Genomic DNA, 56,335 nt, shown 5'->3' with positions numbered 1-56,335 from the left:
CCTGGTGGTGTCGCTGATTCTTGCGCTGTTTACCATCGTGTTCGGTGCCCGCAACCTCGACGTCACCGAGCACCATCGGGGTATGGTGCTGGCGATAGCCTTTGAAGCGCTGGTCAAGTTGCTGGCGTTCATGGCGGTCGGGGTGTTCGTCACGTTCGGACTGTTCAATGGCTTCGACGACCTGTTCAATCAGGCCAGACTCGCACCGCGCCTTGAAGAATACTGGCAGGAAACGATCAACTGGCCGGCGATGATTGTGCAGACCGGTGTGGCGATGATGGCGATCGTCTGCCTGCCCAGGCAGTTCCACGTCACAGTGGTGGAGAACATCGAGCCCCAGGACCTGCATCTGGCCAAATGGGTTTTCCCCGCCTATCTGGTCCTGGCCGGGCTGTTCGTCGTGCCCATCGCCCTGGCCGGACAGATGCTGCTGCCGAACTCCATGCTCCCCGACTCGTTCGTCATCAGCCTGCCGCTGGCCCATGCGCATCCATCACTGGCGCTGCTGGCATTTATCGGTGGTGCCTCGGCTGCCACCGGCATGGTGATCGTCGCCAGTGTCGCGCTGTCGACCATGATTTCCAACGACATGCTGCTGCCCTGGCTGTTGCGGCGCAAGAATACCGAGCGGCCGTTCGAGGCGTTTCGTTACTGGATGCTTTCGGTACGTCGCATCAGCATCGTGATGATCCTGTTGCTGGCCTATGTGAGCTATCGCATGCTCGGCTCCACGGCGAGCCTGGCCACCATCGGTCAGATTGCCTTCGCCGCCATCACCCAACTGGCCCCTGCCATGTTTGGCGCGCTGTACTGGAAACAGGCCAACCGCCGTGGCGTATTCGCCGGGCTGGCAGCGGGGATCTTCATCTGGTTCTACACCCTGGTGTTGCCGGTGGTGGCCCATGGCATGGACTGGTCGCTGGATAACTTCCCTCTGCTGAGCTGGCTGCACAGCAACCCTCTGGACTTGCCGATCACGCCAATGACCCAGAGCGTCGTGCTGTCGATGGTGGGTAACTGCACGCTGTTCGTCTGGGTATCGATGCTGTCCCGCACCCGGGTTTCGGAACACTGGCAGGCTGGCCGCTTCATCGGTCAGGAAACCCATGTTCGCCCTGGCAGTCGTCCGTTACTGGCCGTGCAGGTCGAGGATCTGCTGAGCCTGTCATCGCGGTTCGTGGGCGAAGAACGCGCCAGGCAGAGCTTCATCAGCTTCTCCTATCGCCAGGGCCAGGGTTTCAACCCGAACCAGAACGCCAACGGCGACTGGATCGCTCATACCGAAAGGCTGCTGGCCGGGGTATTGGGCACCTCATCGGCCAGGGCCGTGGTCAAGGCGGCCATCGAAGGCCGGGACATGCAGCTCGAAGACGTGGTACGCATCGCCGACGAAGCCTCGGAAGTGCTGCAGTTCAACCGCGCCCTGCTGCAAGGGGCCATCGAGAACATCACCCAGGGCATCAGTGTCGTCGATCAGTCCCTGAGGCTGGTGGCCTGGAATCATCGCTATCTGGAACTGTTCAATTACCCGGACGGCCTGATCAGCGTCGGACGACCGATTGCCGACATCATTCGCTATAACGCCGAACGCGGCCTGTGCGGGCCGGGCGAAGCCGAAGTCCACGTTGCGCGGCGTCTGCACTGGATGCGTCAGGGCCGCGCGCACACCTCCGAACGCATGTTCCCCAATGGTCGGGTCATCGAACTGATCGGCAATCCGATGCCCGGCGGCGGTTTCGTGATGAGTTTCACCGACATCTCGGCGTTCCGCGATGCCGAACATGCGCTCAAAGGCGCCAATGAAAGCCTGGAGCAGCGAGTCGCCGAACGGACTCATGAACTGTCGCAACTCAACATTGCCCTGACCGAAGCCAAGGGCAATGCCGAGGCAGCCAACGAATCCAAGACTCGCTTTCTGGCCGCCGTCAGCCACGACCTGATGCAGCCGCTGAACGCCGCCCGGCTGTTTTCCGCAGCGCTGTCCCATCAGGAAGAAGGCATTTCCAGCGAAGCCCAGCGCTTGATCCAGCATCTGGACAGTTCGCTGCGTTCTGCCGAAGACCTGATCAGCGACCTGCTGGATATCTCGCGTCTGGAAAACGGTAAGGTCACTCCGGATCTCCAGCCCTTCGCACTCAACACCCTGTTCGACACTCTGGGCGTGGAATTCAAGGCGCTGGCTCAGGAGCAGGGCCTGAAGTTCAGGGTCAGGGGCAGCGAGCTGCGGGTCGACAGTGACATCAAACTGTTGCGCCGCATCCTGCAGAACTTCCTGACCAATGCCTTCCGCTATGCCAAGGGTCCTATCCTGCTGGGCGTGAGGCGTCGTGGCAGCAACCTGAGCCTGGAAGTCTGGGACCGCGGACCGGGTATTCCCGAAGACAAGCAGAAAGTGATTTTCGAGGAATTCAAACGCCTGGACAGCCATCAGACTCATGCCGCCAAAGGCCTGGGGCTTGGCCTGGCGATTGCCGACGGCCTGTGCCGGGTGCTCGATCATCCGTTGCAGGTCAAGTCATGGCCGGGTAAGGGCAGCATGTTCAGCGTCACCGTGGCGCTGGCTCAACCACTGACGCTGGCCCCCAACGCCCCGACCGAACCCAGCCGCGTGGTGCTCAACGGCATTCAAGTGCTGTGCGTGGACAATGAAGACAGCATCCTGATCGGCATGAACAGCCTGCTGTCACGCTGGGGCTGCCAGGTATGGACCGCACGCAACCGGCAGGAATGCGAAACCTTGCTCAACAACGGCATTCGCCCGCAAGTGGCACTGGTGGACTATCACCTGGACGAAGGTGAAACCGGTACCGAATTGATGGCCTGGCTGCGAACCCGACTGGGGCAACCGGTGCCCGGCGTTCTGATCAGCGCCGACGGCCGCCCGGAACTGATAGCCCAGGTGCATGCGGCAGGTCTGGATTACCTGCCCAAACCGGTCAAGCCTGCAGCGTTGCGCGCGTTGTTGAGTCGGCATGTGCAACTGAGTTGATGAGTCACACCTCGTAGGAGAAGCCTTGGCCGCAACAGCTTGTTCAGGCGCTGAAAATGCGTTGTCTGTAAGCTGATCGTCGCGGCCAAGGCCTCTCCTGGAAGTCACAGATATGCCTCGATTGATGGGCATTAATCCTGAATGACGTCTTGTTTATTCGCTCCGCCGATACGGAAACACATCGATCACCTTGCCGGCCCGAATCTGCTCCTGCAGTCCTTTCCAGTATCCGGCGTCGTACAGTTCGCCATGCAGGCTGTCGAACAGGCGGCGCTGTTGCAGGTCGGCAAACAGAAAGGGTGGAAACTCTTCGGGAAAGACATCCATAGGGCCGATGGAATACCAGGGTTCGGATGCCATTTCATCTTCAGGCGTACGCGGAGCCGGAATGCGCCGAAAGTTGGCTTCGGTCAGCAAGCAGATTTCGTCGTAATCATAGAAGACCACGCGGCCATGGCGGGTGACGCCAAAGTTCTTGAGCAACATATCGCCCGGAAAAATATTGGCAGCCGCCAGTTGCTTGATGGCCAGTCCGTAATCATCCAGCACCTCACGCATCTGCTCGGGGCCGGCCTGCTCAAGATAGAGGTTCAACGGCGTCATGCGCCGCTCGGTCCAGCAGTGGCGGATCAATACCTTGCCACCCGCCTCCACTTCAACGGTGGAAGGCGCGACCTGTAACAGTTCGGCCAGACATTCGGGCTCGAACTTGCTCACGGGAAAGCGAAAATCGGCAAACTCCTGAGTATCGGCCATGCGCCCTACCCGATCGACGCGCTTCACCAGCCGGTACTTGTCGATCACGGTCATGCGGTCGACGTTCTTGGAAGGCGAAAAGCGGTCCTTGATGACCTTGAACACGGTATTGAAACCCGGCAGCGTGAATACGCTCATGACCATGCCGCGTACGCCGGGAGCCATGATGAAGCGATCATCGGTACTGGCCAGATGATGAATCAGGGCACGGTAGAACTCGGACTTGCCCTGCTTGTAAAAACCGATGGAGGTGTACAGCTCGGCGATGTGCTTGCCGGGCAGGATGCTCTTGAGAAAACCCACAAACGCGGCCGGCACAGGCACATCGACCATGAAATACGAACGGGTGAAGGAAAAGATGATGGACACTTCGGCTTCATCGGTGATCAGCGTATCGATCAGAATCCCGGCGCCTTCACGGTGCAGCAAGGCGATGACCAGCGGCCATTGCTCCTCGCGGGTGTAGACACGGCCCACCAGATAGGCCCCCTTATTGCGATAGAAGACCGACGAAAACAGCTCGACGCACAATGTCGGATCCTTGCACACCCAGTCAGGCAGATTGCTCTGCAATTGCATCTGAACCCGGGCTATATCTGCGGCCAGGTCCGCATAAGGCACCTTGAAACGGTAATCGGCGAAGACACGCCTGAACAGGGCCACCATATCGCCCGACGGCCAGTAGCTGCGAGTCTGCGCCACACACTCTTGAGCCTGCACTGCTGGCCGCGTGCTGTGGATGAACATGCGCTCGTCGCTGATCAGGTCATGGCTGAACAGACCGAAGAAGATCGAATTGAACCAGGTTTCGGACAGTTCATCGTCCAGTCGCGGGTCGATCAGCTCGATATAGGCGCTCTTGACGCCAGGCCAGTCACGGGCTTCCAGAGCCCGCACGCCAGCTCGCTGCAGGCGCTCGGTCACTTTGCTGACTTTCTGCTCATAGAGATTGATCCGGTCTGCCGAAGCACGCTGGATCAATTGCCATTGCGCCCCCTCGAAACGCTCCCGGGCACCGGCGGTTATCTGCCGGAAGTGTTCACGGTAATCATCGAAACCGTCGAGGATCAGACGGGCGATAGCGTTGGCGGACATGGCACAGACTCGAGTCGAGACACCCAAAGCCTAGTTCAGGAATGCCAGGTATCGGGAACCACTTAACCGGGACAGGCCACTGAATGCACCCTTCATTTATGACCTGTTACAGGCACATGTCGATAACATGATGGCTTGAAGATATTACCCATACCTTCTCCCACTCAAGAAAAACAACCAGGGAGCTTTTCAGATACAAGGAGCAGTCAATGTTTATCAGGAATATGCGTATCGGGCCAAGGGCTAGCCTGGGCTTTGGATTAGTGGCGACCTTATTGGCGCTGGTAGGAATTTTCTGTCTGGGAAAAATGGCCGAGCTGCGTTCAAGCGCGGAAATCATCGAGCAGTCCTGGATGCCGGATATCGAGAACATGCACGATGCCGGAGCGGCGGTTGCGTCCATTCGCATGGAAGCACTTCGACTGATTGCCATGCCGGAACCTGCCAGCCAGTTGCGCAGCAAGAAAGTCATCAACGAGGCCAGAAGCGAACTGTTCGATCGCCTGAAAAATCAGAAAGACAAAACCACCGACAGCCAGGAAACCAGACTGCTGGGCGACCTTGAAAGCAGTGCGGCCCGCTACCTGACACTGGTAGACAACATCATCGCGCAGATAGACAGCCAGCACTTCGATGACGCCAAGGCAATCCTCAGCGACGAACTCACGCCTCAGGGCCGCATCCTCGATGCCAATCTGGATGCCATGATCACGTTCAGCCAGAAAGGTGCCGACAATGCCGCCAACGAGGCCGCCGAACTGTACGACAGCACGAAAACCATCGTGACCCTGATCATTTTCGCTGCCTTGCTCGGTACGGTGTTGCTGGCATGGCTGCTGACCCGCAGCATCGTCAAACCGATCAGTGAAGCATTGGCGGTCGCGCAGACCATCGCTCAAGGCAATCTGCGCGCCACCATCAGCAGTGAAGGCAAGGATGAGCCGGCACAACTGCTCAACGCATTGGCGATCATGCAGGACAACCTGCGTTCGACCATCCAGAGCATCAGCGAATCCTCATCGCAACTGGCCTCGGCCGCCGAAGAGATGAGCTCGGTCATGGAACAGAGTACTCGTGGCCTGCAGGCCCAGAATGACGAAATCGAACTGGCGGCCACGGCGGTCAACCAGATGAGTGCTGCTGTGGATGAAGTCGCCAGCAACGCCGTATCGACCTCCCAGGCATCCAAGGCCTCGGATGCCGACAGTCAGCATGGCCATCGTCAGGTGGCCGAGACCATCGAGTCCATCGAAGGGCTGGTCAGCGAAGTGCTGGGCGCGTCGGAGCAGGCACAGGAACTGGCGACCCAGGCCCAGGACATCACCAAGGTTCTGGAGGTCATCAGGGGCATCGCCGACCAGACCAACCTGCTGGCGCTCAATGCCGCCATCGAAGCTGCACGTGCCGGTGAAGCGGGTCGCGGCTTTGCGGTCGTGGCCGATGAAGTGCGCTCTCTGGCCAAACGCACCCAGGATTCGACTCAGGAAATCGAGCTGATGATCAACAGCATCCAGACCGGCACTCATCAGACCGTCGGAGCCATGCAGAACAGCGCGCAACAGGCAGGCCAGACCCTTGAACGCGCCAGCAGCGCGGGTCAGGCACTTGAGAAAATCACGGCCGCCATTTCCGAAATCAACCAGCGCAACCTGGTCATCGCCAGCGCCGCCGAACAGCAATCGCTGGTGGCCCGGGAAGTGGACCGCAGTCTGGTGAGCATTCGCGACCTGTCCACCCAGACCGCCGCAGGAGCCACCCAGACCTCGGCCGCCAGCCATGAGCTGTCACGCCTGGCCATTGGCCTGAATGGATTGGTGGCGCGTTTCGCGTTGTGAGTGCAGGTGGCGAATTAATACCGATCAGTTAAAGGCGCAACACAACTTGTGGGAGGCAGCTTGCTGGCGACTTCAGCCTCCCACAAATGATTTTCCATTCGGCTTATCCGAACAACCACTTCCACAGCAAGACCGCGACGATCACCGCCAGCACCGGGCGCATGACGCGGTAGGCCTTGGGGTTCTGGCGCTTGAACTGCTTGACCTTGCCGCTGAAGCTGTCGCTGAAACGCTTGCTGAAGGCATAGGCACGGTTGATACCGCCCACACGCTCGTCATCCAGGTTCTGTGGCGCAGTGGCGCGGCCCAGAAAGGCGCTGACGCTGCGATTGATGCGGGTCATGAAGCCATTGTTCAGCGGTCGCTCCACGTCGCAGAACAGGATCACGCGCGTGGTCTGTGTTTCGTTCTTGACCCAGTGCACATAGGTTTCATCGAACATCACATCCTGGCCATCACGCCAGGAATACTCTTCGCCGTCGACGAAAATCCGGCAGGCGTCGGAGTTGGGCGTAGACAGCCCCAGGTGATAGCGCAACGAACCGGCAAACGGGTCACGATGCGGATTGAGATGGCTGTCTCCCGGCAGCAAAGCAAACATTGCACCTTTGACATTGGGAATGCTGTTGACCAGAGCCACGGTTTTCGGACAGAGGGTTTCGGCAGAAGGCAGCGCCTTGTCGTACCACTTCAGGTAGAAACGCTTCCAGCCCTTCTTGAAGAACGAACCGAAACCGGCATCGTTGTTCTTCTCGGCCGCACGGATATAGCCCTCATCGAACAGATGCATGGCTTCATCGCGAATGGTTTCCCAGTTGTCCTTGAGCACATCGAGCTCGGGAAACTTGCTGCGATCCAGATACGGCTTGGACGGCACCTTGGAAAACAGGTACATCAAGGCGTTATAAGGAGCAAAAAGCGCCGAATGATTCACGAACTGACGCAACAGGGGCAGACGCGCCTTGCCCCGCAGATGCACATACAGCGTGCTGCACAGAAACAGCATCAGGATCGATGCCTTGGCAGCAAATGAAAGGGTCATGAAACTCTCCTTGCAACGGACAGATAGCTGAACTGCCGTCATGTCAGGGGGTATATCAGCAGCCGGCCATCATAAACACTTGTCGACTCCGTACAAAGCCGACAAGTCAAAGATACGCTTACTGTTGCAATTCCTGTTCGGTAAACAGATCGCTGAACAACATGCTCGACAGGTAGCGCTCGCCCGAGTCCGGCAGAATCACGACGATGGTCTTGCCCTGCATCTCTGGTTTTTCCGACAGACGCACAGCCGCCGCCATGGCCGCACCACAGGAAATGCCGCACAGGATGCCCTCTTCCTGCATCAGGCGGCGTGCCATGGCCTTGGCTTCGTCATCGCTGACCCGCTCGACCCGGTCAATCAGCGACAGGTCCAGGTTGCCTGGAATGAAACCGGCGCCAATGCCCTGGATCTTGTGCGGGCTGGGTTTGATCTCTTCGCCAGCCAGTGCCTGGGTGATGATCGGTGACACATCCGGCTCCACCGCCACGGACTGGATAGGCTTGCCCTGAGTGTTCTTGATATAGCGGGAAATGCCGGTGATCGTACCACCCGTTCCTACGCCAGCCACCAATACATCGATTGCACCCTCGGTGTCTTCCCAGATTTCAGGGCCGGTGGTCTTTTCATGGATGGCCGGGTTGGCAGGGTTATCGAACTGCGCCGGCATGAAGTATTTCCCGGGATCGCTGGCCAGGAGCTCTTCGGCCTTGGCAATAGCGCCTTTCATGCCCTTGGCCGGCTCGGTCAGCACCAGTTCGGCACCCAGAGCCTTGAGCACCTTGCGTCGCTCGATACTCATGGATGCGGGCATGGTCAGCGTCAGTTTGTAACCACGGGCAGCCGCCACAAAGGCCAGGCCGATCCCGGTATTGCCCGATGTCGGCTCGATGATGGTCATGCCGGGCTTGAGTCTGCCGCTGCTTTCGGCGTCCCAGATCATGTTGGCGCCAATCCGGCACTTCACCGAATAGCCTGGATTGCGCCCTTCGATCTTGGCCAGGATCGTCACGCCACGAGGTGCGATGCGGTTGATCTGCACCAGGGGCGTATTGCCAATTGAATGGGCGTTATCAGCATAAATACGGCTCATGATCGTGTCCTTGTACGCATGCGTTAAAACTCAAAGCCTATGCTTACCGCCAGTGCGCGTCCAGTTGCACCGAACGGATGCGAGCCTTGGGAGTCAACCATTCAACAAATCCAGAGGCTCAGGTCATGAAACCTCGTTACCGCTGGCCGCTATGGATACTGGCCACCCTTGTCATATTGCTGATCGCCATCAATGCCGCACTGCCTTATCTGGTGCGCAATTACCTCAATGACAAACTCGCGGACATGGGCGATTACCGCGGCCAGATAACCGATGTGGATATCGCTCTGTGGCGAGGAGCCTACCGGATCAACGGGCTGAATATCGTCAAGGTGGATGGCAAGGTCCCGGTTCCCTTCGTCAAGGTGCCGGTCATCGACCTGGCTGTGAGCTGGCATGCCCTCTGGTATAACCATGCGGTAGTGGCCCGGGTGGTGTTCATCGAGCCGGAGCTGAACTTTGTCGATGGCGGCAATGACAAGCAGGCCTCGCAGACGGGCCAGGGGACGGACTGGCGCACCCAGTTGAACAAACTGTTGCCCATCACCCTGGATGAAGCACGCATCGAGAATGCCCGTGTCACCTTCAACAACTTCACGTCAACTCCCAAGGTCAGGATCGAGGCCGACCGGATCAATGCCAGCTTCTACAACCTGACCAACGTGGTGGATGTAGAAGGCAAGCGCGACGCCCGTTTCGAAGGCATGGGCCGACTGCTGGGCGGTGCCGCCGTGGAAGCCAATGCGACCTTCGACCCGCTCAGCGACTTTCAGGATTTCGACTTTCGCCTGCGCGCCACGGGCATCCATCTGCGACGGCTCAATGACTTTGCCTCGGCCTATGGCAAGTTCGACTTCAATGCCGGCAATGGCGATCTGGTCATCGAAGCCCAGGCCAACAACGGCCAGCTAAGCGGCTATATCAAACCGCTGCTGCGCAATGTCGATGTGTTCAACTGGAAACAGGATGTGGAAAACCGGAACAAGGGCTTCTTCCGCTCGATCTGGGAAGCGCTGGTGGGCGGCAGTGAGACCGTTCTGAAAAACCAGCGCCAGAATCAGTTCGCCACCCGTGTCGATCTCAGCGGCAGCGTACGCCAGCAGGACATCAGCGGCTTCCAGGCTTTCCTTCAGGTCCTGCGCAATGCCTTCATCCAGGCGTTCAACACCCGCTACGAGAGCAATGAAAACTCCTGAGCCCGGTACGACCCTGTGAGCGCAATCCTTCATTCAATGACTGAATGAGGCATCTGCGTTCACAGTCGACAACCCTGCGCGCTATAGTCGTCACATTCTTTGCCCCCATTGAGCCGCGCCAGCACAGACTGCGCGTCACGTTAGAGGATTCACCGATGAAGTTCGAAGGCACCCACGCATACGTCGCCACCGACGACCTCAAGCTTGCGGTCAACGCCGCCATCACCCTGGAACGACCGTTGCTGGTCAAGGGTGAACCCGGCACCGGCAAGACCATGCTGGCCGAACAACTGGCCGAATCCTTCGGTGCCCGGCTGATTACTTGGCACATCAAATCCACCACCAAGGCTCATCAGGGCCTGTACGAATACGATGCGGTCAGCCGTCTGCGCGACTCACAACTGGGTGTCGATAAAGTCCACGACGTGCGCAACTACCTGAAGAAAGGCAAGCTCTGGGAAGCCTTCGAGTCCGAAGAGCGCGTGATCCTGCTGATCGACGAAATCGACAAGGCCGATATCGAATTCCCCAACGACCTGCTGCAAGAACTCGACAAGATGGAGTTCTACGTTTACGAGATCGACGAAACCATCAAGGCGAAGCAGCGCCCGATCATCATCATTACTTCCAACAACGAGAAAGAGCTGCCGGATGCCTTCCTGCGTCGCTGCTTCTTCCACTACATCGCCTTTCCGGACCGCGCCACCCTGCAGAAAATCGTCGACGTCCATTACCCCGACATCAAGAAGGATCTGGTCAGCGAGGCACTGGATGTATTTTTCGACGTGCGCAAGGTGCCGGGCCTGAAGAAAAAGCCGTCGACCTCGGAGCTGGTGGACTGGCTGAAGCTGCTGATGGCCGACAATATCGGCGAAGCGGTACTGCGCGAGCGCGACCCGACCAAGGCGATTCCGCCGCTGGCCGGTGCCCTGGTCAAGAACGAGCAGGACGTGCAACTGCTTGAGCGCCTGGCGTTCATGAGCCGCCGCGGCAATCGCTGAGCGTCTTTATCCACTCTGTCACGAAAAAGGGCGACAGCCATGCTGCTCAACCTGTTCAACGAAATGCGTGCGGCGAAAGTGCCGGTGTCATTGCGTGAATTGCTGGACTTGATCAACGCGCTGAAACAGCGGGTCATCTTCGCCGATATCGATGAGTTCTACTTTCTGGCGCGCACCATTCTGGTCAAGGACGAACGCCACTTCGACAAGTTCGACCGGGCTTTCGGGGCCTACTTCAACGGCCTGGAAAAGCTCGACGATCACTTGCAGGCACTGATCCCGGAAGACTGGCTGCGCAAGGAGTTCGAGCGCTCGCTGAGCGAGGAAGAACGCGCCCAGATCCAGTCCCTGGGCGGTCTGGACAAGCTGATCGAAGAGTTCAAGAAACGCCTGGAAGAACAGAAAGAGCGCCATGCCGGAGGCAACAAATGGATCGGCACCGGCGGCACCAGCCCTTTCGGCTCGGGTGGCTACAACCCCGAAGGCATCCGCGTCGGCGAAGCCGGTGAACGCAAGGGCAAGGCGGTCAAGGTCTGGGATCAGCGCGAGTACAAGAACCTGGACGACCAGGTGGAACTGGGCACCCGCAATATCAAGGTCGCCCTGCGCCGCCTGCGCAAGTTCGCCCGCCAGGGCGCTGCCGATGAGCTGGATATCGACGGCACCATCGACCACACCGCCCGCGATGCAGGCCTGCTGAATATCCAGATGCGCCCCGAACGGCGCAACACCATCAAGCTGCTGCTGTTATTCGATATCGGCGGCTCGATGGATGCCCATGTGAAAGTCTGCGAAGAACTGTTTTCGGCCTGCAAGACCGAGTTCAAGCACATGGAGTATTTCTACTTTCATAACTTCATTTATGAATCGGTCTGGAAGAACAACCTGCGCCGGGGCTCGGAACGCACTTCTACCCAGGACCTGCTGCACAAGTACGGTGCCGACTACAAAGTGATATTCATCGGTGATGCCGCCATGGCGCCTTATGAAATCACCCAGCCGGGAGGCAGCGTCGAACACTGGAACGAGGAAGCGGGCTATGTGTGGATGCAGCGCTTCATGGCCAAGTTCAAGAAGATCGTCTGGATCAACCCTTATCCCAGAAATGCCTGGGACTACACCTCCTCCACCCACATCATCCGCGATCTGATCGAGGACCAGATGTACCCCCTGACCTTGCGCGGCCTGGAAGAAAGCATGCGCTATCTGGCCAAATGAGCCTTCTCCACCTTTCGTCAAAGCCGGTCATCGACCGGCTTGTCGAAAGCGACCAGTAACAGCTCCCTTTCAGCCCGCCAGACTAGGCTTCCCAGTGCGACACCCACAGCAGTAATCACAACCCATCAGTTGTATTCCTGACTACTCCGCCGGCTAACCGCCGTCGTCGAGACCTCGTGGGGTTCCATGATCAAAACCCTGGGCATCATGCAGCCCTATTTCTTTCCCTACCTCGGTTACTTCCAGCTTATCGCCTCGGTGGAGCGGGGAATTCTCTTCGATATCGTCAAGTACAAGCGCAAAAGCTGGATGAACCGCAATCGAATGCTCGATGACAAAGGTGGCTGGCAATATATAACCATCCCGGTGAAAAGCAGGGACGGCATGCTGATCAAGGACACGATGGTCATCGATCACGCTGGCTCATTGAGACATATCCGAGGCCAGCTTGAACACTACCGCAGCAAGGCCCCCTTCTTTAAACAGACCCTGCAACTGATCGACCAGACGTTCAACTCGACCCGCTCGGCCAGCATTGGCGACTTGAATGCCAGTTCCCTGAAAGTTGTCTGCGACTATCTCGGCATGGAGTTCAACTGGACATCCTGCTCCGACATGCAACTGGAACTGCCTCCCATTGAACACGCCGGTCAGTGGGCGCTGGAAATCAGCAGCGTGATGGGTGCCCGCCGCTACATCAACGCCCCCGGCGGTCGGGAAATACTCATTCCCAGCGAATGGCACGACCGGCAAATAGAACTGCGATTCCTCAAACCCTCGCCATTGATCTACCCGACCGCTCACTACACCTTCGTGGAAAACCTCTCCATTCTGGATTTGCTGATGTGGAATGAGCCGGGGGCTATTACGGAGTACATACGGTGCAATACGGAGTGTGAGGTTTGAGTAAGCCCCCGCAGGAGCGCTCAGCGCCAGTCCCGGTTCAACGCTGGCTTGCGCCGCCCGCCCGTCACCACCCAGCCCAGCAGCAGGAAGAAGCTTTCGATCAGCAGTGCCAGCAACAATGCCGAGATAATGCCCCAGGCAATGACTTCAGGTGCCAGCAGCACTTGCCAGGTGTAGCCATTGAAGGTTTCGCGGCGGATATCGGCATCGGCTGAAGTTGCGACATACCAGGCTCTGGAATACCACGCGCCCTGCAGGCCGAGCCATTGGCGTTCAAGCACGTGAGTGCGGGTCAGCAATGTGCTGATGTTGTCGGCATCGCTGCGAAACACCGGGTCTTCGCTGTTGCGATAGTGTTGGATCAACGCCTGGATATCGCCCTTGAAGAATTGCTGCGCAGTTGCGTTGTAACCCTTGATGGCCTGTTGCGCCTCGATCAGATGCGCTTCGACTCGCTTGCTGTAGTCGCTGATGAAACCCGGAACCTGAACCCCTAACAGCAGGCCAGTCGTGAACAAGACCAGGCGCAGATAACTTCGCAGCATTTAGATCCCTCTTGTCGGTTAGGCGAACTTACATCGGAGTATCGGTTGATCCTTGGGTCACGCATTCGCCCTTGCGCCACAGGCTCCACTGGCCCGGCTCGTAACGATTCCAGGTCTCGTTCTCGGTCAGCGGTTCGGTAGCAATGACCGTGACCACGTCATGGGGCGTGGTTTCTGCCTGAAAGTCGACGATCATGTCGACATCCTTCAAGCGTGCCGGGCCAAAGGGCGCACGGCGGGTGATCTGTACCAGTTTGGTACTGCAGAAGCAGAACAGCCAGTCGCCGTCACTGAGCAGGCAATTGAACACGCCTTTACCCCGGTACTCGGAGCATGCCTGAATCAGATAAGGCAGCAGTTGCTCGACTTCCACCGGCTCGGGAAAGGCTTCGCGGACCCGATTGAGCAAGTCGCAGAATGCCGCTTCACTGTCGGTATCGCCCACAGGACGATAAAAGGTAGCACGGGGACTGAAATCGGCCAGTTGACCGTTATGGGCAAAACACCAGTTGCGTCCCCAGAGCTCGCGCACGAAAGGATGGGTGTTGGACAGGCAGACCTTGCCGACATTGGCCTGACGGATATGCCCTATGACCACTTCACTCTTGATGGGATAGCGCTGTACCAGTTGCGCAACTTCCGATTCGCTGCTGGCCGCCGGGTCCTGAAACAGACGCAAGCCACGCCCTTCATAGAAGGCGATCCCCCAGCCATCGCGATGCGGGCCGGTGCGCCCGCCCCGCTGCATCAGCCCGGTAAAGCTGAAAACGATATCGGTCGGGACATTGGCGCTCATGCCCAGTAGTTCACACATGCTCAGGTTCTCGCTTCAATACGTGCTGCACGCTTGCCAACGAAGCGGGTTCTTACAAACGTGGCTCGACTCGCCCACGACTCGCACTGGCGACCGGTGCAGCCGGGCTGCGACCGTAGCGGTCTTCTCTGGCAAAAGGTTCGTCGTCGGTGTCGTCAGGCTCAGCGACCGGCTGTGGCTGACGAGCCTTGCGGTTTTTCTCGATGGGCCAGCGCACCAGCACGAACACCAGATAGGCAACGAAGGCAAACATGCCATAGGTGGCCAGATCGATGATCGCGGTCCAGACATTGCTGCCCACCTTGAACAGCAGATCAAGAGCCGTGACAGCCACGGCAGGCGCCAATAATTCCTTGGCAGGATCGACGATGGTCGGCGTGAACAGCAACACCGCGCCAATCACCCGAAGTGGCTCTTTGAGGTAGCGCCACATCCAGCGGGTCATCAAAAACCACACCAGCAGGCAGCCCAATGCTGCAAATGCATAGAGGCCCCAGGCGATCAGATAGTCGTTCTCGGTCATGACGTCCGTGGTAAGGCAGGTAAATAGGCGCTTATGATAACGACTTTTCACTGGCCCGGCTCGCCCGGCTTCAGTAATAGGTGCGCCATACTTGCAGCCACCGATATTTCAATGACCCGATGCCCTTAAAGAGAGCCCCGCATGTCCTTCTCGAATGCCACCTCCAGCGCCCCGATCGCTCGCAAGGCCGACGGCGGCGATCCCTATGCATGGTTGCAGAATCGCGACAGCGATGAAGTGCTCGACTACCTCAAGGCTGAAAACAGCTATCAGGAACAGCAACTGGCCGATCAGGCACAGTTGCGTGAAACCCTGTTCCAGGAAATAAAAGGCCGCATCCTGGAAACCGACCTGTCGCTGCCCTCCCCCTGGGGCCCTTATCTGTATTACACCCGCACCACCGAGGGCGACGAATACGCCCGACACTATCGCTGCCCGCGCCCGGCAGACGACTCGAACACCGTGGATGAAAGCCGCGAAGAACTGCTGCTGGACCCCAACGTACTGGCCAATGGCGGGTTCTTCTCTCTGGGCGCTTTCAGTATCAGCCCTGACCATCGGCGCCTGGCCTACAGCCTGGATACCACCGGTGAAGAGGTCTATGAGCTTTACGTCAAGGAACTGGCCACAGGCCAGGTAAGCAGCCTGCCGTTCGAGGATTGCGACGGCAGCATGACCTGGGCCAATGACAGTCAGACGCTGTTTTTCGGCGAACTGGACGATACCCATCGCCCGCACAAGCTTTATCGCCATCGTCTGGGCAGCGACTCGGCCGACCTGGTATTCAACGAGCCGGACGGTCGCTTCTTCCTGCACTGCTTCCGTAGCAGTTCCGAGCGCCAACTGATTCTGCTGCTCAACAGCAAGACCACCAGCGAAGCCTGGCTGCTGGATGCCGAGCATCCCGAGCAAGCCTTTGTGTGCATGGCCGAGCGGGTCGAGGGCCATGAATACTTTCCCGATCACGGCCAGCTCGACGGTGTCTGGAGCTGGTTTATCCGCAGCAATCAGAGCGGTATCAACTTCGCGCTGTATCAGGCCCCGGAACAGAATGCGGGCCGCGACGGCTGGCAAGTGCTGGTTCCGCACAGCGATACGGTGATGCTGGAAGATGTGAGCCTCAATGCCAGAAGCCTGACCCTGAGCCTGCGCGAAGGCGGTTTGCCGATCATCGAGGTTCGCCCACAGGATCTGCCGGCCTATCGCGTGCAATTGCCCGACGCGGCCTACAGCCTGTATGTGCAGGATTCGCTGGAATTCGACAGCAACAGCATCCGCCTGCGCTACCAGTCCCTCAATCGCCCGGCACAGGTCCGTCAATTGAATCTGGCCACCGGCGAGCAACTGGTGCTCAAGGAAACCCCGGTGCTCGGTGAGTTCGATGCCGATGCCTATGTCAGCCAGCGTCTGTGGGCGACCGCCGGCGATGGCACACAAGTGCCCATCAGTCTGGTGGTCAAACGCGAGTTGCTGGGCCAGGCGACGCCACTTTATCTCTATGGTTACGGTGCCTATGGCGAAAGCCTGGACCCATGGTTCTCCCACGCTCGCCTGAGCCTGCTGGATCGTGGCGTGGCCTTTGCCATCGCCCATGTACGTGGCGGCGGAGAGCTGGGCGAAGCCTGGTATCGCAATGGCAAACAGGAACACAAGCAGAACACCTTCGGCGACTTCATAGCCTGTGCCGAACACCTGATCGATCAGGGCCTGACTCGCGCCGATCAACTGGTCATCAGTGGCGGCAGTGCCGGTGGCCTGTTGATCGGTGCCGTACTCAACCAGCGCCCGGAGCTGTTCAAGGCAGCGATTGCCGAAGTGCCGTTCGTGGATGTGCTCAACACCATGCTCGACCCTGAACTGCCGCTGACCGTCACCGAGTACGACGAATGGGGCAATCCGCAGGACCCGGAAGTTCATGCCCGTATCAAGGCCTATGCGCCTTACGAGAATGTCAGTGCCCAGGCCTACCCCGCCACGCTGGTCATTGCCGGTTACAACGACAGTCGCGTGCAGTATTGGGAAGCTGCCAAATGGGTCGCGAAACTGCGCGCCACCAGGACTGACGACAACCTTCTGCTGCTCAAGACCGAACTGGGGGCTGGCCATGGCGGCATGAGCGGTCGCTATCAGGGGCTGCGCGATGTCGCCCTGGAGTACGGTTTTATCTTCAAGGTTTTGCAACTGGACTGAACTTGGCGCCAATAGTCTGTCTTAGTAGCATCGGGGAGCACGGACCTGCTCCCCTCTTACCTGCACATACCTGCACAAGACCGAACCATGTCAGAACAACCGTCACACCTGAACAATGCCATACGCGACATGCTGCTGGACTGCGGCCTGTTCGACACCCTGCTGCCCGCCGACTACCTGACCGTCGCGGGCTACTTCAGCATCAGCGATATCCAGGAAGGCCAGAGTATTTTCAACGAGGGCGATGCCGGCACTTTCATGTGCATCATCGACCGCGGCACGGTTTCGGTACAGAAACTCAACCCCGAAGGCCAGCAGGTGGAAATCGCCACGCTGCGTCGAGGCCGGGCATTCGGTGAAATGGCGGTACTGGACGGCGAACGGCGTTCGGCCAGTTGCATTGCCGCATCGGATTGCCAGTTGCTGAACCTGGGCAAGGACTCGCTGGACAAGATGCTCGAAGAAGCGCCGAAAATCGCCGCCAAGATCATTCGCGCCCTGGCCATTTCGCTGTCCAGGCGTCTGCGCATGGTCGATGGCCAACTGCTGTCCCAACAGGTGTGAGTTTCGTCATCTGAGGCTAAACTTGTGCGCATTCCCGCTATCAATGCGCACACGACACAGGTGACACCATGAGCACGGCCAACCCTCCTTCCAACACGTCCAAGCTGGACCGTATCCTGGCCGACGCCCAGCGTGACCGCGAAATGGGTTATCGCGACAAGGCGTTGCGCATGTACCCCCACGTCTGCGGACGTTGCGCACGGGAGTTCTCGGGCAAGCGCCTGAGCGAGCTGACCGTCCACCACCGCGACCACAACCATGACAACAATCCTCAGGACGGCTCCAACTGGGAACTGCTGTGCCTGTATTGCCATGACAACGAGCACTCGCGCTACACCGACCAGCAATATTTCTCCGACAGTTCCCTCAGCACCCCCAAAGCCGCCAAGGCCACCCACAACCCGTTCGCTGCGCTGGCGGGGTTGATGAAAAAGGAATAACACCTCGTCAATCTCTGGGCGGCGTGATCTGTAACCTTACAGAAATGTAATCACCCGCCCGGCCTCGTTGTGGCATCTTCCCTCCAGACAAGCACGCAACTGACTGGATACAACCTGGGCATGCACTCCAAGACCTCAAGACGAACCTTTGTGAAAGGGCTGACAGCCGGCAGCCTGCTGGGCGGTATCGGGCTTTGGCAAAGTCCTGTGTGGGCCATCGGCGGCGCGGATCAACCCGGGGTGCTGGCGGGTACCGAGTTCGATCTTTTCATCGGCGAAACCCCGGTCAATATCACCGGCACGCAAAAAACGGCCATGACCATCAACGGTGGAATCCCCGGCCCTCTGCTGCGCTGGCGCGAAGGCGATACCGTCACCTTACGGGTGAAAAACCGTCTCAAGGAAAACACCTCCATTCACTGGCACGGCATTCTGCTGCCCGCCAACATGGACGGCGTTCCGGGTCTGAGTTTTCAAGGTATCGAACCGGACGGCATGTATGTCTACCGTTTCAAGGTCCGACAGAACGGCACTTACTGGTATCACAGCCATTCCGGTTTTCAGGAGCAGTCGGGGGTGTATGGCCCGCTGGTGATCGATGCCAGGGAGCCTGAACCCTTCCAGTACGAGCGCGACTACGTGGTGATGCTCACGGACTGGACGGATGAAGATCCGCTCAGGCTGATGAAGAACCTCAAGAAACAATCGGACTACTACAACTACAACAAGCGCACCGTGGGTGACTTCATTCACGATGTCGGCGAGAAAGGCTGGGGCACGGCCGTTGCCGATCGCACCATGTGGGCCGGGATGAAGATGAACCCGACCGATCTGGCCGATGTGAGCGCAGCGACCTACACCTACCTCATGAACGGCAAGGCCCCCGACATGAACTGGACCGGGGTATTTCGAGCGGGAGAACGGATCAGGCTGCGCTTTATCAACGGTTCGTCCATGACCTACTTCGACGTGCGGATTCCCGGCCTGAAAATGACCGTGGTCGCTGCCGATGGCTTGCACGTCAAACCCGTCAGCGTGGATGAGTTGCGCATAGCCGTTGCCGAAACCTTCGATGTCATCGTCGAACCCACCGAAGAGGCCTACACCCTGTTCGCCCAGTCCATGGACCGCACGGGGTTTGCCCGTGGCACGCTCACCCGCAAGGCCGGTGCAACGGCACCGGTTCCAGCTCTCGACCCACGCCCGTTGCTGAGCATGGACGACATGGGAATGGATCACGGCAACATGGCGGGCATGAGTCACCATGACATGTCAGGCATGGACAAGCCGCAGTCGCACCCGGATACCGAGAAGAACAACCCGCTGGTGGACATGCAGGCCATGAAAACCACTCCAAGGCTGGACGACCCGGGCATCGGCCTGAGAAACAACGGTCGTCGGGTCCTGACCTACGCGGATCTGCGCAGCACATTCGAGGACCCGGACGGACGCGAGCCCGGACGTACCATCGAACTGCACCTCACCGGCCACATGGAGAAGTTCGCCTGGTCCTTCAACGGCGTGAAGTTTTCGGACGCCGAACCGCTGAAGCTCAAGTATGGCGAGCGCATCAGAATCGTACTGGTCAACGACACCATGATGACCCACCCCATTCACCTGCATGGCATGTGGAGCGACCTCGAAGACGAGAACGGGCAATTCATGGTCCGCAAGCACACCATCGACATGCCACCGGGCTCGAGGCGCAGCTATCGCGTCACCGCCGATGCCCTCGGGCGCTGGGCCTACCACTGCCATCTGCTCTACCACATGGAAATGGGCATGTTCCGCGAAGTGCGCGTGGAAGAATGAGAACCTCAGCATGAACAGAACCTTTCATCTTTCCCGTCTGTCCGGCCTGCTTGTTGCACTGGGCCCCTTGGTGCCGATGCCAGCCCTGGCCGACGACATGAGCGGCATGGATCACGGCAGCCATTCCATGCATCACGACCATGCGCAGCCCGTACCATCCAGCGCTGGCCAGAGCCGTACGCCCATTCCCGAACTGACGGATGAAGACAGGGCTGCCGTCTATACCAGCCATACAGGCCATACGGTACATGACAGCGCCATCAATACTTTCTTCATGGCCGACAAGCTGGAATGGCAGGATGCCGACCAGGGCGGCACTCTGGCGTGGGATGTCAAAGGCTGGGTCGGAGGAGATATCGATCGCCTGTGGATACGCTCCGAAGGCGAACGCACCCATGGCAAGACCGCAGACGCCGAGATCCAGGCACTGTGGGGACACGCGATCAGTCCATGGTGGGATGTAGTCGCAGGCGCACGGCAGGATTTCAAGCCGGGCGATCCGCAGACCTGGGCCGCTTTTGGCATTCAGGGCATGGCCCTGTCCAACTTCGAGGCCCAGGCCACAGCCTTTATCGGTGAAGCAGGCCAGAGCGCCGCACGCCTTGAGGGCGATTACGACCTGCTGCTGACCAACCGGCTGATCCTGCAGCCCACGGCCGAGCTCAACGTCTACGGCAAGGACGATGCGCAGCGAGGTATTGGCTCCGGCCTGTCCAACACCGAAGTCGGCCTGCGGCTTCGCTATGAAATCCGCCGGGAGTTCGCGCCTTATATTGGCGTGAGCTGGAACCGGACTTACGGCAAGACCGCCGATTATGCTCGTGAAGAAGGCGAAGATCGCAGCGAAGCAAGGTGGGTGCTGGGTATCAGGATGTGGTTCTAGGCTTTGCGTTCTCCCGTATACTTCCGCGTTTTACCCAGAGCATCTTTCAAGTGGCAAACAAACGGTACGCCTGCATCGGCCTTTACAACCCCAAATCCCCGGAAAACGTCGGCTCGGTGATGCGGGCAGCGGGCTGTTATGGCGTGGCTTCGGTCTTCTACACCGGCAAACGCTACGAGCGCGCCCGGGACTTCATCACCGACACCAAGAAGATCCATCAGGATATCCCGCTGATCGGCATCGAAGACCTCAAGAGCATTCTGCCGCTGGGCTGCATTCCGGTTGCGGTGGAACTGGTGGACGGTGCTCGCGCCCTGCCCGAATACACTCACCCGGATCGCGCCCTGTATATCTTCGGCCCGGAAGACGGCTCGCTGGATCAGGAAATCCGCGACTGGTGCGAAGACGTGGTCTACATCCCCACTCAGGGCTGCATGAACCTGGCTGCGACCGTCAATGTCGTGCTCTATGACCGCATGGCCAAGGGCGTGAACACCCGCTCGGGTCCACAGTTTGGCCGGGAAAAGCCCGACCATTGATGAAAATGCAGTGAACAGTTTCACGGATGGGCAGTCAGTTTCGTTGAAGCCGACTTATCACGTCATGGAGAACCATCATGAGCGACACCCCGATCATCGATAGAATCGACACCCCGCGACTGCACAACTACCCGCAGCAGAACGTTCAGGGCTGGGAGCGCATTGGCTCTCTGGCAGGTGGCGTGACACTGATGGGCAAAGGGCTGCGCCGTGGCGGCCTGCTGGGCCTGGTACAACTGGCCATCGGCGGTGCCGTACTGGCTCGCGGTATCACCGGACACTGCTCGGCCAAAAGCCTGATCGAGAAAAGCCGCAGCAGCCTGCACAGTGCGCGCTCGGATATCGAACGCGCTGGTGCCGAGTTGAAACAGCTCAAGGATAATGCCGAACTGGCCGCCAGAACTTCGGTCATCAACGGCATCGATGCCTTGAAGGATCCGAAAGGCGACGTCTGACCCCTAGCCGGCGCGGAAAATCAGATAGTCCTCCCAGTCGTCCTCGGGCACGCTGTTCTCGCTGAGCATGCGCCCCGACTGGGAGATGCGCTCGTGATGCACCGCCTCGCGATCCCCGCACACCAGATGGTGCCAGAGCGGTAGATCCTTCCCTTCGCTGACCAGACGATAACCACAGGTGGGCGGCAGCCATTTGAACTCGTCGGCCTGCCCGGCCGTAAGCTGAATGCAGTCAGGTACAGAAGCTCGACGATTGCTGTAATCGGAGCACTGACAGGTTTTCAGGTCCAGCAACTTGCAGGCGATGCGCGTGTAGTAAACGCTGTTGTCGTCCTCATCTTCCAGCTTCTGCAGACAGCACAGACCGCAGCCATCGCACAGCGATTCCCACTCGTCCCTGTCCAGTTGTTCGAGTGTCTTGCGTATCCAGAAGGGTTCAACTTTAGCGGCCATGGTTCGGACAACGGTATCGAGAATGAAAAGGCCGCCAGTCTAGTGGCACATCGGGTGCGGGCCAAGCATTTGCGACTGCCGGTCTTCGACACTTCACTTGTCACAGGCGTGGCAAAACAGTAGCGTTAGAAGGCTTTTGAGGGCACAGACAATGCCTGCCGACCACGGCCCATCATGTCATGCTCACTTCTAACCTTCGCCACGACAGGATTCGCATGAGCACTAATCCCCGTATCGCCGACTACACCATCGACCCGCAATTCACCAATCGCTGGTCACCTCGCGCTTTCACAGGTGAAAGCATTCCACAGGAAACCCTGCTGAGTTTCTTCGAGGCCGCACGCTGGGCACCCTCGGCCTACAACTCGCAGCCATGGCGCTTCCTCTATGCTCGTCGCGACACACCGAACTGGGAGCGTTACCTGAGCCTGCTCGTTGAGTTCAACCGCAATTGGGCACAGAGCGCTTCGGCACTGGTGATCGTCATCTCCAAGACCACTTTCGCAGCTCCTGGCGCAACCGAAGAAAGTCCGGCAACCACACACGAATTCGATGCCGGTTCGGCGTGGGGATACCTGGCCCTGCAGGCCAGCCTGAGCGGCTGGTACACCCATGGCATGTCAGGCTTCGACAAGGAACTGGCCCGCAAGGAGCTGAACATTCCCGAAGGTTATGCCGTGCATGCAGTCGTGGCCATCGGCAAACTGGGTGACAAGGCGATCCTGCCCGAATACCTGCAAGGCCGCGAAGTCCCAAGCCCACGCAAGCCGGTGACAGAACTGGCGGCCGAGGGTGATTTTTCGTTGTAGTTTTTTAGAGCTGCAAGCTGCAAGCTGCAAGCTGCAAGAGACAAGCTTCAAGCTTGCCGCTTGCAGCTTTAAACTTGCAGCTCCCCTCCCCTCAATACCCCCGCGAAAAATCCACTTCCCCGCGCAGCGGCTCACCCGCCTGATAAGCCTTGAGGTTATCGACGAACAATTCGGTCATGGCCAGAGGCGATGTCGGTGCAGAACTGTGCCCGGTCAGCAGCAGGCCATAGGCGGTCCAGAACGGATGACGCTGCGGCAACGGCTCCTGACGGCACACGTCGATCACGGCCCCGGCCAGATGTCCTTCCTTCAAGGCTTCCACCAGATCCGCATCAACCACCGCCACACCACGTCCGACGTTGATGAACAGCGCCGAGGGCTTGAATGCGGCAAACAGTTTCGCGTCGTACAAATCGTGGGTTGCCGGGGTATTGGGCAGCAGGTTGATGACGTAATCCATATCGCCCACCATCTGTTCCAGATCCGCCAGAGCACCGACTTCGACGAATGGCTCCTGGGTACGCGCCTGAGACGCGACACCATAGACCTGCACGCCAAAAGGTACGAGGAACTGCGCGACACGCTGGCCGATATCCCCCGCACCCACGATCAGTGCCTTGCGACCGTACAGGCTCTGGCCGGGACGATTGTCCCATTTGCGTTCGACCTGACTCATCAGGCGCGCCAGCACTTCACGTTCGTGGCCGAGCATGTAGGTCAACAGGTACTCGGCCATGACCTGACCGAAGATACCGACCGCCCGCGTCAGTCGATAATCCCTGGATACGCCCTCGGCCAGCAACGGGGTAATCCCCGCCCAGGTCGATTGCAACCACTGCGGCTTGTGCCCCTGACGCAACAGATTGGCCAGCAGGTCAGGCTGTCCCAGCCAGACCTTGCATTCACCGGCCATACGAGACAGCTCGGCAGAATCGCCGCTGCTCATGATTTCAACTTCGGGCGCTACCTTGCGCAACAGTTGGGTGTAGATGAGGTAATCGTGTTCGGCAATCAGAACGCGCATGTTTCAAAAACCTTAAAAACGGGACAAACAGCTGCAACAGCCATGGGCCGGTCAGCCCGAGAACACTGTGAAACAGGCGGCCAGACCGGCACTACCTTGCGCTACAACGGATCAGACAGGATCGTTGCGACGCAACAATTCTTCGGGCAAGTGCTGGATGTATTCCTCTTCGGCAGGTGGCATCTGCAAGTGATAACCCTGGGTGTCGAGGTTTTCCAGCACCTTGTTGATATCTTCACGAGCCAGCGCGCGCTCAGGGCTGAGCACCAGATCGAAAGCATGCTGAGGCGTGCCGAACGCAGCCAGCAACTCTACCGGCACACGCTTGAGCACATCGCTCTTGAGCACATACAGGTACATCTCGTTCTTTTTCGGGCTGCGATAAATGGAGCAAATACGTTTCAAGGCTGTTCTCCTGCATTGGTCAGGCTGTCGAGCAGCGCCTGACCCATTAATTCGCGGCGCCAGCCACGCAGCGAATCGGGCAATGTATAGGGGCCATCGGGATAGCCGCTCTTGAGCAAGGCTTCGAGGGTCTTCTTGCGCAGCACGACCTCGGGAGCAATATCCAGTTGTTCGGCGTATTGCTGACCAATGGCGCGCAAACCTTTCAGGATGCCGGAAGCCTCGATGGGCAGAGGCTCGGGCAAGGCCGGCGGCCACTGATCCGGCGGCAGGCTGCCGGACTTCCTGATCAGCTCCAGCAGGAATTCACCATCCTGGCGTACCGTACGCGGGTGCATGTCTTCAATTCGGGCCAGCGCACTCAGGTTGTCCGGTTGGGTCCTGGCCAGCGGCCACAGCGAATGCTCACGCACAATGCGATTGCGCGGCAGGTTACGCGAACGCGCCTGTATCTCGCGCCAGGCACACAACTCACGCAATACCGCCAGTTGGGCACGCGACAGTTTCCAGGCCAGCTTGGCGTCGCGGTAAAGCTCGTAGGGATCGGTTTCCCGGCGCAGGTTGGCGACCAGCTCAGCACCATCCTCGAGCACCCAGAAGTATTTTTCGTCCGACAAGCGTGGACGCAGCAGACCGAAAAGTTCGGCCAGGTGGACGGCATCTTCGGCGGCATAGCTGATCTGGGTTTCCGACAACGGGCGTTGCAGCCAGTCGGAACGGGTTTCGCCCTTGGGCAGGTCGATATTCAATACCTCCTGCACCAGACGCGAATAGCCCATGGAGAACCCGATGTTCAGGTAAGCGGCCGCCAGTTGCGTGTCGAACAGTGGAGCCGGCAGGCTGCCTGTCAGGCGCAACAGCACCTCCAGGTCTTCGCTGCAGGCATGGACCACTTTGATGACGTCGGTGTTTTCAAGCAATGCGGACAGAGGCGTCCAGTCGCTGATGAGCAACGGGTCGATCAGCCACGCGCTGGAACCGTCGCCGATCTGCAACAGCGCGGCAATCGGGTAAAAGGTGTCGACCCGCATGAACTCGGTGTCGAGCGCGACAAATGGCAGCGACTGCCACTGCGCGCACTGTCGGGCGAGGCTGTCGTCGTCGCGAATCCAATGAATATCGATGGCCACACGGCTCTCCCTTGATCAATGGCGCGCAGTATATATCGCCATAGGAGGTTTATCGCGCATCTGGCCTGAAACTCTTGGATATCTTCATGCAGATCGCCGAAAAACAGCAGATTAGTGAGCCTTCCCGGATGAGACGGTTCATGGGGCTGCGATGCGCCTCCGGTCACGACACCCCGCGCATCACAGCCAGGGCTATCGATTATCTGTCGAGCGCCACACCATTGCCGATCGAACTTCTGCACCCGGAAAACATATCGAGGCTCGGGTCATAAACCCTGGTATCAACCTTCAACAGACCCAGCATCGAATGAAAGAGATTGTCCTGACTCAGCGGCGCATTGCGCTCCTTTGCCAGACACTCAGGATTGACTGCAAAAGACTTCTGATAGTTATCGGACAACCATATCATCATCGGCACATGCTTCTGCTGATCCGGAGCCAGCATATAAGGCGTGCCATGCAGGAACAGATTATATTCACCCAGCGACTCACCATGATCCGACAGATATAACATGGCGGTGTCAACTTTATCCTGACGACTGCGCAATATATCGATCAATGAAGACAATACATGATCGGTATACAGCAACGTATTATCGTAGCCATTGACAATACTTTCACGACTGCAGTTATTCAGGGCATTGCTTTCACAGACAGGCGTAAACTTCTCGAATGCCTTGGGATAACGTTTGAAATACTCCGGTCCATGGCTGCCCATCTGGTGCAGCACCAGCACGGTGTCTTTATCCAGGCTGTCGATAAAGGCTTCAAGGCCTTGCAGCAGGATCTCATCGTGACATTCGTGGTTGGCGCACAGCAGCGGGTCCTTGAGGTTGCTGACATCCTGGAAAGCCACGCGGTCGCAGGTGCCCTTGCAGCCGGACTGGTTGTCGCGCCACACCACCTCGATACCTGCACGCTTCAGCACATCCAGCAGCCCTTCCTGATTACGGGCCTTGGTAGCGTTGTAATCCTTGCGCCCCATGTTGGAGAACATGCAAGGCACCGACACGGCTGTTTCGGTTCCACAGGAATAGACATCGGTAAACGCCACCAGCCCACTCTGTTTATTGAGCTTTGGCGTTGTATTGCGCCCATACCCCAGAATGCCGAAGTTCTCTGCGCGGGCACTTTCGCCCACCACCAGAACCGTCAGGGACTTGCGGGTGTGCGTCGACCAGTCCGGGGAGCGTCGGGCATCTTCGCCTATGACCAGGAATGGCCGCCGGGACGAGATGATCTGCTCACTCAGGTAGCCGACCGATGCTCCGATGTAGTTGCTCGGCACGACCATCAGACGCAATTCATGATGATTGCGAAACAGCGAAGACAGCCCCTGATAATTCGCCAGCGCTACCCCACCCATCGATACCGAGCAGACAACACAGACCAGCACCTTGCTGAACAGCTCAAGGTGCCAACGGCGATAGTTGATCGGCGTCTTCCACAACAACACGGATGGCAGCACACCCAGAAAAAGCATGTACGCCCCCATCTTCAAGGACAAGAGACCTTGAACTTCGGTCGGGTTGGTTTCTGCGAAGTTGCGAAACATGCCGGCATCGATCATGACGCCGTATTCGTTCATGAAATAGGCAACACCGGCACTGGCAAAAAACAGGAAGATCAGTACAGGCTTCAATACCCGCCGGAATGAAAGCAGCGTCAATACAATATTGAATACGCAGAAGACCATCACACCAAAGGCTATTCGTATGGCGATGCCCTTTGTGCTACCCCCGGTAATCTCGAAAAGATGCTGCCAGAAATTGACATTAAAACCGAACAATAGAAAGGCACTGGCAATCAACGTGACAACTTCTGGACGAACAGGTTTGATCTTCAGCATTTACAGTCTGCTTATGTAGTTTCTTTTCGAATATGGAGTGAACCAGACGGCCCATCCATGCGCAGACTTTAGGCGGGAGTCTATCAATTTTTTGTGAAAAGGATGCGAATAACTGGTCGTATAAAACTTATTTCATCGTAGGAAAAAACCTTCCAGAACCGAAAGCAATAACGCGTCCGAATACACGATAAAAATGCCCCTTCCCGAGCACGCTCGCGAAGAGGCATTGAGTGAAGCGCCGGAATCAGACCGAACGACGACGGTAACCGCGATACTCAGGCACCCAGAAGTTGCGCTCGATGGACGCCAGCAGCACTTCATCCGATGTCTCGAGCGCCAGACCTTCGGCCTGGGCCTCCTTGGCCACAGCAAAGGCGATCTTGCGGCTGACCTGCTGGATTTCCTTGAGCGGCGGCAGGACGGCATCGCCAAGCCCGGAAACCATCGGCGAGCATTCCGCCAGCGCATTGGAGGCCGCCATCAGCATCCGGTCAGTGATACGCGAAGCCTTGCACGCCACCACGCCCAGACCGATGCCCGGGAAAATGTAGGAGTTGTTGCACTGCGCGATATGCACCGTGCGACCATTGATCTCTACAGGCGCGAACGGACTGCCTGTGGCAACCAGCGCATTGCCATCGGTCCAGCGCAGGATCTCTTCCGGCGTGGCTTCGACCTTGGAGGTCGGGTTCGACAGCGGCATGACCAGCGGCTTGGCGCAATGCTTGTGCAGCTCACGAATAACCTGCTCGGTAAACAGGCCACGCTGGCCCGAAACGCCGATCAGCACCGTGGCACCGGCATGGGTCACCACATCGAGCAATTGCGGGAAAGCCTCACCATTGGCAGCCCAGCCTGCAACATCACCCGCCTTGTGGGCCAGACGCTGCTGGAAGTCCAGCAGGTTATCCATGCCCTCGGTCAGCAGACCGAAACGATCGACCATGAAAATACGCTTGCGCGCTTCGCTTTCGCTCAGACCTTCGATCTTCATCGCGGCAATGATGTGCTCGGCAATCCCGCAACCGGCCGAACCGGCGCCCAGGAACACGACCTTCTGCTGACCCAGCGTCTCGTTCTTGGCCTTGCAGGCAGCCAGCAAGGTGCCCACAGCCACCGATGCGGTACCCTGGATGTCATCGTTGAAGCAGCACAGTTCGTCGCGATACTTCTCCAGCAACGGCATGGCGTTGGACTGGGCGAAATCCTCGAACTGCAGCAGCACATCCGGCCAGCGACGCTGAACGGCGTCGATAAAGGTAGCGATGAAGTCGTCATATTCCTTGCCGCTGACCCGCTCATGACGCCAGCCCATATACATCGGGTCGTCGAGCAGCTCGCGGTTATTGGTGCCGACATCCAGCACGATGGGCAAGGTATAGGCCGGGCTGATGCCACCACAGGCGGTGTACAGCGACAGCTTGCCGATCGGAATGCCCATGCCGCCGATGCCCTGGTCGCCCAGGCCCAGAATACGCTCGCTATCGGTGACAACGATGATCTTGATCCGGTCTTTGGTGGCGCTGCGCAGGATATCGTCGATGCGGTCGCGCTCAGGGTAGGAAATGAACAACCCGCGATGGGTGCGGTAGATCTTGGAGAATTCCTGGCACGCCTGGCCGACCGTCGGGGTGTAAATGATCGGCAGCATCTCGTCCAGATGCGAATCCAGCAGGCGGAAGAACAGGGTCTCGTTGTTGTCCTGGATCGAACGCAGATAAATATGCTTGTCCAGATCGCTGGCGCACTGCTTGTACTGGCTGTACACCCGGGTAACTTGCTCTTCGATCGTCTCTACGTTCTGCGGCAGCAGCCCGATCAAATTGAATTCGACCCGCTCTTGCGGGGTAAAAGCACTCCCCTTGTTCAGAAGGGGCATTTCCAGCAGCGAGGGGCCGGCATAGGAAATGTACAAAGGTCGCGAAGTGTTGGTCATTTTTTCTAATCGCCTTTTTTCGTCTACTCATGATTCTGGGTATCGACCGGGGCGGGCAGCCTGGCGCTCTGTTTCTTGTTCTTTTTCTGGTTGCCAGTTCTCTATCAGGCCATTCCGGGCATAAAAATCGGATGGCACATATTACCTGCGATAAAGCCGATTGCGGCATTTTGTCGCGCAAAACGTGGCCAAATGATGCCTCGCTATAAACGTCCTGCCTTGCACAAGCCGGTACTGCATAGGCATATTTGCCCGTTATCAACGCCACTCACAAGAGGCCTGCATGCTCAACGAGAAGCGATTTTCGGCATTCCTGTTCGATATGGACGGGACCTTGCTCAACTCTGTGATTTCCGCCGAACGGGTGTGGGCGAAATGGGCACAGAAGCACGGCATCGATGTAGATACCTTTCTACCGACCATCCATGGCGTGAGAAGTATCGATACCGTGCGCCGACAGAACCTGCCCGGCATCGATGCAGAGCAGGAAGCCGAAGCCATTTCACAGGCCGAGATCGAAGATGTAGAAGGCGTCGTCGCGATTGAAGGCGTCGCGGCATTCCTTGCCTCACTACCCAGGGACCGCTGGGCCATGGTCACCTCGGCCCCGCTTGCCCTGGCCCAGGCACGCATGGGTGCTGCCGGCCTGGAACTGCCCGAGATCGTCATCACCGCTGAAGACGTGGCCCAAGGCAAACCCGCGCCCGATGGTTTTCTACTGGCCGCCCAGCGACTCGGCGTGGCAGCGCAGGACTGTCTGGTCTTTGAAGACGCACCCGCCGGCATCGCCGCAGCCAAGGCCGCCGGGGCCAGTGTGGTGGTGATCACGGCAGCCCACTTGCATCCCTATGAAACTCAGGATGTGACACTGAAGAGCTACCTTGAGACCCGTGTCGAAACAGAGGGCCAATGGCTGAAACTGGTCCTGTAAACGTCACAAACAAAAAGCCCCGGTCAACACACCGGGGCCATTCAGTATCTCAGGCTTTCACTTTCGCGCAATGAGCCCGATGGTAAAGCCATCGACAGCGGCAATCCTTCCGCGCCACAGCACACCTGCGTCGCAGATCGGGCTTTCATCGGTCGAGTAGGTTCTGCAATCCTTCAGATGGATGAAGTGAAACGCTGGAGTGTCCTCATTGGACTCCCCTGGCCTGAACGACAGAATCATCTCCTTCATCGACTCATCAGTACCGTTATTGAACTTGCTGAAGGGTGCAGAGATATCTGCGGCCAGTTGCTCGAAGTAGGCATCATGGGAAATCAGATGGCCGGAAACGAGGTTCCCGCCGACCGACAGGGTAATCCCCAGTTCAACCTTGGTGTTTGCAACGAATTTGACAAGCCACTGCAGCAGCCAGTCGATCTGCTTGCCCTGCCACTTGAACTGGGCAATGACATCATCATGGCTTTGGCTGGGAGACGGTTGCGATTGTGCCTGGTTTACGTCCGACATCTGATAGCTCCTTGCATCACAAAACGTGAGATTTGGCTCTACCACACCTTAGCTGAAAAAAAGCAAAGGGGCAGACAGAGGTGGGATTTCTTGGAGATCCGTGAAGCACGCCCCAGAAAACAGAAAAGCCCCGTAGACAGAATCTACGGGGCTTTTCAATGTATGGCGGAGAGATAGGGATTCGAACCCTAGGTACCGGTGAAGGTACAACGGATTTCGAATCCGTCCCATTCGGCCACTCTGGCATCTCTCCAACGGCGCGCATGATAACAGCATCGGCGCGTAAGGCGAAGCCCTTTACGCTAATTTTTTTCGTGCTATCAAGCGCTTGCGCAACTTTTTGCCTTAAAGCGGGACGCCCAGGCGGTTTGCGACTTCTTCGTAAGCTTCGATGACGTCACCGAGGCCCTGACGGAAGCGGTCCTTGTCCATCTTCTTGCGGGTGTCCTTGTCCCACAGGCGGCAGCCGTCCGGGCTGAATTCGTCGCCCAGGACGATCTGACCATGGAATACGCCGAACTCGAGCTTGAAGTCGACCAGCAGCAGGCCTGCGTCGTCGAACAGCTTGCTGAGCACTTCGTTGACCTTGAGCGACAGCTCTTTCATACGAACCAGTTGCTCGGCGGTGCCCCAACCGAATGCCACGACGTGGGATTCGTTGATGAACGGGTCGCCCTTGGCGTCGTCCTTGAGGAACAGCTCGAAGGTGTACGGATCGAGCTTGGTACCCTCTTCCACACCCAGACGCTTGACCAGGCTGCCGGCCGCGTAGTTACGCACGACGCATTCGACCGGGATCATGTCCAGTTTCTTGACCAGGCACTCGTTGTCGCCCAGCAGCTTGTCGAATTGGGTCGGCACGCCCGCTTCTTCCAGCTTCTGCATGATGAAGGCGTTGAACTTGTTGTTCACCATGCCCTTACGGTCCAGCTGTTCGATGCGCTTGCCGTCGAACGCCGAGGTGTCGTTGCGAAACAGCAGGATCAAGCGGTCAGCGTCGTCGGTCTTGTAAACCGATTTGGCTTTGCCGCGGTAGAGTTCTTCACGTTTTTCCATGATGGGCTCCGCTTGCTAAGTAGTTGGGCTAGGCGATATGTCGCCAGTCGAGCCCTGAATCTTGATCGGCCAGTTCCAGCCAGTCCGGGTCACACCCCAGAGTGTCGGCAAAACATTGCCGGGCCAGATACGGCAGGTTGTTCTTGCTGCTGAGATGGGCCAGCACCAGATGCTGCAGATCCCTCCATCCCAGTTCGCTCACCAGGCTTGCGGCCTGATGATTGTTCAAATGTCCTGTTTCGCCTCCCACACGCTGCTTGAGAAAGACCGGATAACGGCCCCGGGCAAGCATGTCGCGACAATGGTTGGCCTCGATCATCAAGGCATCCAGGCCATGATAGCTTTGCAGCACGTTGGGACAGTAAGACCCAAGGTCGGTCAGCAGGCCGAAACGGCGGCGTCCGTCATTGAAGACGAACTGGGTAGGCTCCAGCGCATCATGGGCGACGGACACCACATCGATGCCCAACGCGCCCACCTGCAACCTTTGACCACCTTCCACCACCCCGGCGGCTTCGACCGGCTTGCGCATCCCGCGCAAGGTCCCGCGACTGAGATAGACCGGCACATTGTACTGCCGAGACAGCAAACCCACGCCATGCACATGATCGGCATGTTCGTGGGTTACCAGAATGGCACTCAATTGCCTGGCGCTGACTCCCAGTCGCGCCAGACGCCGCTCGGTTTCCCGCAGGGAGAAACCGCAATCGACCAGCACGTACGTATCGTTGCTTGCGACCAGCGTGCCGTTGCCACGGCTGCCGCTGCCCAGAACAGCGAAACGCACTTAACCCAGGTTGTCTTGAATGACGCTCAAGACCCTGCGAGCGACGTCGGCCGGCGCAACGGTGTTGATGTTTTTCTCGACAGTCACCTGCACGCTGTCACCCACCTTGCTCAGGCGGACCTGATAGCGCTCGGCACGGGCTTCGATTTCTTCCTTGCTGGACTTGCTGCCAAACAGGCGACCGAAGAAACCGGGCTCGTTCGCAGGCGTGTTGGCCTTCTCTGCCAGGTTGATGTAGTACAGGCCAAGGCTGCGGTTGATGTCTTCAACGCGCCATTCACCCTGATCCAGCGCACGACCCACGCTCGACCATGCACGATCCAGATCGGCACCGACAGTCAGAACCGGGTTGCCGCTGCCGTCTTCGCTCAGCGCTACACGGCTTGGCGTATCGTAGTCACGCGCCGCCACCAGAGACACCGAACCGCCCTTCTCGGCGTTGCGGCTCATGCTGGCCAGCAGATCGTCGGTCAGGGCTGCATCAAGACCGATGTTGGTCGTACGCGGCGGGAAGCCGACGTCGGCAGTGCTGCCCGCCGGACGCTCGACGCTGACCACGTAGACTTCACTGGTATTGCGCTGCACGCCCGGTTCGATACGAACCCGCACGCGGGTTTCGGAATCGGCCGATACGCCGCTGGCCGTCAGGCGCTTGGCAACCGAAGCGGACAGCTCGTCCAGACGCTGCCAAGTGGTGCTGAATTCGCCGGTCTGTGGACGCTCTTCAGCGATACGGAAGCCGTTGTCTTCGAAGTACTGATGCGCCACCGGCCAGACTTCGGCAGGCGGACGCTGGGCCAGGACCCAGTGGGCATCGCCGCTCTTCTGCAAGCTGAAATCGCTCGATTCGGAGGCTACCGACAGAGGCAGAGGGCGAGGCACCTTGTATTCGCCCTTCACGGTGCTGTCAGCCACGTTACGCGGGATCGGCAGCAGCGGATCCAGACGCTTGGTGTTGGAAATGTCGGCAGGCACCTGCATCGGTGCGGTCTGGGTTGCTTCCAGATAGTCACTGCCGCGATCGCGGAAGTAACCATCCTGCCCCCATAGCCAACCGCAACCACTGGTGCTGGAGATAATCAAGGCTAGTGCGGAAAGTCCGGCCAGTCGCTTCATTGCGTAATGCTTCCTCAATTAAACCAATACGCCGGACTGGCGCATGGCCTGACGCAGCGGTTCGTGACAGGCTTCGCTGAGCCAGGTGAGCGGCAGACGGATACCGTCCGGCATCAGACCCATTTCATGCAGAGCCCATTTCACGGGAATGGGGTTGGATTCGATAAACAGGGTGTTATTGAGCGGCATCAGCTTTTCATGGATGGCACGCGCCGTTTCGGCATCGCCACGCATGGCGGCAGCGCACAGCTCGCTCATGGCGCGCGGCGCGATGTTGGCGGTCACGGAAATATTGCCCTTGCCGCCCAGCAGCATCAGTTCGACGGCCGTGGCGTCATCGCCGGAATAGAGCAGGAAATCGCTGCTCACGCCTGCCAGGATATCCTTGGCGCGCTGCAGGTTGCCCGTGGCTTCCTTGATACCGATGATGTTGTCGACCTTCGACAGACGCACGACCGTCTCGGGCAGCATGTCGCAAGCGGTACGACCCGGCACGTTGTAGAGGATCTGCGGGATGTCCACGGCCTTGGCGATGTGGCTGAAATGCTGGAACAGCCCTTCCTGCGTCGGCTTGTTGTAGTAAGGGGTTACCAGCAGGCATGCATCGGCACCTGCGGTCTTGGCGTTGGTCGTCAGTTCGACGGCTTCGCGCGTGGAGTTGGCGCCGGTACCTGCAATGACAGGGATACGCCCTGCAACCTGGGTGACCACACGACGAATGACTTCGATGTGTTCGTGCACATCGAGTGTCGCCGACTCACCTGTAGTGCCGACGGCAACAATGGCGTTGGTGCCCTCTTGCAGGTGGAAGTCCACCAGTTTGCTCAGGCTGTCCCAGTCCAGACGACCTTGTGCATCCATGGGTGTGACCAGTGCCACCATACTGCCCGCAATCATGCAACCGCTCCTGCCGGAAAAAGAGAGCCGTAATGGTACTGGCGCCATCAGCCTTGTACAAGCGAAGTACCGCACTGTGAGCATTCCCCTGAGCGATGGTTTTCGCTACCCTTCGTCCTTTGATCGTTACTGGTCATCTGCGCACCTCGTTCATTCGATCGTTTTTTGTCGCCAACCCCCTTGTGCCAGCGCGTTGCAGCCCTACCATGGTCATGCCATGCAGGCGTACGACGGCGGGGCCGGAACTGGTGTCTTGCGCTCACGATCGTCGAAACAGTCCGGCAGGGCCAAAAAGTACCGACCGCTCATCGCTTAGGAATGCTGCATGTCGTCCACCCCCACAGTTCGCGAACAATTCCTTGTCATCAGTGCCCTGGGCGCAAGCCCTATGGAACTGACCAACGTCCTGTGCCGCGCCAGCCATGAAAACCGCTGCTCGGTCGTCAGCTCACGCCTGACCCGTCATGGTGAATGCAGCGCGCTGATCCTTCAGGTATCCGGTAGCTGGGATGCCCTGGCCCGTCTGGAGGCAGGCCTGCCGGGGCTGTCGAAAAAGCACGCTTTCACCATCAGCGTCGTGCGCAGCGCCACCCTGGAAAACCGCCCTGAAGCCCTGCCGTACGTGGCTTACGTCAGCTCGGCCTACCGTCCGGACATCATCAACGAGCTTTGCCAGTTCTTCATCGACCATAACGTCGAGCTGGAAAACCTGATCTGCGATACCTACCTGGCTCCGCAGACCGGTGGCACCATGCTCAACGCGACGTTCACGGTCACGCTGCCGGCAGGTACCCAGATCAGCTGGTTACGTGACCAGTTCCTGGACTTCGCCGACGCACTGAACCTCGATGCGCTGATCGAACCATGGCGCCCTCAAGCCCCCATGTAAGGAGTTCTCATGGCAGTAGCAGTAGATCAACCCGTTCCCGATTTCCAGGCACCCGCCACCAGCGGGCAGGCTGTCAGCCTTGCCGGGCTCAAGGGCCAGCAGGTCGTCATTTATTTCTACCCCAAGGACAACACGCCGGGCTGCACCACCGAAGGCCAGAACTTCCGTGACAGCATTGCGCAGTTCCAGGCCGCTAATACGGTGGTTTTCGGCGTATCGCGCGACAGCCTCAAGGCCCACGAGAACTTCAAGGCCAAGCAGGAGTTTCCCTTCGAGCTGATTTCGGACAAGGACGAAGCCCTGTGCCAGCTGTTCGATGTCATCAAACTCAAGAAGCTGTATGGCAAGGAATATCTGGGCGTTGATCGCAGCACCTTCCTGATCGACAAGGCAGGTGTACTGCGCAAGGAATGGCGCGGAGTGAAAGTACCGGGTCATGTGGACGAAGTACTGGCAGAAGCTCAGGCCCTGAACAAGGCCTGATAGCACGCTCATCTGGTGCGGCGCGCAAGGCGCCGCTACCAGCGCTACAACATCGGTGCCACGCTCGGTTCATGACGCGGCCAGGCGTCGAGGACGGCCTTGAACAGGGTCGCCAGCGGAATCGCGAAGAATATCCCCCAGAAGCCCCACAACCCGCCAAACAGCAGCACGGCGCAGATGATCGCCACCGGATGCAGATTGACGGCCTCCGAGAACAGCAGCGGCACCAGTACGTTACCGTCCAGCGCCTGAATGATGCCGTGCACCACCATCAGATAGATGAACTGATCGCCCCAGCCCCATTGAAACAGACCGATCAGCGCCACCGGCACCGTGACCACCACCGCGCCCACATAAGGCACAACCACCGACACCCCCACCAGCATCGCCAGCAGCGCGGCATAGTTGAGGCCCAGAGCCACGAATGCCACGTAGGTCACGCCACCACAGATGAAGATCTCGATGACCTTGCCACGAATGTAATTGGCGATCTGGCGATTCATTTCCTCGGCGACCCGGGTCAGCAAGGCGCGCTCACGCGGCAGATAGCCACGTACCCAGCGACCGATCATCTGGCGGTCCTTGAGGAAAAAGAACACCAGAATGGGCACCAGAACCAGATAGATCATGAGATTGACCAGCAACGGCAGGCTGGACAGGGAAAACGTCAGCGCCAGTTGGCCGATCTTGCCTATTTCGCCACGGGCCGCCTCAATGGCTTGCAAAACCTGCACATCCGACACCAGATGCGGATAACGCTCCGGCAGCAACAGCAGAAGCGACTGCCATTTGGCGAGCATGCCCGGCAGTTCGTTGAACAGAGTGATCAACTGATGCCAGAGCAGCGGGACCAGAACCAGCAGAAAGACCAGCAACACACCGATGAACAGGGCGAATACCAGACCGACTGCCCCCACTTCCGGCATGCGCAGGCGCTCCAGAAAATTGACGACACCCTGCATCAGGAACGCCAGAACCAGCCCGGCCAGAACAGGAGCCAGCATGCCACCCAGGGTCAGGACCAGGGTGAATGCCAGAATCAGCAGGACCGCCAGTACAACCGCTTCCTCATCCGAGAAATAGAGCTGCACCCAATTGCGAAGCACCTTGAACATCAAACATCCTTTCGAGAAAAAACGGGCTGTGATTTACGCCTTGCGCAACCAGTAGCTGTAGACGCCTTCACTGGCCTCTTCATGCAGCAGTTCATGGCCTGCCAGCCGGGCAAAGGTTCTGAAATCACGCTGCGACCCCGCGTCGGTCGCCACGACTTTCAGTACCGCACCACTGGGCAGACGATTGAGTTCCATCTTGGCCTTGAGCAACGGCAACGGGCAATTGAGGCCACAGGCATCGAGTTCGGCATCACAGGCCTCGGGGCGCGTTACAGCGTCAGACATCGTTTCTCTCCTGGCGGACACATCAAGTTAAAAAGTATTCGAAAAAATACAGGCAGGCATTTCAGACAGAACAAGAAGAATACCTCACTCTGGTCAGCAAGCCATTGAGCCAGCTACAGTAACCATTCTCCAGCCTAGAGCCTCGTGCATGAATTTCCTGCGTCCTACACTGCTCACGCTCGCCTGCCTGCTCGCCACGCCAAGCATGGCCGATGATTTACCATCTCTGGGCGACGCCAGCTCTTCCATCGTTTCGCCCGAACAGGAGCACCAGCTGGGCCGTGCCTGGCTGGGCATGCTGCGCGCCCAGGTGGGCCAACTGTCCGACCCGCAGCTCAAGGACTTCGTCGAAACCTCGGTCTATCGCCTTGCCGAAACCAGTCAGGTCCAGGACCGACGCCTCGAGTTCATCCTGATCAACAGCCCCCAGTTGAACGCCTTTGCGGCACCCGGCGGAATCATCGGGGTCAACGGCGGACTGTTTCTCAACGCCCAGACCGAAGGCGAATATGCCTCGGTCATGGCCCACGAACTGGCTCACCTGTCACAGCGCCACTTCGCCCGCGGTGTCGAAGCCCAGCAACGCATGCAGGTTCCGGTAATGGCAGCCATGCTGGCCGGTATCGTCATGGCCGCAGCGGGTGCCGGCGACGCCGGTATTGCAGCCATTGCCGGCTCACAGGCTGCGGCCATCCAGGAACAACGCCGCTTCTCGCGCCAGAACGAACAGGAAGCGGACCGCATCGGCATCATGAACCTGGAAAAAGCCGGGTATGACCCTCGCAACATGCCGACCATGTTCGAGCGCCTGATGCGCCAGTATCGATTCGATGCCAGACCACCGGAATTCCTGCTGACTCACCCGGTCAGCGAGTCGCGTATCGCCGACACCCGCAACCGCGCCGAACAGGCCAGGCCGGGCGGCAAGGAAGACAGCCTTCTCTATCAACTGATGCGGGCTCGGGTCGCACTGATCTATGAGGAAACCCCGGGGATCTCCGCTAAACGTTTCCGCGCCCAACTGGTTGAAAACCCCAACTCCGACTCGGCACGCTACGGGCTGGCCATCGCGCTGATCAAGGCCGGACAGCTCAATGAAGCCCGTGAAGAGCTCAAGCCGCTGCTGGCCAAGGCCCCCAACGACATCACTTACAACCTGACACAGATCGATCTGGACATCACCAACAACCGCCTGGCGGATGCCCAGCAGCGGGTTGACCGGATGCTCACGCTGTATCCCAACAACTACCCTCTGAACAATGTGCGGATCGACGTGCTGCTCAAGCAGAACCGCACCGCAGAAGCCGAGAAAGGCCTCGAAGCGCTGCTCAAGACCCGCTCAGACGATCCGGACATCTGGTACGTGGTGGCCGAAACAAGGGGCCTGAATGGCAACACCATCGGCCTGCATCAGGCCCGCGCCGAATACTTCGCCCTGGTCGGCGACTTCCGGCAGGCGATTCAGCAACTGGATTTCGCCAAGCGTCGCGCCAGCAACAACTTCCAGCTGGCTTCGCGGATCGATGCCCGGCAGAAAGACCTGATCGAACAGGAACGAATGGTCAAGGACATGATGAACTGACTGTTCACACCCCAGAATGAAAATCCCGGCACATGGCCGGGATTTTCATTTCAGGCACCGCTATCAGGCATTCCCCGCCTGTTTCATGCGAGCCGCCTGGGTGAAATCCAGCATCCGCTGCAGAGGACGCACGGCATGGGGGATCAACGCAGGGTCGACGAAGATCTCGTTGCCGCCCTCCCGCAGGCACTGCAAGGTGCGCTCAAGGGTGTTCATCGCCATCCAGGGACAATGAGCGCAACTGCGGCACGCCGCGCCATTACCGGCCGTTGGCGCTTCGATGAAGACCTTGTCCGGGCACAACTGCTGCATCTTGTAGAAAATGCCGCGGTCGGTGGCCACGATAAATGTCTTGTTGGGCATGCGCTGGGCGGCGGCGATCATCTGGCTGGTAGAGCCCACCGCATCGGCCAGGGCAATGACCTCCTCGGGCGACTCGGGATGGACCAGCACGGCAGCGTCCGGATACAGCGCCTTCATGTCTTGCAGTTGCTTGGACTTGAACTCTTCGTGAACGATACAGGCACCATCCCAGAGCAACATGTCGGCACCGGTTTCACGCTGGATATAACGCCCCAGGTGCTTGTCCGGTGCCCAGATGATTTTCTCGCCGTTATCCATCAGGCTTTCGACGATCTCCAGGGCACAGCCTGACGTTACAACCCAGTCGGCACGGGCTTTGACTGCGGCCGATGTGTTGGCGTAGACCACCACGGTGCGGTCAGGATGCTGATCGCAGAAAGCGGAAAACTCATCGACAGGACAGCCGACATCCAGGGAACAGGTGGCTTCAAGCGTCGGCATGAATACCCGTTTTTCCGGATTGAGGATCTTGGCGGTTTCCCCCATGAAACGCACGCCGGCCACCAGCACGGTACTGGCTGAATGGTTATTGCTGAAGCGTGCCATTTCCAGAGAGTCGGCCACGCAACCGCCGGTTTCTTCGGCCAGGGCCTGTATGACCGGGTCGCAGTAATAGTGGGCAACGAGCACCGCATCCCGCGCCTTGAGTTCGGCAGCGATTTCGGCGCGGTAATGGGCCTGTTCTTCAATACTCAGCGCTTTGGGCTGCTTGGCATCGAGGTGAGCCTGTACCAGAAAGCGTTCGGAAATCTGCGTCATTTTTAGCGGGACCTGAATGCACTTGAGCGCGAGCGACAAGTTTACACCGGAAAGGCATTCAAGAAAAAAGCTGGCAACGGTCGCAAGAGACTGATTTTTCGTCGGTTTCGCGGCCAAACAGCATAACGAGAATCATTCGCTCGATACCGTTCGATAATTCGCTATCGAGCGCCCATAAAAAACGCCAGTCGAAACTGGCGTTTTCAGAGTCATTCAACCCTTACTGCGGCTTGCGACGTCCGAAACCCGGACGCTGGCCGGAACCGGCCGGCGGGCCACGACGCTTGCCCGATGGAGCATCGTCATCGACCAGCTTGATGCCTGCGCGCTTTGGCGAAGGTTTGGCCGGACGCTTGTTCACATCGCTTGGGCGCTCGGCAACCGGAGTACCACGGCCGTTCTCGGCAGGACGCGGGGTACGCGCACCCGGCTTGCCCGAATCCTTGCGTGGCGGGCGCTGCGTGGAGTCGCCACGACGGTCGCTGCCAGTAACCTGCGGTTGACGCGGAGCACGCTCGCTGGTGGCCGGTGCGCCATTGGCAGGACGCAGAGTGCGTACGCGCTCGCCCTTGCCCAGTGGGCGGGACGACTGACGCTGCAAGCGTTCCAGCTTGTCCTTGGTCTTGGCATTCATCTGCGGCTGGGCCACAGGCGTAAGGCCGACTTCGGCTGCCAGGATGTCGACTTCCTGCTGGCTCATTTCGCGCCAGCGGCCCATCGGCAGGTCCGAGTTGAGGAATACCGGCCCGTAACGAACGCGCTTGAGGCGGCTGACCACCAGGCCCTGGGACTCCCAGAGACGACGTACTTCACGGTTGCGGCCTTCCATCACCACACAGTGATACCAGTGGTTGAAACCTTCACCACCCGGTGCCTGCTGGATGTCGGTGAAACGGGCAGGACCGTCTTCGAGGATCACGCCGTTCTTGAGGCGCAGCAGCATGTCGTCATCGACTTCGCCACGCACACGTACCGCATATTCACGGTCCATCTCGAAAGACGGGTGCATCAGACGGTTGGCCAGCTCACCGTCGGTGGTGAACATCAGCAGACCTGTGGTGTTGATGTCCAGGCGACCGATATTGATCCAGCGGCCTTCCTTGGGGCGCGGCAGGCGGTCGAACACCGTTGGACGGCCTTCCGGGTCGTCACGGGTGCAGATCTCGCCATCCGGCTTGTTGTACATGATGACGCGGCGTACCGTCTCGGCAGCCTCTTCGCGCTTGATGACGCGACCGTCAACGGTAATGGCGTCATGCATGTCGACGCGCTGACCAAGGGTGGCGTCGCGGCCATTGACCTTGATGCGGCCCTGGCTGATCCAGGCCTCGACGTCACGGCGCGAACCGACGCCAATACGTGCCAGAACCTTCTGCAGCTTTTCACCTGCGGGTCTGATTTCCTGGCTGTCCTGCGTGTCTTTTTCACTCATCTGGGCACCTCCCGGTGTGTCGAATCAGGGATTGCCGAGGACCGGCAAGACCTGCTGCCCCGCGCGCTGTGGATAGCCGCAAGGCGAAATACTGTATGCCTGGGCGAAGCGGATTCGCCAAAGGGTCGCGAATGATACGCTCATGCAGCCGGTTGCGCATCCCGGGGCAACTGAAAATCTGCCGGTCACTTCTTCTTTTTGCGACCGGTGGTCTTCAGCTTCGCCAGACGCATGGCCGACTCGGCCAGCACTATCCGCTTGTCGTCCTTGTCGAGTTTCTTCCAGGCCTTGATCTCTCGCTTGCTGCGACCACAGCCCAGGCAGATGTCATCGTCAAACTTGCAGAGGCTGATGCAGGGGTTTCTGGTGCTGCTCATAGGGTCTGTTCGCGAATGAATTCGCTTCCTGCAGGTTTATATCAAACATCGTCTTCTGGCTCTTTGTCGGGCTGTTCGACCAACAGATCATCGAAGTCGGTCTTCAGACCCTGCTCCATGGAGTCGAGTTCAAGCAACAGGCTGCGGAAGCTGGTTTCATCCCGTGGCGCTTCAGGCTCCTGCTCATCGAGCTCAAGACTCGCATCGGCCAGGGCCTGCAGATGCGCCGGGACCGGGGCATCGTCGAATTCGAGCACCGGCTCGGCCTCCATCTCGCGCAGGTCGGCCAGCGGCGGCAGTTCTTCAAGGCTCTTGAGGTTGAAATGATCGAGAAAGCCCTTGGTGGTCGCAAACATCGCAGGCTTGCCGGGTACATCCCGATAACCCACGACCCTGATCCACTCGCGCTCCATCAGCGTCTTGACGATATGGCTGTTGACCGCCACGCCACGTACATCTTCGATCTCGCCACGGGTAATCGGCTGGCGATAGGCAATCAGTGCCAGGGTTTCCAGCATGGCCCGGGAATAGCGCTGAGGACGCTCTTCCCACAAACGCCCGACCCAGGGCGAAAAGCGCTCGCGAATCTGCAGGCGATAGCCGGAAGCGACTTCCTTGAGCTCGAAAGCCCGCCCGTCACAGGATTTGCCCAGCACCTGCAGAGCCTTCTTGAAGACCGCCGGTTCCGGACGCTCGCCCTCCTCGAACAGCTCGTACAGGCGCTCCAGTGTCTGCGGTTTTCCAGAAGCCAGCAGAAATGCTTCAAGCAACGGGGCCAGTTCGCGGGGTTCATTGAGGTTCATGATTCAGTTCTTGCTCTACTCGGCTCGCGCCCGGACATGGATCGCCGCAAAGGGCTCGTTTTGGACCAGCTCCACCAGAGACTCCTTGACCAGTTCAAGCACGGCCATGAAAGTCACCACAACGCCGAGCCGCCCTTCTTCAGCAGTGAACAGTTCGGCAAAAGGCACAAAACCGCCGCCCTTGAGACGTTCGAGCACATCGCTCATGCGCTCGCGGGTCGACAATGCCTCACGGCTGACCTGGTGGCTTTCGAACATGTCGCCCCGGTGCAGCACCTCGGCCATGGACATCAGGACTTCTTCCAGGCTGACATCCGGCAGCAGCTTGCGCGCCCTCGCTTCGGGGGCATCCAGCTTTGGCACTATCACATCGCGGCCGACCCGCGACAAGCCATCGATCCCTTCGGCCGCGACCTTGAAACGCTCGTACTCCTGGAGACGGCGGATCAGTTCGGCACGGGGATCTTCTTCATCCTCTTCCACTTCTGCCGAGCGCGGCAGCAGCATGCGCGACTTGATCTCGGCCAGCATCGCAGCCATCACCAGATATTCGGCAGCCAGCTCGAGACGCACGGTTTTCATCAACTCGACATAACCCATGTACTGGCGGGTGATTTCCGCTACCGGGATGTCGAGAATGTCGATGTTCTGTTTGCGGATCAGGTACAGCAGCAGGTCAAGCGGTCCCTCGAAGGCTTCAAGAAAGACTTCCAGGGCATCCGGCGGAATATAGAGGTCCAGCGGCATTTGCGTGACCGCCTGCCCATAGACCAGAGCGAACGGCAGTTCCTGCTGGGCATCGGCCTGACTGTCTACCGTTTCCGGAGTCGTCATTACGCGTCTTCACCGAACGGCGTCGGATCGCCGCATCCCACACGGATGATCTGCGGGTCCCCGTCAGCCAGGCTGATAACGGTGGAAGCCGAAATACCGCCCATGCCGCCATCGATGATCAGGTCCACCTGATGCTCCAGGATCTGACGCATTTCATAAGGGTCGCTCAAGGGTACGCTGTCGCCGGGCATGATCAGGCTGACACTCATCAGTGGCTCGCCCAACTGCTCCAGCAGGGCCTGGGCAATGGGATGGCTGGGCACCCGCAGACCAATGGTGCGACGCTTGGGATGCAGGATCAGGCGCGGCACTTCACGGGTTGCATTCAGAATAAAGGTGTAAGGCCCGGGCGTATGGGTCTTGAGAGCGCGAAAGGCACCGGTATCGACCTTGGCGAACAGCCCCAGTTGTGACAGGTCGCAGCACATCAGGGTGAAGTTGTGCTTGTCGTCCAGTTGACGCAGACGGCGGATGCGCTCGATGGCGCTCTTGTCGCCGATCTGGCAGCCCAGCGCATAGGACGAATCGGTCGGGTACACCACCAGCCCGCCGGCCTTGATGATTTCCGCTGCCTGTTTGATCAGACGCGGTTGCGGGTTCTCCGGGTGGACCTGGAAAAATTGACTCACGGTAACTTCCTGTTCAGACGGAGGCTGGAGGCTGTTCATGTTTGAATCTGCACCACAATGGCGGCAGATCCTCGGGTAATGGCCGGTATATACCGATCTCGGACCAGGCGCCAGGGCCATGGAAATCGCTGCCGGCGGTGACCAGCAGACCGAACTCACGAGCCAGTATCGCCAGGGTTCCGACCTGATCGGCAGGTTGCATGCCATTGACCACTTCGATGGCATGGCCACCAGCCTGGATGAAATCGGCGACCAGTTTACGCCGTTTACTGCGCGTGAAGTCATAATGCGATGGATGTGCCAGACTGACCCAGGCACCCGAAGCCCGCAAAGTGGCGACGGTTTCGTCCAGGGTCGGCCAATGCTGCTTCACATCCCCCAGCTTGCCTGCCCCCAGCCATTTGCGAAAAGCCTCGGCGCGATCCTTTACAAAACCGGCACGCACCAGATAGTCGGCAAAGTGTGGCCGTGCCGGTGCATTGCCGCTATCGCCCAGCTCCTGCTGGATCGCCCGGGCACCTTCCAGCGCCCCGGTCATACCTTTGAGCGCCAGTTTTCGGCTGATTTCCTCGGCTCGCAGCCAGCGCCCCTCGTGCAAACGCTCGATTGCATCCACCAGCGCCTGGGCTTTCACGTCGAATCCGTAGCCCAGAATATGAATGGTTGCGCCTCCCCAGGTGCAGGACAGCTCGACACCATTGACCAGCTGCATCCCCAGAGAATGCGCGGCCGCACGGGCCTCTTCGAGGCCTTCGACCGTGTCATGATCGGTCAGCGAAAGCACCCGCACACCGTTTTCATAGGCACGGGCAACCACGGCCGCTGGCGCAAGAGAGCCATCCGACGCGGTGCTGTGGCAGTGCAGGTCAACATTCATATTCGGGAGCTATCGCTGTCTTTGATGTTTGTTATTATGCCGTCACATCCTGCTTCTGGCTGCCATTGTGAAACAATTCATAGACTTCATCCCGCTGATCCTGTTTTTCATCGTCTACAAGACCGAACCTCAAGCCGTCGACATCCTGGGCCACAGCTACATGCTGGGCGGGATTTTCAGTGCGACCGCGATGCTGATCGCCAGCTCCGTGGTCGTCTACGGGATTCTGTACGTCAAACAGCGCAAACTGGAAAAGAGCCAATGGCTGACCCTGATAGCCTGTCTGGTCTTCGGCAGCCTGACCCTGGCCTTTCACAGCGAAACTTTCCTCAAATGGAAGGCTCCGGTGGTCAACTGGCTGTTTGCCCTGGCATTTGCCGGCAGCCACTTCATCGGTGATCGCCCGCTGATCCAGCGCGTCATGGGCCATGCCCTGACCCTGCCTGCTGCCGTCTGGGTCAGACTCAACATTGCCTGGGTCCTGTTCTTCGTTTTCTGCGGCGCAGCCAATCTCTATGTGGCCTTTACCTATCAGGACTTCTGGGTCGACTTCAAAGTCTTCGGCAGTCTGGCCATGACCCTGATCTTCCTGGTGGCTCAAGGCATCTATCTGAGCCGTCACCTGAGTGACGCCGCCCCTTCTTCCACCACCAAAACCGAGGACTGACATGCTCTACGCCATCATTGCTACAGATGTTGCCGACTCGCTGGAGAAACGCCTGAGCGTACGCCCTGCTCACCTGGAGCGTCTCAATGCCCTCAAGGATGCAGGCCGTCTGGTGCTGGCTGGTCCACATCCCGCCGTGGACAGCAATGATCCGGGCCCGGCCGGCTTCAGCGGTAGCCTGATCGTCGCCGAGTTCGAGTCCCTGAGCGCCGCCGAAACCTGGGCCAAGGCCGATCCGTTCGTTGCCGCAGGCGTCTATGGCAATGTTGTGGTCAAGCCGTTCAAACAAGTCCTGCCATAAATGCAACACCCCGATCCTGTCCGCCCGGGCAGGATCGGTCAGCGTCATCCTGCCTTGCAATGCTCATCATTCCCGCCTCCCTGCCGACAACCTGCTCGATATTTTGAATAGAAACGTCTCTATACAAGGGAGTTCAGATGCGTTCAGGTGCGTTGTGTCTGTTGATGATGTTAGCGGTAAACAGTGCAGTCCATGCCGAGGAAAGCAGCGGTTCCGACACCGCGCAGGCCTTGCACCTGCCCAGCTCTGCCAGCCGTATTGCCGAGCTTGAACAGCGCCTCAGGGAAAGCGAGCGCCTGCGTGAAGAACAGCTCGGACAGGCACAGAATGCCGCGGCCGAGCGTGAAAGCGCGCAACTGACACGTTTGCGTCAGGAAAACCAGAGACTCAAGCTGCAACTCAAGGAAGCGCAATCCATCGCCTCTTCACACCTGCTAACCGAACAGCAACAATGGTTCATTGCAGGCGGTGGCGTTGCGGTAACAGCCCTGGTGTGCGGTATATTTGTCGGCGGTCGACGTAAGCAACGTCAGCAATGGCTAAATTGAGTGAGTCATGAGCGAGCTGTTACTAATTGATGATGATCAGGAGCTGTGCGAGCTTCTGAGCAGTTGGCTGAACCAGGAAGGTTTTCAGGTCCTGGCCTGTCACGACGGCCACAGTGCGCGTCGGACACTGGCCGAAACCTCTCCGTCCGCCGTGGTGCTGGATGTGATGCTGCCCGATGGCAGCGGCCTTGAATTGCTCAAGCAGCTGCGCACCGATCACCCCGAGCTTCCTGTCGTCATGCTTTCGGCCCGGGGCGAACCGCTGGACCGCATCCTCGGCCTCGAACTGGGTGCCGACGACTATCTGGCCAAACCCTGCGACCCACGGGAACTGACCGCCAGGCTGCGCGCCGTACTGCGCCGCAGCCATCCGGTCGCCACACCCAGCCAGCTTGAACTGGGCGACCTGTGCTTCAGCCCGGTACGTGGCGTAGTCAGCATCGACGAAAAAGAACTGACCCTGACCATTTCCGAAAGCCGCCTGCTCGAAGCGCTGCTGCGTCAGCCCGGCGAGCCTCTGGACAAGCAGGAGCTGGCGCAACTGGCACTGGGGCGCAAACTGACGCTGTATGACCGCAGCCTGGACATGCATGTCAGTAACCTGCGCAAGAAGATCGGCCCGCATCCCGATGGCCGGCCTCGTATCGTGGCGCTGCGCAGCCGCGGCTACTACTACAGCCTGTGAAGCAAAAGCCTCGGCGCCTCGGTAAATCCGGGTGCCGATTCGCTTTACACAAGCTTTACCCAGCGCTGACCGCCCTTGACCTTGATCTCCCTAAACTGGGCTCCAACGGCAACGAGCCGCACCAGAGACAAGGAGATTCACCATGCGCAAGACACTCATAGCCTTGATGTTCGCGGCAGCCCTGCCTACCGTCGCCATGGCCGTACCACCGCCACCAGGCGGCCCTGAGGCCGACGCTCCAGGCCTGCATGCGGATCGCGATCGCGGCCCTGGCCCGGAACTGAGACGTGGTCCCGGCCCTTTTGCCGACCTGGACCTGACTCGCGAACAACGCCATGACATCGGTAAATTGCTGGGCGAGCAGATGAAGAACCGCCGCGACGTCACCGAGCGCTACCTGGCCAAGCTTTCCCCGGCAGACCAGAAAGCCATGAAGGACGAACTGGACGCCAGACGGGCCAAGACCGACAGCGAGATCCGCGCCCTGCTCAGACCGGATCAGCAGAAGGAATTCGACGAGATTCGCAAGAAGCAGGAAGAACGTCGCGCAGAATGGGCCGAATTCAAAGCCTGGAAAGCGGAAAAGGACAAAAAGGCGCAATAATCGCCAGACTGCGAATTTGCTCCCGTCACTCAAACCCGACATGCTTGCTGCATGTCGGGTTTCTCCATTGAGGTCATCCTGTGCGTTCATTGTTCTGGCGAATACTGGCCAGCTTCTGGTTAGCCATTGCCCTGGTTGCAGGCCTGTCGATTCTGCTTGGGCATATGCTCAATCAGGATGCCTGGATTCTCAGTCGTCACCCGGTCCTGAACGAACTGCCGAAAAAATGGGTGCAAATCTATGAAGAGCAAGGCGCAGCCACGGCTCAGGACTATCTGCAGAACGTAAAGCGCCGTAACCGTATCGATGTGCAGGTGCTCAATGACAATGGCGAGCCAGTGGTACTCGGCACCTTTCCTCCCCGGGCAGCAGCCTTTGAAGCCCGCCAGCAGGACGACTCGCGTCAATTGCCATGGCGTCGCCTGACCACCGAATACACCAGCGACAATACCGGCATCACTTACCTGCTGATCTTTCGTATCCCGCATCCAGAAATCGAGGACTGGCACCGCCAGAGCCTGATGTGGCCGCTGAGCGCGCTGGGTATCGCGCTGGTGGTGCTGACCCTGTTCAGTCTGTTGGTGACACTCTCCATCACCCGGCCACTGAGCAGACTGCGCGGAGCCGTGCATGACCTGGGGCAGACCAGCTATCAGCAGCACAGCCTGGCACAACTGGCCAACCGCCGAGACGAGTTCGGAGTACTGGCGACCGACTTCAACCGCATGGGCGCACGCCTGCAAAGCCTGATCGGCAGCCAGCGTCAACTGCTTCGCGATGTGTCGCATGAACTGCGCTCGCCCCTGGCGCGACTACGCATTGCTCTGGCACTGGCCGAACGGGCAGAACCGGCAGAGCGGGAAAAACTCTGGCCTCGTCTGGGCCGCGAATGCGACCGCCTGGAAGCACTGATCAGCGAAATTCTTGCCCTGGCCCGTCTGGATGCCGATTTTGGCGGCCCGGAGCCTGTGGATCTGGGCAGCATGCTGCAGCGTCTGAAAAACGACACGCAACTGGAAGACGAGCCTCAGAACATCAGGATTCAGGTGCCGGACAACCTGCAACTGCAAGGCTGGCCGGACATGCTCGAGCGCGCGGTGGACAACCTGCTGCGCAACGCCCTGCGCTTCAATCCGCCGGAGCAGACCATCGATGTGCAGGCCATGCGCGTGGACAATCATGTTCGATTGAGCGTGCGCGACCGTGGCCCCGGCGTCGCCCAGGAACATCTGTCACAACTGGGCGAGCCGTTCTATCGCGCGCCCGGACAGACGGCACCCGGCCACGGCCTGGGACTGGCCATCGCCAAACGGGCCGCGGAACGTCATGGCGGCAGCCTGACACTGGGCAATCACCCTGAAGGCGGTTTCCTCGCCACGCTGGAAATACCGCTTGAGCCCGTCAACCCGCAGACAAACTGATCGATTCCGGTCGCTCATCCGAGCGACCGGCCATCAGCCCTGCCACTCGCTGACAAAACCACCCACATCCACTTTCGGTGCTTCACGTGGCGGGTTCTGCGGCGTGCCCAGATACAGGAAGGCGATGACCTCTTCATCGTCGGCCAGCCCGAACCCCTTGGCCACATGGGGCGAGTAAGACAGATCGCCAGTACGCCATACTGCGCCGACGCCCTGGGCATAAGCGGCCAGCAACACGGCATGCGCGGCACAGCCAGCAGTGATCAACTGCTCCTTGCGCGGCACCTTGAAATGGTCCTGCAAGCGCGCAACCACCACGACCACCAGCGGAGCACGCAGCGGTCCGAGACGCGCCTTGTCCAGAGCCTGAGGCGTGATTTCACCACCGCTCTGCTGCAGAGCCTCGACCAGCAGTTCACCCATGCGCTCGCGAGCCGGGCCTTCGACCGTGATGAAACGATAAGGCCGCAACTGGCCGTGATCGGGTGAGCGCAAGGCTGCGCCAAACAGGATTTCCCGCTGTGCAGCATCCGGAGCGGGATCGACCAATCGCGGTACCGAAACACGATTGAGCAAAACGTCGAGTGCCTCCATGGGCGACCTCCTTGAAAATTGATCGGGCATTCTAAAGTGTGTTCAGAGTCAATAACGAGCACGCTGACCGATTACTTACCATCGATGAGTCATGCCTGTCGGTTTACATGCCTTCAGGCGCAGGTAAAATACCCGCCTTTCCCTATTCAGTCCGAGCAGTTCATGGCGTTGCCGACCCTTCGCATCATCGGTTTCATCATCGGCATATTCCTGATCACTCTGGCAGTCGCCATGATCGTGCCCATGGCGACACTGGTCATCTACGAGCGCTTCGAAGACCTGCGTTCCTTTCTGTGGGCCAGCGCCATCACCTTTATCGCGGGTCTGGCCCTGGTTGTGCCGGGGCGACCGGAGCATGTGCATCTGCGCCCACGGGACATGTACATGCTCACGGTTTCCAGCTGGATCATCGTCTGCATCTTCGCTGCCCTGCCCTTCCTGCTGACCCAGCACATCAGCTACACCGACTCGTTTTTCGAAAGCATGTCGGGCATCACGGCCACCGGCTCGACCGTACTCAGCAATCTGGACAGCATGTCGCCGGGGATTCTGATCTGGCGCTCCATGCTGCACTGGCTGGGCGGCATCGGCTTCATCGGCATGGCAGTGGCGATTCTGCCGCTGTTGCGCATCGGCGGCATGCGCCTGTTCCAGACCGAATCTTCCGACCGGTCCGAAAAGGTCATGCCACGCTCGCACATGGTGGCCAAGTTCATCGTCCTCGCCTATGTCGGCTTTACCGCCCTGGGCAGTCTGGCGTTCTGGGCAGCGGGCATGAGCCTGTTCGACGCAATAAACCATGCGATGTCGGCCATTTCCACGGGTGGTTTCTCCACGTCCGACCTTTCTCTGGCAAAGTGGCCGCAACCGGCGGTGCACTGGGTCGCAATCGTGGTGATGATCCTCGGCAGCCTGCCCTTTACGCTGTACGTGGCAACCCTGCGCGGCAATCGCAAGGCACTGATCAAGGATGAACAGGTTCAGGGCCTGATCGGTCTGCTGCTGGTGACCTGGCTCATGATGACCCTCTGGTACGGTGCCACAACCGATCTGCCCTGGAGCGACGCCTTGCGCCATGTGGCCCTGAACGTGACTTCGGTGGTCACCACCACCGGCTTCGCCCTGGGCGACTACAGCCTGTGGGGCAATTTCTCGCTGATGCTGTTTTTCTATCTGGGTTTCATTGGCGGCTGCTCCGGCTCGACGGCGGGCGGCGTGAAAATCTTCCGCTTTCAGGTGGCCTACATCCTGCTCAAGGCCAACCTCAATCAGTTGATCCACCCGCGGGCGGTCATCAAGCAGAAGTACAACGGGCACAGGCTGGACGACGAGATCGTTCGCTCGATTCTGACCTTTTCGTTCTTCTTCACCATCACCATTTGCGTCATCGCCCTGCTGCTTTCACTGCTGGGCCTGGACTGGATGACAGCCCTGACCGGCGCGGCAAGCACGGTATCCGGCGTGGGGCCGGGCCTGGGTGAAATCATCGGGCCAGCCGGCAACTTCTCCACGCTGCCGGATGCTGCGAAATGGATTCTGTCCGCCGGCATGCTGCTGGGGCGCCTGGAGATCATCACCGTGCTGGTACTTTGCGTACCGGCGTTCTGGCGACATTGATGCAGGGCTCACCCTCTCTCGGCTAGACTGGGGCAAGCTGACATGAGGGTGGGCATCATGGACCACGTCAAACGCTTCACCAGCTTCGCCGAGTTCTATCCTTTCTATCTGCAGGAACACCGCAGCAGCACCAGCCGACGCCTGCATTTCATCGGCACCAGTCTGGTGATTTTCCTGCTGGCATTCGGCATCGGCAGTGGCCGATGGTGGCTATTGTGGCTGCTGCCAGTGGCCGGTTACGGCTTTGCCTGGGCGGGGCATTTCTTCTTCGAGAAAAACCGGCCTGCCACTTTCAGGCATCCGTTCTACAGCCTGCTCGGCGACTTCGTCATGTACCGGGACATGCTGCTGGGCAAGGTGCCCTTCTAGACAGAATCAGAGGACGGATTCAGCGACAGGCTCCTGCTGCGCAGCAGCCTTCTGCTGAATGTGCGCGTCGGCCAGACGAAACAGTTCGATGGTGCCGTCCAGATGCTCGATCAGAGCGGTGCAGGACTCCACCCAGTCGCCGCAATTGAGGTATTCCACCTCACCGACCATGCGGATTTCAGCATGGTGAATGTGCCCGCACACCACGCCATCGAGCCCTCGCTTCACGCATTCATGGGCAATGGCTTCCTCGAAGTCGCTGATGAAGTTCACGGCGGTCTTGACCTTGTGCTTCAGGTACGCCGACAGCGACCAGTAGCCGTAACCGTACTTTGCCCGCCAGTGATTGAGCCAGCGATTGAGGGTCAGCGTGAATTCGTAGGCCGAATCTCCCAGAAAGGCCAGCCAGCGGTGATAGCGTGTGATGACGTCGAACTGGTCGCCATGAATCACCAGCAAGCGGCGGCCATCGGCCGTGACGTGCTCGATCTCGTCCACCAACTGGATATTGCCCAGGATCAGCTTCGAGTAACGGCGCAGAAACTCATCATGATTGCCGGTGATATAAATCACCTCGGTGCCGCGCTTGCTCATGGTCAGCAGGCGGCGTATCACGTTGGTATGCGCCTGAGGCCAGTACATGCCGCTGCGCAGTTTCCAGCCGTCGATGATGTCGCCTACCAGATAGACCTTGTCGGCCTGATAACGCTTGAGAAAAGCCGACAGATGCTCAGCCTGACAGTCGCGAGTGCCCAGATGCACATCGGAAATCCATAAGGTCCGCACACGTTGCTTGGAGCTGGGTTTGGCAAGCTGAGCACTGCTCATGGGAAGACCTCCGGCAGGTTTTCCAAGAGAGTGCGGCATGCGGGTTAATTGAGTGTGACGCTCTCATGACCGTGCAGTGACAAAGCGCCAGCACTGCTTTTACGGGGTTTCTGACTGACCCGACCTGTCGTTGTGCCCCAGATCGCGCAGGGGGTCGATCTGATCGCGTACTCGCTGCTTGAGAATCTTGGCCTCAGGAAAGCCCCCATCGGCCTTGCGCTCCCAGATCTGTACGCCCGCACAGGTGATGCGAAACACTCCGCCGGTCCCCGGCTCCAGAGAAACCTTGCCCAGATCGTCCGAAAACGTACTCAACAATTCCTGGGCCAGCCAGGCTGCGCGCAACAGCCACTGGCACTGGGTGCAATAGGTAATGACGACTTCAGCTTTTTCGAGTGACATGAGCGAGCTCTTCAAGACAAATCAATTGATATACCCACGATAGGGCACATGATAAACATTCCTTGTTTTCATGACGTTTGTGGAACTCCATTTTTTAACTGCCCACCTATCAATAGTAGCCACAAGCCTTGATGCGCAATGTACTGCGCACGCCCTCTGCAAAAAAACACCCTGCAAATCGCTACATCCCTTGCAGATCAAGCCCGCCATCCAAGTGCGCACGATATTGCGCACGTGCGCATTTTTTTGCGCAGTCTATCCGGAGAAATTGCCCAAGAAACAGCCAAAAACTGCTCATTAAAAAGTTAAAACATTGATTTAAATAGGGAAATAAATTCAGGCATGACTCTTGATAGAGGCAATGCCATTCAGCGAGCAGCGTCGCTTGCAAGAACGAAGGAACAAGGGATGTTCACACCTGCTTACCAGGCCAATTACATGTTGATTGATGGTGCTCTGCGCCCGAATGTCATTTGCCAACTGCAACAACGAGGCGAGCCTCTGGAGATCCTGCCGCTTTACCTGTGTACAGGTCTGGAACCTGTCAAGGAGCAAGGACCGATTCTGGTACATGCGCCTGTCGGCACTGCCCTGATAACCGAATGGCAACAGACTCCGGCCCAGCATCTGTATGCCAGTGTCTTCGCCAGTCAGGCCCCCTTGCGCACCGTCGCCAGCCACCTGCGCCACTTTCTCCAGCCGCCGGACCATATGGGCAACAGCAGCCTGCTGCGCTTTGCCGACCCTGTCGTGACGTATTTCTGGTTGTCGAGCTATCCCCAGGACCATCTGGACTCATTGCTGGGTCCGGTCACCGACTTATGGGTCAAGACACCGATTCATTGCTGGCACCCTCAGCCTGATCCCCCTTTCACCCGCTTTAGCCACAACAACCCGCCTCAAGACTGGGACCCGCGTTTTGCGCTGCAAGGCCAGCCGCAACTGGCTGCCTTCGAGCAGGCTTGCCACTGGCTGTTCATGGAGCAACTTCATGAATGGCTCACCAATCATCACCCATCGGTGTTCGCCAATCAGACCGGCGAACAGGTCCAGAACTGGATGGAACAGGTACTGGAAAAAGGCCGGGCATGGGGGCTGGCAAGTGACTACTCCTTCATCGCCTGGGCGGATATCTGTCATACCTGGGGCCTGGACTTCATGGATCGGATTGAAAGCCCTTACCAGTGCTGGCTGAAGCAGTTTCCCGAAAAGGTACGCCTGCCTCCAGAAGTTCGTGTCGAAGCGCTCGCCGAATACGCACGCCAGGAGCAGAGCCGTCGCATCAATTGCCACTCAAACGAGACTCTCCAATTAACTGATTATCCAAAATAAATATGATGCATATTTTTTATAATTAACTTAGACGAAAATCGAATTTCACAGGAGATGCTGCAGCACCTTATGGTGCTGTGGACAGGGTCGAACGGACCTCAACCATTGGCAGGAGTTGTCATGAGCATCGAATTCATCGGCTATATCGCCACCCAACCCGGATCAGAAATCCATCCACGCAGCGGCCCGACCATACAGCCCGATTACGTGGAAAAGGTCGCCAGGGCTCATGAAGAGGCAGGCTTCGACCGGGCACTGGTGGCGTATCACTCCAATAGCCCTGACAGTGCTTTCGTTGCAGCCCATGCCGCCAGCGTCACGACCAGACTCAAGTTTCTGATTGCCCATCGTCCGGGCTTCATTTCCCCGACCGTGGCTGCGCGTCAGTTCGCGACGCTGGATGTCTTCAATGGCGGGCGCACCGCCGTGCATATCATCACCGGTGGCGATGACACGGAACTGCGCGCCGATGGCAGTCATATCGGCAAGGACGAACGCTATGCCCGCAGCGATGAATATCTGAGCGTGGTTCGCCAGGAGTGGACCAGCGACAAGCCGTTCGATCATCAAGGTACTTACTACCAGTTCGAAGGCGCTCATTCGCTGGTCAAATCACCCCAGCAGCCGCATATCCCGCTGTACTTTGGCGGTTCGTCGCAGGCTGCCATTGCCGTTGCGGGCAAGCATGCCGATGTCTATGCGCTGTGGGGCGAGACCTACGAACAGGTGCGCGACGTCGTCAAACAGGTTCGCGCCGAAGCGGCAAAGCATGGCCGTACCATTCGCTTCAGCCTGTCATTGCGCCCGATCCTGGCGGAGACCGAAGAGAAAGCCTGGGCGCGGGCCGACAGTATTCTGGAAAGAGCCACTGCCCTGGCTCAGAGCAATGGTTTCGTACGCCGCGAACCGCCGAATGAAGGATCACGCCGCCTGCTGGCTGCGGCGGCTCAAGGTGCGCGCCTGGACAAGCGCCTGTGGACCGGCATTGCGGGCCTTCTCGGCGCCCAGGGCAACTCCACTTCGCTGGTAGGGACACCGGAACAGGTCGCTGAAGCCCTGCTGGACTATTACGATCTGGGAATCACCACGTTCCTGATCCGGGGTTTCGATCCGCTGGACGATGCGATCGATTACGGCAAGAAGCTGATCCCGCTGACCCGTGAACTGGTTGCAGAGCGCGAGCGTCAGGCTCGGGAACAGGTTGCCTGATCGGTTTTTTTCGTGAATGAATTGGCTGTGTCTGCATTAAGTGTTGCAAGTCTGTAAGAGGACTGTAGGAGGCAGCTTGCTGGCGACTTCACCGTTGTCGCCAGCAAGCTGCCTCCTACAGAGACATGAACTGCGCCCCAAAAGTTGGACAGTTTGTAGCTAGGCTACCTCAGCCTGAGTCCTGTACTCCACAGGACTCAGGCCTCCGAGCTTCATTTTGATACGTTCGTGGTTGTAGTAGTGGATATATTCATCCAGTCCTTTTTGTAAATCAGCTACGGTGTCGAAGCGTTCCCGGTAAAAAAACTCTGATTTCAGCGTGCCGAAGAAACTCTCCATGGCCGCGTTGTCCAGACAGTTACCCTTGCGTGACATGCTCTGTTCCAGGCCCGCTTCCTTCAGACGCTGGCAGTAGTCTGGGTAACGGTAGTGCCATCCTTGGACGCCCTTCTAAGTGTCAAGTGGACACTGCGCTTTGGTTGATGATGCTATTTCGCCTCTGGATGATGCCGTAGA

General features: G+C 58.6%; 57 protein-coding genes, 1 tRNA gene and 1 pseudogene (1 of these 59 cut by a window edge). 28 read left to right on the top strand and 31 right to left on the bottom strand.

The window, feature by feature from the left end:
* Positions 1 to 2,989 carry the 3' portion of a PAS domain-containing hybrid sensor histidine kinase/response regulator gene (locus tag JSY17_RS04885; protein ID WP_206402089.1) on the top strand. 485 nt of this gene lie to the left of the window's left edge, so only the last 2,989 of its 3,474 coding nucleotides appear in the window; its start codon lies off the left edge, out of view; the stop codon is at positions 2,987 to 2,989.
* A 153-nt stretch (positions 2,990 to 3,142) separates the two neighbouring features.
* Here the strand turns inward: JSY17_RS04885 and aceK are convergent, their stop codons facing one another.
* A complete protein-coding gene (gene aceK / locus JSY17_RS04880) occupies positions 3,143 to 4,840 on the bottom strand; it encodes a bifunctional isocitrate dehydrogenase kinase/phosphatase (RefSeq protein WP_206402087.1) in 1,698 nt (565 codons plus the stop codon).
* A 209-nt stretch (positions 4,841 to 5,049) separates the two neighbouring features.
* Between aceK and JSY17_RS04875 the strand changes: the two genes are divergently transcribed.
* Entirely contained in the window at positions 5,050 to 6,675 is a 1,626-nt protein-coding gene (locus JSY17_RS04875; protein ID WP_201014148.1) for a methyl-accepting chemotaxis protein, read from the top strand.
* Between the two features lie 103 nt (positions 6,676 to 6,778).
* Here the strand turns inward: JSY17_RS04875 and JSY17_RS04870 are convergent, their stop codons facing one another.
* Positions 6,779 to 7,717 carry an aspartyl/asparaginyl beta-hydroxylase domain-containing protein gene (locus JSY17_RS04870; RefSeq protein WP_117182949.1) on the bottom strand — a complete coding sequence of 313 codons (939 nt, stop codon included), beginning with the start codon at positions 7,715 to 7,717 and terminating at the stop codon, positions 6,779 to 6,781.
* A gap of 118 nt (positions 7,718 to 7,835) precedes the next feature.
* The gene (gene cysK, locus JSY17_RS04865) at positions 7,836 to 8,810 is read right to left on the bottom strand and encodes a cysteine synthase A (protein WP_117164126.1); all 975 of its coding nucleotides are present in this window, start codon (positions 8,808 to 8,810) and stop codon (positions 7,836 to 7,838) included.
* Between the two features lie 125 nt (positions 8,811 to 8,935).
* Between cysK and JSY17_RS04860 the strand changes: the two genes are divergently transcribed.
* The 4 genes from JSY17_RS04860 to JSY17_RS04845 all read left to right on the top strand — a co-directional run bounded on the left by JSY17_RS04860 (position 8,936) and on the right by JSY17_RS04845 (position 13,131).
* On the top strand, positions 8,936 to 10,006 hold the full coding sequence (locus tag JSY17_RS04860) for a DUF748 domain-containing protein (protein WP_206402086.1): 1,071 nt from the start codon (positions 8,936 to 8,938) through the stop codon (positions 10,004 to 10,006).
* 155 nt (positions 10,007 to 10,161) lie between these two features.
* Positions 10,162 to 11,007 carry an AAA family ATPase gene (locus JSY17_RS04855; protein WP_117164124.1) on the top strand — a complete coding sequence of 282 codons (846 nt, stop codon included), beginning with the start codon at positions 10,162 to 10,164 and terminating at the stop codon, positions 11,005 to 11,007.
* 39 nt (positions 11,008 to 11,046) lie between these two features.
* Entirely contained in the window at positions 11,047 to 12,225 is a 1,179-nt protein-coding gene (locus JSY17_RS04850; RefSeq protein WP_117182950.1) for a vWA domain-containing protein, read from the top strand.
* Positions 12,226 to 12,411: 186 nt separating this feature from the next.
* On the top strand, positions 12,412 to 13,131 hold the full coding sequence (locus tag JSY17_RS04845) for a WbqC family protein (RefSeq protein ID WP_206402084.1): 720 nt from the start codon (positions 12,412 to 12,414) through the stop codon (positions 13,129 to 13,131).
* A 20-nt stretch (positions 13,132 to 13,151) separates the two neighbouring features.
* Here the strand turns inward: JSY17_RS04845 and JSY17_RS04840 are convergent, their stop codons facing one another.
* From JSY17_RS04840 to JSY17_RS04830, 3 genes are read right to left on the bottom strand one after another with little or no spacing between them, the layout of a single operon-like run.
* Entirely contained in the window at positions 13,152 to 13,676 is a 525-nt protein-coding gene (locus JSY17_RS04840) for a DUF2937 family protein (RefSeq protein WP_206402083.1), read from the bottom strand.
* Between the two features lie 28 nt (positions 13,677 to 13,704).
* Positions 13,705 to 14,490, bottom strand: a complete 786-nt coding sequence (locus tag JSY17_RS04835) for a class II glutamine amidotransferase (protein ID WP_117164120.1) — start codon at positions 14,488 to 14,490, stop codon at positions 13,705 to 13,707.
* A gap of 52 nt (positions 14,491 to 14,542) precedes the next feature.
* Positions 14,543 to 15,013 (bottom strand): MFS transporter, encoded by a 471-nt coding sequence (locus tag JSY17_RS04830; RefSeq protein ID WP_117164119.1) that lies wholly within the window; start codon positions 15,011 to 15,013, stop codon positions 14,543 to 14,545.
* Positions 15,014 to 15,154: 141 nt separating this feature from the next.
* Between JSY17_RS04830 and JSY17_RS04825 the strand changes: the two genes are divergently transcribed.
* The 7 genes from JSY17_RS04825 (at position 15,155) to JSY17_RS04795 (ending at position 21,896) form a co-directional block, all read left to right on the top strand.
* The gene (locus tag JSY17_RS04825) at positions 15,155 to 17,203 is read left to right on the top strand and encodes a S9 family peptidase (RefSeq protein ID WP_206402082.1); all 2,049 of its coding nucleotides are present in this window, start codon (positions 15,155 to 15,157) and stop codon (positions 17,201 to 17,203) included.
* 87 nt (positions 17,204 to 17,290) lie between these two features.
* Positions 17,291 to 17,767, top strand: a complete 477-nt coding sequence (locus JSY17_RS04820; protein ID WP_117164117.1) for a cyclic nucleotide-binding domain-containing protein — start codon at positions 17,291 to 17,293, stop codon at positions 17,765 to 17,767.
* A gap of 68 nt (positions 17,768 to 17,835) precedes the next feature.
* On the top strand, positions 17,836 to 18,207 hold the full coding sequence (locus JSY17_RS04815) for a YajD family HNH nuclease (RefSeq protein WP_117164116.1): 372 nt from the start codon (positions 17,836 to 17,838) through the stop codon (positions 18,205 to 18,207).
* A 120-nt stretch (positions 18,208 to 18,327) separates the two neighbouring features.
* A complete protein-coding gene (locus JSY17_RS04810) occupies positions 18,328 to 20,019 on the top strand; it encodes a copper resistance system multicopper oxidase (RefSeq protein ID WP_206402081.1) in 1,692 nt (563 codons plus the stop codon).
* A 76-nt stretch (positions 20,020 to 20,095) separates the two neighbouring features.
* Entirely contained in the window at positions 20,096 to 20,902 is an 807-nt protein-coding gene (locus JSY17_RS04805; protein ID WP_408636086.1) for a copper resistance protein B, read from the top strand.
* A gap of 50 nt (positions 20,903 to 20,952) precedes the next feature.
* On the top strand, positions 20,953 to 21,441 hold the full coding sequence (locus tag JSY17_RS04800; protein WP_117164113.1) for an RNA methyltransferase: 489 nt from the start codon (positions 20,953 to 20,955) through the stop codon (positions 21,439 to 21,441).
* Between the two features lie 77 nt (positions 21,442 to 21,518).
* Positions 21,519 to 21,896, top strand: coding sequence for a YgaP family membrane protein (locus tag JSY17_RS04795; protein ID WP_117164112.1), 378 nt, complete (start codon positions 21,519 to 21,521; stop codon positions 21,894 to 21,896).
* A 3-nt stretch (positions 21,897 to 21,899) separates the two neighbouring features.
* On the opposite strand, the gene JSY17_RS04790 is transcribed toward JSY17_RS04795, so the two are convergent.
* Entirely contained in the window at positions 21,900 to 22,349 is a 450-nt protein-coding gene (locus JSY17_RS04790) for a YcgN family cysteine cluster protein (protein ID WP_117182955.1), read from the bottom strand.
* Positions 22,350 to 22,564: 215 nt separating this feature from the next.
* On the opposite strand from JSY17_RS04790, the gene JSY17_RS04785 reads away from it, so the two are divergent.
* Positions 22,565 to 23,158, top strand: coding sequence for a nitroreductase family protein (locus JSY17_RS04785; RefSeq protein WP_117164110.1), 594 nt, complete (start codon positions 22,565 to 22,567; stop codon positions 23,156 to 23,158).
* Between the two features lie 91 nt (positions 23,159 to 23,249).
* Here JSY17_RS04785 and JSY17_RS04780 read toward each other — a convergent pair whose 3' ends face one another.
* The 5 genes from JSY17_RS04780 to JSY17_RS04760 all read right to left on the bottom strand — a co-directional run bounded on the left by JSY17_RS04780 (position 23,250) and on the right by JSY17_RS04760 (position 29,502).
* Positions 23,250 to 24,182: a D-2-hydroxyacid dehydrogenase gene (locus JSY17_RS04780; protein WP_122370322.1), complete on the bottom strand. Its 933-nt coding sequence runs from the start codon at positions 24,180 to 24,182 to the stop codon at positions 23,250 to 23,252.
* Positions 24,183 to 24,293: 111 nt separating this feature from the next.
* Positions 24,294 to 24,587 carry a YcgL domain-containing protein gene (locus tag JSY17_RS04775; protein ID WP_025261192.1) on the bottom strand — a complete coding sequence of 98 codons (294 nt, stop codon included), beginning with the start codon at positions 24,585 to 24,587 and terminating at the stop codon, positions 24,294 to 24,296.
* Positions 24,584 to 25,717, bottom strand: a complete 1,134-nt coding sequence (gene rnd / locus JSY17_RS04770) for a ribonuclease D (RefSeq protein ID WP_206402079.1) — start codon at positions 25,715 to 25,717, stop codon at positions 24,584 to 24,586. The genes JSY17_RS04775 and rnd overlap by 4 nt, the downstream gene beginning before the upstream one ends.
* A gap of 199 nt (positions 25,718 to 25,916) precedes the next feature.
* Positions 25,917 to 27,566 carry a phosphoethanolamine transferase gene (locus JSY17_RS04765; RefSeq protein WP_206402078.1) on the bottom strand — a complete coding sequence of 550 codons (1,650 nt, stop codon included), beginning with the start codon at positions 27,564 to 27,566 and terminating at the stop codon, positions 25,917 to 25,919.
* A 244-nt stretch (positions 27,567 to 27,810) separates the two neighbouring features.
* Positions 27,811 to 29,502: an NAD-dependent malic enzyme gene (locus JSY17_RS04760; protein WP_117164106.1), complete on the bottom strand. Its 1,692-nt coding sequence runs from the start codon at positions 29,500 to 29,502 to the stop codon at positions 27,811 to 27,813.
* Positions 29,503 to 29,785: 283 nt separating this feature from the next.
* Here JSY17_RS04760 and JSY17_RS04755 point away from each other — a divergent pair, with 283 nt between their 5' ends.
* Positions 29,786 to 30,433: an HAD-IA family hydrolase gene (locus JSY17_RS04755; RefSeq protein ID WP_206402077.1), complete on the top strand. Its 648-nt coding sequence runs from the start codon at positions 29,786 to 29,788 to the stop codon at positions 30,431 to 30,433.
* A 57-nt stretch (positions 30,434 to 30,490) separates the two neighbouring features.
* Here the strand turns inward: JSY17_RS04755 and gvpU are convergent, their stop codons facing one another.
* The 6 genes from gvpU to dapA all read right to left on the bottom strand — a co-directional run bounded on the left by gvpU (position 30,491) and on the right by dapA (position 34,814).
* Positions 30,491 to 30,958 (bottom strand): gas vesicle accessory protein GvpU, encoded by a 468-nt coding sequence (gene gvpU, locus JSY17_RS04750; protein WP_117164104.1) that lies wholly within the window; start codon positions 30,956 to 30,958, stop codon positions 30,491 to 30,493.
* Between the two features lie 163 nt (positions 30,959 to 31,121).
* Positions 31,122 to 31,211: transfer RNA gene (locus JSY17_RS04745), tRNA-Ser, on the bottom strand.
* A 92-nt stretch (positions 31,212 to 31,303) separates the two neighbouring features.
* On the bottom strand, positions 31,304 to 32,014 hold the full coding sequence (purC, locus tag JSY17_RS04740) for a phosphoribosylaminoimidazolesuccinocarboxamide synthase (RefSeq protein WP_117164103.1): 711 nt from the start codon (positions 32,012 to 32,014) through the stop codon (positions 31,304 to 31,306).
* A gap of 28 nt (positions 32,015 to 32,042) precedes the next feature.
* On the bottom strand, positions 32,043 to 32,801 hold the full coding sequence (locus JSY17_RS04735; protein ID WP_095067462.1) for an MBL fold metallo-hydrolase: 759 nt from the start codon (positions 32,799 to 32,801) through the stop codon (positions 32,043 to 32,045).
* Positions 32,802 to 33,917, bottom strand: coding sequence for an outer membrane protein assembly factor BamC (bamC, locus tag JSY17_RS04730; RefSeq protein WP_117164102.1), 1,116 nt, complete (start codon positions 33,915 to 33,917; stop codon positions 32,802 to 32,804).
* A gap of 18 nt (positions 33,918 to 33,935) precedes the next feature.
* Entirely contained in the window at positions 33,936 to 34,814 is an 879-nt protein-coding gene (gene dapA, locus JSY17_RS04725; protein ID WP_117182965.1) for a 4-hydroxy-tetrahydrodipicolinate synthase, read from the bottom strand.
* 325 nt (positions 34,815 to 35,139) lie between these two features.
* On the opposite strand from dapA, the gene JSY17_RS04720 reads away from it, so the two are divergent.
* Together JSY17_RS04720 and JSY17_RS04715 are read left to right on the top strand one after the other, a co-directional pair.
* On the top strand, positions 35,140 to 35,703 hold the full coding sequence (locus JSY17_RS04720) for a glycine cleavage system protein R (RefSeq protein ID WP_117164100.1): 564 nt from the start codon (positions 35,140 to 35,142) through the stop codon (positions 35,701 to 35,703).
* A gap of 9 nt (positions 35,704 to 35,712) precedes the next feature.
* The gene (locus JSY17_RS04715) at positions 35,713 to 36,186 is read left to right on the top strand and encodes a peroxiredoxin (protein ID WP_117164099.1); all 474 of its coding nucleotides are present in this window, start codon (positions 35,713 to 35,715) and stop codon (positions 36,184 to 36,186) included.
* A 44-nt stretch (positions 36,187 to 36,230) separates the two neighbouring features.
* On the opposite strand, the gene JSY17_RS04710 is transcribed toward JSY17_RS04715, so the two are convergent.
* Both JSY17_RS04710 and JSY17_RS04705 read right to left on the bottom strand, forming a co-directional pair.
* Positions 36,231 to 37,301: an AI-2E family transporter gene (locus tag JSY17_RS04710; protein WP_117182966.1), complete on the bottom strand. Its 1,071-nt coding sequence runs from the start codon at positions 37,299 to 37,301 to the stop codon at positions 36,231 to 36,233.
* Between the two features lie 33 nt (positions 37,302 to 37,334).
* Positions 37,335 to 37,586, bottom strand: coding sequence for a sulfurtransferase TusA family protein (locus JSY17_RS04705; RefSeq protein ID WP_117182967.1), 252 nt, complete (start codon positions 37,584 to 37,586; stop codon positions 37,335 to 37,337).
* Positions 37,587 to 37,734: 148 nt separating this feature from the next.
* Between JSY17_RS04705 and JSY17_RS04700 the strand changes: the two genes are divergently transcribed.
* On the top strand, positions 37,735 to 39,168 hold the full coding sequence (locus tag JSY17_RS04700) for a M48 family metalloprotease (RefSeq protein ID WP_117182968.1): 1,434 nt from the start codon (positions 37,735 to 37,737) through the stop codon (positions 39,166 to 39,168).
* Between the two features lie 63 nt (positions 39,169 to 39,231).
* On the opposite strand, the gene nadA is transcribed toward JSY17_RS04700, so the two are convergent.
* The 7 genes from nadA to JSY17_RS04665 form a co-directional block, all read right to left on the bottom strand.
* Positions 39,232 to 40,290: a quinolinate synthase NadA gene (nadA, locus tag JSY17_RS04695; protein WP_206402076.1), complete on the bottom strand. Its 1,059-nt coding sequence runs from the start codon at positions 40,288 to 40,290 to the stop codon at positions 39,232 to 39,234.
* Between the two features lie 220 nt (positions 40,291 to 40,510).
* Positions 40,511 to 41,722, bottom strand: a complete 1,212-nt coding sequence (rluB, locus tag JSY17_RS04690; RefSeq protein WP_206402074.1) for a 23S rRNA pseudouridine(2605) synthase RluB — start codon at positions 41,720 to 41,722, stop codon at positions 40,511 to 40,513.
* 185 nt (positions 41,723 to 41,907) lie between these two features.
* On the bottom strand, positions 41,908 to 42,099 hold the full coding sequence (locus tag JSY17_RS04685; RefSeq protein WP_117164093.1) for a DUF1289 domain-containing protein: 192 nt from the start codon (positions 42,097 to 42,099) through the stop codon (positions 41,908 to 41,910).
* Between the two features lie 41 nt (positions 42,100 to 42,140).
* The gene (gene scpB, locus JSY17_RS04680) at positions 42,141 to 42,902 is read right to left on the bottom strand and encodes an SMC-Scp complex subunit ScpB (protein WP_206402073.1); all 762 of its coding nucleotides are present in this window, start codon (positions 42,900 to 42,902) and stop codon (positions 42,141 to 42,143) included.
* Positions 42,903 to 42,917: 15 nt separating this feature from the next.
* A complete protein-coding gene (locus tag JSY17_RS04675) occupies positions 42,918 to 43,616 on the bottom strand; it encodes a segregation and condensation protein A (protein WP_183133916.1) in 699 nt (232 codons plus the stop codon).
* A gap of 119 nt (positions 43,617 to 43,735) precedes the next feature.
* Entirely contained in the window at positions 43,736 to 44,365 is a 630-nt protein-coding gene (locus JSY17_RS04670) for an L-threonylcarbamoyladenylate synthase (protein WP_117164090.1), read from the bottom strand.
* A gap of 13 nt (positions 44,366 to 44,378) precedes the next feature.
* Positions 44,379 to 45,242, bottom strand: a complete 864-nt coding sequence (locus JSY17_RS04665; RefSeq protein ID WP_117164089.1) for a PHP domain-containing protein — start codon at positions 45,240 to 45,242, stop codon at positions 44,379 to 44,381.
* Positions 45,243 to 45,309: 67 nt separating this feature from the next.
* Here JSY17_RS04665 and JSY17_RS04660 point away from each other — a divergent pair, with 67 nt between their 5' ends.
* From JSY17_RS04660 to JSY17_RS04635, 6 genes are all read left to right on the top strand, one after another.
* On the top strand, positions 45,310 to 45,909 hold the full coding sequence (locus tag JSY17_RS04660; protein ID WP_117182971.1) for a septation protein A: 600 nt from the start codon (positions 45,310 to 45,312) through the stop codon (positions 45,907 to 45,909).
* A 1-nt stretch (position 45,910) separates the two neighbouring features.
* Positions 45,911 to 46,210, top strand: a complete 300-nt coding sequence (locus JSY17_RS04655) for a YciI family protein (RefSeq protein WP_117164088.1) — start codon at positions 45,911 to 45,913, stop codon at positions 46,208 to 46,210.
* 137 nt (positions 46,211 to 46,347) lie between these two features.
* Positions 46,348 to 46,758 (top strand): translation initiation factor 2, encoded by a 411-nt coding sequence (locus JSY17_RS04650; protein ID WP_117182973.1) that lies wholly within the window; start codon positions 46,348 to 46,350, stop codon positions 46,756 to 46,758.
* Positions 46,759 to 46,765: 7 nt separating this feature from the next.
* The gene (locus JSY17_RS04645; protein WP_206402071.1) at positions 46,766 to 47,443 is read left to right on the top strand and encodes a response regulator transcription factor; all 678 of its coding nucleotides are present in this window, start codon (positions 46,766 to 46,768) and stop codon (positions 47,441 to 47,443) included.
* A gap of 142 nt (positions 47,444 to 47,585) precedes the next feature.
* A complete protein-coding gene (locus JSY17_RS04640) occupies positions 47,586 to 48,047 on the top strand; it encodes a Spy/CpxP family protein refolding chaperone (RefSeq protein ID WP_117182974.1) in 462 nt (153 codons plus the stop codon).
* Positions 48,048 to 48,127: 80 nt separating this feature from the next.
* Positions 48,128 to 49,468, top strand: coding sequence for a sensor histidine kinase (locus JSY17_RS04635; protein WP_206402069.1), 1,341 nt, complete (start codon positions 48,128 to 48,130; stop codon positions 49,466 to 49,468).
* Between the two features lie 33 nt (positions 49,469 to 49,501).
* Here JSY17_RS04635 and JSY17_RS04630 read toward each other — a convergent pair whose 3' ends face one another.
* Positions 49,502 to 50,062 carry a nitroreductase family protein gene (locus JSY17_RS04630; RefSeq protein WP_117182976.1) on the bottom strand — a complete coding sequence of 187 codons (561 nt, stop codon included), beginning with the start codon at positions 50,060 to 50,062 and terminating at the stop codon, positions 49,502 to 49,504.
* Between the two features lie 162 nt (positions 50,063 to 50,224).
* Here JSY17_RS04630 and JSY17_RS04625 point away from each other — a divergent pair, with 162 nt between their 5' ends.
* Both JSY17_RS04625 and JSY17_RS04620 read left to right on the top strand, forming a co-directional pair.
* Positions 50,225 to 51,679 (top strand): TrkH family potassium uptake protein, encoded by a 1,455-nt coding sequence (locus JSY17_RS04625; protein ID WP_025261224.1) that lies wholly within the window; start codon positions 50,225 to 50,227, stop codon positions 51,677 to 51,679.
* A gap of 57 nt (positions 51,680 to 51,736) precedes the next feature.
* Positions 51,737 to 52,048, top strand: a complete 312-nt coding sequence (locus tag JSY17_RS04620; RefSeq protein ID WP_117183013.1) for a DUF962 domain-containing protein — start codon at positions 51,737 to 51,739, stop codon at positions 52,046 to 52,048.
* A 6-nt stretch (positions 52,049 to 52,054) separates the two neighbouring features.
* Here JSY17_RS04620 and JSY17_RS04615 read toward each other — a convergent pair whose 3' ends face one another.
* On the bottom strand, positions 52,055 to 52,876 hold the full coding sequence (locus JSY17_RS04615) for a UDP-2,3-diacylglucosamine diphosphatase (RefSeq protein ID WP_117182977.1): 822 nt from the start codon (positions 52,874 to 52,876) through the stop codon (positions 52,055 to 52,057).
* A 99-nt stretch (positions 52,877 to 52,975) separates the two neighbouring features.
* Positions 52,976 to 53,278 carry a SelT/SelW/SelH family protein gene (locus JSY17_RS04610; protein ID WP_117182978.1) on the bottom strand — a complete coding sequence of 101 codons (303 nt, stop codon included), beginning with the start codon at positions 53,276 to 53,278 and terminating at the stop codon, positions 52,976 to 52,978.
* Positions 53,279 to 53,686: 408 nt separating this feature from the next.
* On the opposite strand from JSY17_RS04610, the gene JSY17_RS04605 reads away from it, so the two are divergent.
* Positions 53,687 to 54,610: a DUF4123 domain-containing protein gene (locus tag JSY17_RS04605; protein WP_206402068.1), complete on the top strand. Its 924-nt coding sequence runs from the start codon at positions 53,687 to 53,689 to the stop codon at positions 54,608 to 54,610.
* 120 nt (positions 54,611 to 54,730) lie between these two features.
* Complete coding sequence (locus JSY17_RS04600; protein ID WP_117182980.1) at positions 54,731 to 55,819, top strand: LLM class flavin-dependent oxidoreductase; 1,089 nt, start codon at positions 54,731 to 54,733, stop codon at positions 55,817 to 55,819.
* A gap of 159 nt (positions 55,820 to 55,978) precedes the next feature.
* Here JSY17_RS04600 and JSY17_RS04595 read toward each other — a convergent pair.
* Positions 55,979 to 56,260 (bottom strand): annotated as a pseudogene (locus JSY17_RS04595) (transposase); the annotation flags it as partial.
* Positions 56,261 to 56,335: the final 75 nt, after the last annotated feature.

This window comes from Pseudomonas capsici (assembly GCF_017165765.1).
In the GTDB taxonomy this organism is placed as follows: Bacteria; Pseudomonadota; Gammaproteobacteria; order Pseudomonadales; family Pseudomonadaceae; genus Aquipseudomonas; species Aquipseudomonas capsici.
This window is presented reverse-complemented; position numbering and strand designations above follow the sequence as displayed.

Excerpts from the sequence above, each read along its gene's own strand:
- aceK (WP_206402087.1), bottom strand. The coding sequence starts at position 4,840 with ATGTCCGCCAACGCTATCGCCCGTCTGATCCTCGACGGTTTCGATGAT.
- JSY17_RS04875 (WP_201014148.1), top strand. The coding sequence starts at position 5,050 with ATGTTTATCAGGAATATGCGTATCGGGCCAAGGGCTAGCCTGGGCTTT.
- JSY17_RS04870 (WP_117182949.1), bottom strand. The coding sequence starts at position 7,717 with ATGACCCTTTCATTTGCTGCCAAGGCATCGATCCTGATGCTGTTTCTG.
- cysK (WP_117164126.1), bottom strand. The coding sequence starts at position 8,810 with ATGAGCCGTATTTATGCTGATAACGCCCATTCAATTGGCAATACGCCC.
- JSY17_RS04860 (WP_206402086.1), top strand. The coding sequence starts at position 8,936 with ATGAAACCTCGTTACCGCTGGCCGCTATGGATACTGGCCACCCTTGTC.
- JSY17_RS04855 (WP_117164124.1), top strand. The coding sequence starts at position 10,162 with ATGAAGTTCGAAGGCACCCACGCATACGTCGCCACCGACGACCTCAAG.
- JSY17_RS04850 (WP_117182950.1), top strand. The coding sequence starts at position 11,047 with ATGCTGCTCAACCTGTTCAACGAAATGCGTGCGGCGAAAGTGCCGGTG.
- JSY17_RS04845 (WP_206402084.1), top strand. The coding sequence starts at position 12,412 with ATGATCAAAACCCTGGGCATCATGCAGCCCTATTTCTTTCCCTACCTC.
- JSY17_RS04840 (WP_206402083.1), bottom strand. The coding sequence starts at position 13,676 with ATGCTGCGAAGTTATCTGCGCCTGGTCTTGTTCACGACTGGCCTGCTG.
- JSY17_RS04835 (WP_117164120.1), bottom strand. The coding sequence starts at position 14,490 with ATGTGTGAACTACTGGGCATGAGCGCCAATGTCCCGACCGATATCGTT.
- JSY17_RS04830 (WP_117164119.1), bottom strand. The coding sequence starts at position 15,013 with ATGACCGAGAACGACTATCTGATCGCCTGGGGCCTCTATGCATTTGCA.
- JSY17_RS04825 (WP_206402082.1), top strand. The coding sequence starts at position 15,155 with ATGTCCTTCTCGAATGCCACCTCCAGCGCCCCGATCGCTCGCAAGGCC.
- JSY17_RS04820 (WP_117164117.1), top strand. The coding sequence starts at position 17,291 with ATGTCAGAACAACCGTCACACCTGAACAATGCCATACGCGACATGCTG.
- JSY17_RS04815 (WP_117164116.1), top strand. The coding sequence starts at position 17,836 with ATGAGCACGGCCAACCCTCCTTCCAACACGTCCAAGCTGGACCGTATC.
- JSY17_RS04810 (WP_206402081.1), top strand. The coding sequence starts at position 18,328 with ATGCACTCCAAGACCTCAAGACGAACCTTTGTGAAAGGGCTGACAGCC.
- JSY17_RS04805 (WP_408636086.1), top strand. The coding sequence starts at position 20,096 with ATGCCAGCCCTGGCCGACGACATGAGCGGCATGGATCACGGCAGCCAT.
- JSY17_RS04795 (WP_117164112.1), top strand. The coding sequence starts at position 21,519 with ATGAGCGACACCCCGATCATCGATAGAATCGACACCCCGCGACTGCAC.
- JSY17_RS04790 (WP_117182955.1), bottom strand. The coding sequence starts at position 22,349 with ATGGCCGCTAAAGTTGAACCCTTCTGGATACGCAAGACACTCGAACAA.
- JSY17_RS04785 (WP_117164110.1), top strand. The coding sequence starts at position 22,565 with ATGAGCACTAATCCCCGTATCGCCGACTACACCATCGACCCGCAATTC.
- JSY17_RS04780 (WP_122370322.1), bottom strand. The coding sequence starts at position 24,182 with ATGCGCGTTCTGATTGCCGAACACGATTACCTCATCTACACCCAACTG.
- JSY17_RS04765 (WP_206402078.1), bottom strand. The coding sequence starts at position 27,566 with ATGCTGAAGATCAAACCTGTTCGTCCAGAAGTTGTCACGTTGATTGCC.
- JSY17_RS04760 (WP_117164106.1), bottom strand. The coding sequence starts at position 29,502 with ATGACCAACACTTCGCGACCTTTGTACATTTCCTATGCCGGCCCCTCG.
- JSY17_RS04755 (WP_206402077.1), top strand. The coding sequence starts at position 29,786 with ATGCTCAACGAGAAGCGATTTTCGGCATTCCTGTTCGATATGGACGGG.
- gvpU (WP_117164104.1), bottom strand. The coding sequence starts at position 30,958 with ATGTCGGACGTAAACCAGGCACAATCGCAACCGTCTCCCAGCCAAAGC.
- purC (WP_117164103.1), bottom strand. The coding sequence starts at position 32,014 with ATGGAAAAACGTGAAGAACTCTACCGCGGCAAAGCCAAATCGGTTTAC.
- bamC (WP_117164102.1), bottom strand. The coding sequence starts at position 33,917 with ATGAAGCGACTGGCCGGACTTTCCGCACTAGCCTTGATTATCTCCAGC.
- dapA (WP_117182965.1), bottom strand. The coding sequence starts at position 34,814 with ATGATTGCGGGCAGTATGGTGGCACTGGTCACACCCATGGATGCACAA.
- JSY17_RS04720 (WP_117164100.1), top strand. The coding sequence starts at position 35,140 with ATGTCGTCCACCCCCACAGTTCGCGAACAATTCCTTGTCATCAGTGCC.
- JSY17_RS04715 (WP_117164099.1), top strand. The coding sequence starts at position 35,713 with ATGGCAGTAGCAGTAGATCAACCCGTTCCCGATTTCCAGGCACCCGCC.
- JSY17_RS04710 (WP_117182966.1), bottom strand. The coding sequence starts at position 37,301 with ATGTTCAAGGTGCTTCGCAATTGGGTGCAGCTCTATTTCTCGGATGAG.
- JSY17_RS04705 (WP_117182967.1), bottom strand. The coding sequence starts at position 37,586 with ATGTCTGACGCTGTAACGCGCCCCGAGGCCTGTGATGCCGAACTCGAT.
- JSY17_RS04700 (WP_117182968.1), top strand. The coding sequence starts at position 37,735 with ATGAATTTCCTGCGTCCTACACTGCTCACGCTCGCCTGCCTGCTCGCC.
- nadA (WP_206402076.1), bottom strand. The coding sequence starts at position 40,290 with ATGACGCAGATTTCCGAACGCTTTCTGGTACAGGCTCACCTCGATGCC.
- rluB (WP_206402074.1), bottom strand. The coding sequence starts at position 41,722 with ATGAGTGAAAAAGACACGCAGGACAGCCAGGAAATCAGACCCGCAGGT.
- JSY17_RS04685 (WP_117164093.1), bottom strand. The coding sequence starts at position 42,099 with ATGAGCAGCACCAGAAACCCCTGCATCAGCCTCTGCAAGTTTGACGAT.
- scpB (WP_206402073.1), bottom strand. The coding sequence starts at position 42,902 with ATGAACCTCAATGAACCCCGCGAACTGGCCCCGTTGCTTGAAGCATTT.
- JSY17_RS04665 (WP_117164089.1), bottom strand. The coding sequence starts at position 45,242 with ATGAATGTTGACCTGCACTGCCACAGCACCGCGTCGGATGGCTCTCTT.
- JSY17_RS04655 (WP_117164088.1), top strand. The coding sequence starts at position 45,911 with ATGCTCTACGCCATCATTGCTACAGATGTTGCCGACTCGCTGGAGAAA.
- JSY17_RS04650 (WP_117182973.1), top strand. The coding sequence starts at position 46,348 with ATGCGTTCAGGTGCGTTGTGTCTGTTGATGATGTTAGCGGTAAACAGT.
- JSY17_RS04645 (WP_206402071.1), top strand. The coding sequence starts at position 46,766 with ATGAGCGAGCTGTTACTAATTGATGATGATCAGGAGCTGTGCGAGCTT.
- JSY17_RS04640 (WP_117182974.1), top strand. The coding sequence starts at position 47,586 with ATGCGCAAGACACTCATAGCCTTGATGTTCGCGGCAGCCCTGCCTACC.
- JSY17_RS04630 (WP_117182976.1), bottom strand. The coding sequence starts at position 50,062 with ATGGAGGCACTCGACGTTTTGCTCAATCGTGTTTCGGTACCGCGATTG.
- JSY17_RS04625 (WP_025261224.1), top strand. The coding sequence starts at position 50,225 with ATGGCGTTGCCGACCCTTCGCATCATCGGTTTCATCATCGGCATATTC.
- JSY17_RS04620 (WP_117183013.1), top strand. The coding sequence starts at position 51,737 with ATGGACCACGTCAAACGCTTCACCAGCTTCGCCGAGTTCTATCCTTTC.
- JSY17_RS04615 (WP_117182977.1), bottom strand. The coding sequence starts at position 52,876 with ATGAGCAGTGCTCAGCTTGCCAAACCCAGCTCCAAGCAACGTGTGCGG.
- JSY17_RS04610 (WP_117182978.1), bottom strand. The coding sequence starts at position 53,278 with ATGTCACTCGAAAAAGCTGAAGTCGTCATTACCTATTGCACCCAGTGC.
- JSY17_RS04605 (WP_206402068.1), top strand. The coding sequence starts at position 53,687 with ATGTTCACACCTGCTTACCAGGCCAATTACATGTTGATTGATGGTGCT.
- JSY17_RS04600 (WP_117182980.1), top strand. The coding sequence starts at position 54,731 with ATGAGCATCGAATTCATCGGCTATATCGCCACCCAACCCGGATCAGAA.